Origin of the sequence: Streptomyces sp. WAC04114, from assembly GCF_019733245.1 — a bacterium.
GTDB classification, from domain to species: Bacteria; Actinomycetota; Actinomycetes; order Streptomycetales; family Streptomycetaceae; genus Streptomyces; species Streptomyces massasporeus_A.
Genome location: NZ_JAIGQA010000055.1, coordinates 1 through 40,890, shown reverse-complemented (window position 1 = coordinate 40,890; position 40,890 = coordinate 1). Strand labels below are relative to the sequence as shown.

37 protein-coding genes, 2 tRNA genes and 4 pseudogenes are annotated in these 40,890 nt (G+C 70.8%); 19 read left to right on the top strand and 24 right to left on the bottom strand.

The genetic code is table 11. The features are described 5' to 3' along the window. The 5 genes and pseudogenes from K4G64_RS17120 to K4G64_RS17100 form a co-directional block, all read right to left on the bottom strand. Positions 1–978 (bottom strand): annotated as a pseudogene (locus K4G64_RS17120) (hypothetical protein); the annotation flags it as partial. Further along, positions 975–2,918, bottom strand: coding sequence for a TOMM precursor leader peptide-binding protein (locus K4G64_RS17115; protein WP_221756899.1), 1,944 nt, complete (start codon positions 2,916–2,918; stop codon positions 975–977). The gene K4G64_RS17115 and the pseudogene K4G64_RS17120, both read right to left, overlap by 4 nt. Then, entirely contained in the window at positions 2,905–5,049 is a 2,145-nt protein-coding gene (locus tag K4G64_RS17110; RefSeq protein ID WP_221756898.1) for a hypothetical protein, read from the bottom strand. The genes K4G64_RS17115 and K4G64_RS17110 overlap by 14 nt, the downstream gene beginning before the upstream one ends. Next, positions 5,046–7,658, bottom strand: a complete 2,613-nt coding sequence (locus K4G64_RS17105) for a lantibiotic dehydratase (protein WP_221756897.1) — start codon at positions 7,656–7,658, stop codon at positions 5,046–5,048. Before K4G64_RS17105 ends, K4G64_RS17110 begins: the two co-directional genes overlap by 4 nt. Continuing rightward, positions 7,655–8,731: a hypothetical protein gene (locus tag K4G64_RS17100; RefSeq protein WP_221756896.1), complete on the bottom strand. Its 1,077-nt coding sequence runs from the start codon at positions 8,729–8,731 to the stop codon at positions 7,655–7,657. Before K4G64_RS17100 ends, K4G64_RS17105 begins: the two co-directional genes overlap by 4 nt. Positions 8,732–9,062: 331 nt before the next feature. On the opposite strand from K4G64_RS17100, the gene K4G64_RS17095 reads away from it, so the two are divergent. Beyond that, positions 9,063–9,659: a hypothetical protein gene (locus K4G64_RS17095; RefSeq protein ID WP_221756895.1), complete on the top strand. Its 597-nt coding sequence runs from the start codon at positions 9,063–9,065 to the stop codon at positions 9,657–9,659. A 117-nt stretch (positions 9,660–9,776) separates the two neighbouring features. Here K4G64_RS17095 and K4G64_RS17090 read toward each other — a convergent pair whose 3' ends face one another. From K4G64_RS17090 to K4G64_RS17075, 4 genes are all read right to left on the bottom strand, one after another. Next, complete coding sequence (locus K4G64_RS17090; RefSeq protein ID WP_078615318.1) at positions 9,777–9,950, bottom strand: thiazolylpeptide-type bacteriocin; 174 nt, start codon at positions 9,948–9,950, stop codon at positions 9,777–9,779. Positions 9,951–9,984: 34 nt separating this feature from the next. After that, complete coding sequence (locus K4G64_RS17085) at positions 9,985–10,158, bottom strand: thiazolylpeptide-type bacteriocin (protein ID WP_078615318.1); 174 nt, start codon at positions 10,156–10,158, stop codon at positions 9,985–9,987. Positions 10,159–10,192: 34 nt separating this feature from the next. Beyond that, on the bottom strand, positions 10,193–10,366 hold the full coding sequence (locus K4G64_RS17080; protein WP_078615318.1) for a thiazolylpeptide-type bacteriocin: 174 nt from the start codon (positions 10,364–10,366) through the stop codon (positions 10,193–10,195). Positions 10,367–10,529: 163 nt separating this feature from the next. Continuing rightward, positions 10,530–12,107 carry a SagB family peptide dehydrogenase gene (locus K4G64_RS17075; protein ID WP_221756894.1) on the bottom strand — a complete coding sequence of 526 codons (1,578 nt, stop codon included), beginning with the start codon at positions 12,105–12,107 and terminating at the stop codon, positions 10,530–10,532. A 242-nt stretch (positions 12,108–12,349) separates the two neighbouring features. Between K4G64_RS17075 and K4G64_RS17070 the strand changes: the two genes are divergently transcribed. The 4 genes from K4G64_RS17070 to K4G64_RS17055 all read left to right on the top strand — a co-directional run bounded on the left by K4G64_RS17070 (position 12,350) and on the right by K4G64_RS17055 (position 17,841). Next, on the top strand, positions 12,350–13,870 hold the full coding sequence (locus K4G64_RS17070) for a multicopper oxidase family protein (RefSeq protein ID WP_221756893.1): 1,521 nt from the start codon (positions 12,350–12,352) through the stop codon (positions 13,868–13,870). Between the two features lie 77 nt (positions 13,871–13,947). Beyond that, positions 13,948–15,777, top strand: a complete 1,830-nt coding sequence (locus tag K4G64_RS17065) for a class I adenylate-forming enzyme family protein (RefSeq protein ID WP_221756892.1) — start codon at positions 13,948–13,950, stop codon at positions 15,775–15,777. Further along, entirely contained in the window at positions 15,774–16,754 is a 981-nt protein-coding gene (locus K4G64_RS17060; RefSeq protein ID WP_221756891.1) for a 2-amino-3,7-dideoxy-D-threo-hept-6-ulosonate synthase, read from the top strand. The genes K4G64_RS17065 and K4G64_RS17060 overlap by 4 nt, the downstream gene beginning before the upstream one ends. Next, on the top strand, positions 16,726–17,841 hold the full coding sequence (locus tag K4G64_RS17055; RefSeq protein WP_221756890.1) for a 3-dehydroquinate synthase II: 1,116 nt from the start codon (positions 16,726–16,728) through the stop codon (positions 17,839–17,841). Before K4G64_RS17060 ends, K4G64_RS17055 begins: the two co-directional genes overlap by 29 nt. A gap of 539 nt (positions 17,842–18,380) precedes the next feature. Here K4G64_RS17055 and K4G64_RS17050 read toward each other — a convergent pair. Then, a complete protein-coding gene (locus K4G64_RS17050; protein ID WP_031104995.1) occupies positions 18,381–18,986 on the bottom strand; it encodes a response regulator transcription factor in 606 nt (201 codons plus the stop codon). A gap of 62 nt (positions 18,987–19,048) precedes the next feature. After that, positions 19,049–19,567, bottom strand: a complete 519-nt coding sequence (locus K4G64_RS17045) for a hypothetical protein (protein WP_308122412.1) — start codon at positions 19,565–19,567, stop codon at positions 19,049–19,051. Positions 19,568–19,728: 161 nt separating this feature from the next. Between K4G64_RS17045 and K4G64_RS17040 the strand changes: the two genes are divergently transcribed. Continuing rightward, positions 19,729–20,715: a helix-turn-helix transcriptional regulator gene (locus tag K4G64_RS17040; protein WP_221756889.1), complete on the top strand. Its 987-nt coding sequence runs from the start codon at positions 19,729–19,731 to the stop codon at positions 20,713–20,715. 106 nt (positions 20,716–20,821) lie between these two features. On the opposite strand, the gene K4G64_RS17035 is transcribed toward K4G64_RS17040, so the two are convergent. The 3 genes from K4G64_RS17035 to K4G64_RS17025 form a co-directional block, all read right to left on the bottom strand. Then, a complete protein-coding gene (locus tag K4G64_RS17035; protein ID WP_221756888.1) occupies positions 20,822–21,160 on the bottom strand; it encodes a hypothetical protein in 339 nt (112 codons plus the stop codon). 313 nt (positions 21,161–21,473) lie between these two features. Beyond that, on the bottom strand, positions 21,474–22,841 hold the full coding sequence (locus tag K4G64_RS17030) for a PQQ-binding-like beta-propeller repeat protein (RefSeq protein ID WP_221756887.1): 1,368 nt from the start codon (positions 22,839–22,841) through the stop codon (positions 21,474–21,476). Beyond that, positions 22,838–23,389 carry a SigE family RNA polymerase sigma factor gene (locus tag K4G64_RS17025; RefSeq protein ID WP_221756886.1) on the bottom strand — a complete coding sequence of 184 codons (552 nt, stop codon included), beginning with the start codon at positions 23,387–23,389 and terminating at the stop codon, positions 22,838–22,840. The genes K4G64_RS17030 and K4G64_RS17025 overlap by 4 nt, the downstream gene beginning before the upstream one ends. Positions 23,390–23,709: 320 nt before the next feature. Between K4G64_RS17025 and K4G64_RS17020 the strand changes: the two genes are divergently transcribed. Beyond that, complete coding sequence (locus K4G64_RS17020; protein ID WP_221756885.1) at positions 23,710–24,123, top strand: hypothetical protein; 414 nt, start codon at positions 23,710–23,712, stop codon at positions 24,121–24,123. A gap of 91 nt (positions 24,124–24,214) precedes the next feature. Then, positions 24,215–24,532 carry a hypothetical protein gene (locus K4G64_RS17015; protein ID WP_260460560.1) on the top strand — a complete coding sequence of 106 codons (318 nt, stop codon included), beginning with the start codon at positions 24,215–24,217 and terminating at the stop codon, positions 24,530–24,532. A gap of 209 nt (positions 24,533–24,741) precedes the next feature. On the opposite strand, the gene K4G64_RS17010 is transcribed toward K4G64_RS17015, so the two are convergent. Further along, on the bottom strand, positions 24,742–25,101 hold the full coding sequence (locus tag K4G64_RS17010) for a deoxyxylulose-5-phosphate synthase (RefSeq protein WP_221756883.1): 360 nt from the start codon (positions 25,099–25,101) through the stop codon (positions 24,742–24,744). Between the two features lie 423 nt (positions 25,102–25,524). Between K4G64_RS17010 and K4G64_RS17005 the strand changes: the two genes are divergently transcribed. The 3 genes from K4G64_RS17005 to K4G64_RS16995 all read left to right on the top strand — a co-directional run bounded on the left by K4G64_RS17005 (position 25,525) and on the right by K4G64_RS16995 (position 27,287). Next, a complete protein-coding gene (locus K4G64_RS17005; protein WP_221756882.1) occupies positions 25,525–26,235 on the top strand; it encodes a hypothetical protein in 711 nt (236 codons plus the stop codon). Between the two features lie 50 nt (positions 26,236–26,285). Continuing rightward, positions 26,286–26,915 carry a hypothetical protein gene (locus tag K4G64_RS17000; RefSeq protein ID WP_221756881.1) on the top strand — a complete coding sequence of 210 codons (630 nt, stop codon included), beginning with the start codon at positions 26,286–26,288 and terminating at the stop codon, positions 26,913–26,915. Between the two features lie 135 nt (positions 26,916–27,050). Continuing rightward, a complete protein-coding gene (locus K4G64_RS16995) occupies positions 27,051–27,287 on the top strand; it encodes a hypothetical protein (RefSeq protein WP_221756880.1) in 237 nt (78 codons plus the stop codon). Between the two features lie 115 nt (positions 27,288–27,402). Here K4G64_RS16995 and K4G64_RS16990 read toward each other — a convergent pair whose 3' ends face one another. Then, positions 27,403–27,876, bottom strand: a complete 474-nt coding sequence (locus K4G64_RS16990) for a hypothetical protein (protein ID WP_221756879.1) — start codon at positions 27,874–27,876, stop codon at positions 27,403–27,405. Positions 27,877–28,194: 318 nt separating this feature from the next. On the opposite strand from K4G64_RS16990, the gene K4G64_RS16985 reads away from it, so the two are divergent. The 7 genes and pseudogenes from K4G64_RS16985 to K4G64_RS40180 form a co-directional block, all read left to right on the top strand. Continuing rightward, positions 28,195–29,052, top strand: coding sequence for a hypothetical protein (locus K4G64_RS16985; protein WP_221756878.1), 858 nt, complete (start codon positions 28,195–28,197; stop codon positions 29,050–29,052). 242 nt (positions 29,053–29,294) lie between these two features. Then, the gene (locus K4G64_RS16980; protein ID WP_221756901.1) at positions 29,295–29,681 is read left to right on the top strand and encodes a TraR/DksA C4-type zinc finger protein; all 387 of its coding nucleotides are present in this window, start codon (positions 29,295–29,297) and stop codon (positions 29,679–29,681) included. 518 nt (positions 29,682–30,199) lie between these two features. After that, a complete protein-coding gene (locus tag K4G64_RS16975) occupies positions 30,200–31,666 on the top strand; it encodes a pre-toxin TG domain-containing protein (RefSeq protein WP_221756877.1) in 1,467 nt (488 codons plus the stop codon). 15 nt (positions 31,667–31,681) lie between these two features. After that, complete coding sequence (locus tag K4G64_RS16970; RefSeq protein WP_260460559.1) at positions 31,682–32,014, top strand: barstar family protein; 333 nt, start codon at positions 31,682–31,684, stop codon at positions 32,012–32,014. A 693-nt stretch (positions 32,015–32,707) separates the two neighbouring features. After that, on the top strand, positions 32,708–33,115 hold the full coding sequence (locus tag K4G64_RS16965) for a hypothetical protein (RefSeq protein ID WP_221756875.1): 408 nt from the start codon (positions 32,708–32,710) through the stop codon (positions 33,113–33,115). Between the two features lie 947 nt (positions 33,116–34,062). Then, positions 34,063–34,511 (top strand): annotated as a pseudogene (locus K4G64_RS16960) (IS6 family transposase); the annotation flags it as partial. Then, a pseudogene (locus tag K4G64_RS40180) lies at positions 34,466–34,564 on the top strand (integrase); the annotation flags it as partial. The pseudogenes K4G64_RS16960 and K4G64_RS40180, both read left to right, overlap by 46 nt. 404 nt (positions 34,565–34,968) lie before the next feature. On the opposite strand, the gene K4G64_RS16955 reads toward K4G64_RS40180, so the two are convergent. Together K4G64_RS16955 and K4G64_RS16950 are read right to left on the bottom strand one after the other, a co-directional pair. Next, positions 34,969–35,478, bottom strand: coding sequence for a lamin tail domain-containing protein (locus tag K4G64_RS16955; RefSeq protein WP_221756874.1), 510 nt, complete (start codon positions 35,476–35,478; stop codon positions 34,969–34,971). Positions 35,479–36,164: 686 nt separating this feature from the next. After that, a complete protein-coding gene (locus tag K4G64_RS16950; RefSeq protein ID WP_221756903.1) occupies positions 36,165–36,479 on the bottom strand; it encodes a hypothetical protein in 315 nt (104 codons plus the stop codon). A gap of 12 nt (positions 36,480–36,491) precedes the next feature. On the opposite strand from K4G64_RS16950, the pseudogene K4G64_RS16945 reads away from it, so the two are divergent. Beyond that, a pseudogene (locus tag K4G64_RS16945) lies at positions 36,492–36,647 on the top strand (site-specific integrase); the annotation flags it as partial. 67 nt (positions 36,648–36,714) lie between these two features. Here the strand turns inward: K4G64_RS16945 and K4G64_RS16940 are convergent. The 6 genes from K4G64_RS16940 to K4G64_RS16915 form a co-directional block, all read right to left on the bottom strand. Next, a tRNA-OTHER gene (locus tag K4G64_RS16940) sits at positions 36,715–36,807 on the bottom strand. Between the two features lie 168 nt (positions 36,808–36,975). Then, positions 36,976–38,136 (bottom strand): oxygenase MpaB family protein, encoded by a 1,161-nt coding sequence (locus K4G64_RS16935; RefSeq protein WP_221756900.1) that lies wholly within the window; start codon positions 38,134–38,136, stop codon positions 36,976–36,978. A gap of 32 nt (positions 38,137–38,168) precedes the next feature. Beyond that, positions 38,169–39,224, bottom strand: coding sequence for a polyprenyl synthetase family protein (locus K4G64_RS16930; RefSeq protein WP_221756873.1), 1,056 nt, complete (start codon positions 39,222–39,224; stop codon positions 38,169–38,171). Beyond that, on the bottom strand, positions 39,214–39,492 hold the full coding sequence (locus K4G64_RS16925) for a polyprenyl synthetase (protein ID WP_221756872.1): 279 nt from the start codon (positions 39,490–39,492) through the stop codon (positions 39,214–39,216). Before K4G64_RS16925 ends, K4G64_RS16930 begins: the two co-directional genes overlap by 11 nt. Before the next feature lie 414 nt (positions 39,493–39,906). Continuing rightward, a tRNA-Arg gene (locus tag K4G64_RS16920) sits at positions 39,907–39,979 on the bottom strand. A 90-nt stretch (positions 39,980–40,069) separates the two neighbouring features. Next, positions 40,070–40,890: IclR family transcriptional regulator C-terminal domain-containing protein (locus K4G64_RS16915; protein WP_221756871.1), on the bottom strand; the 821-nt coding region annotated here is incomplete at its 5' end.

The window sequence follows — 40,890 nt, the reverse complement described above, 5'->3', positions numbered from 1 at the left end:
CCAGAGGAGTTCCGACCAGGTGGGAGTGCGTTGTGAAGGGGGCGGGGTGGGGGGTACGGCGGTGGTCATGGGTGCGGGTGTGTTGTGGCTGGTCGCGCCCACGCGGCGGTAGCCGCATATCGAAGGCTGCCCCGCGCCCCTAGGTACGTACGGCTGAGCCCGGTTGACACGGACCACGTCGGTGAGGGAAGGGTCGCCTTCAGGGGCCGGAGTCTCCTTGATGCTGGTCGCCGCGTGGCCTGTGCCCTGCGGCTCATCCAGCCCGACCAGCCATGGCAACGACCACTCCCAGGTCTGCTCCACGCCCAGCTCGCGCAGCAAGCCCGGGCCGTCCGCCGTCGGCGGTGTCAGTGTCGCCGGTATTCCGAACAGCTCCAGGCCCAGGCTCAGCGCGCGCAGCACCATGCCCGTTTCGATGGCCACCAGGGAGCCCCGGAACCACTGGTACGCCAGGGGGATCGCGGTGTAGCGGCCGGTCAGGGCGATACGGGTGGGGGCGCCGGTGCCGGGGCCCGTGAGGGTGTGGCGGGCCGGTTCCAGCAGGCGCCAGTCGCGGCCGTCCCCCACGAAGGCGTGCACCGGGAACAGGCAGCGCGGTGAGGCGTAGGGGCGGTGTTCGTTGTAGGGGTTCTCCGGTTCGCGGCGCAGGGGAGCGAACGTGGTGGTCAGGGCGTGGGCCAGGGCGTCCGGTGAGGCCGGGCCGCCCGGGGCCGGGACCTGCGGGTACGGGAGAGCCGACAGACGGTCCGTCGTGCCCGGCGGCAGCAGGGTCGCCGGGCCTGCCGGGCGTGGGGGCGGGGGCGGCACATGGGAGTCGGGCGGCGGTGTGGCCGCCCAGGTCCACGGCGGTGGCTCCGGGGCGTCGTCGCCCGCGCCGTAGGCGTACCAGAGGGGCTCGCGGGCGATGCTGTTGTCGCCCTCGGGGCCCGGCAGGTCGACCGGGGCGCGCCGCGTCCACGGCTCGGCGGGGGCCGTCACGGGAACGGGTGCGGGTCGTAGGGGATCGCCCCGTGCTCCTGGCCCGTGCCGCGCAGGGCGGCGCGCAGCCGGGGCAGTCCGTCCAGGCGCTGCTGGGCGTGGCCGAAGCACATCGGCACGATGCCGGGGACGACGGCACGGGCGACCGCGATACCGGCGTCGGAGTGCTCCCGGCTGGTCTGGTCGACGATGACGATCCGGTCCAGGCCCGCGTCGGCGAAGAGCGAGGCGACGTATTGCAGGGTGCCGCGCACGTCGCCGCCGGCCGCACGCTCCAGCCGTCCCGGCCAGTCCGGGAACGCCTCCTCCAGTGTGACGGCCGGGCCCCCGAGTCCCGCCAGGGCGCGGTCGCGGGTCTCGGGGATGGAGGAGAAGCGGACGTGGTCCTCCAGCTCCTCCACCAGCCACGGGTCCTCGACCATGCGTTCCACCTGCTCGCGCGTCCAGTCGACCGGGTTGGTGACGAGCTGGGCGACCTCGCGCAGCGCCCCGCGGATCGCGGACTCGGGCTCGGCGCCCGACCCCGCGGAGGAGAAGGTCGCCGGGAAGGGGTTCTTCTCGTTCACGGCGATCACCCACACCACCGGCAGTCCGATGTCCCGGGTGGCGACCAGGAGATGGACGTCGTAACCACGGGCCCGGATCAGCTCGACCATGGCCCGGCTGGTGGGGTCGGTGAGCGTGCCGACCGGGATGTGGGGGAGCGGTTCGGCCCGGTACCAGGACGTCAGGAAGGCGTCCCGCTCCGCCAGTTCGAACAGGGAGTGCAGGGCGGCCTCTTCGTGGTTGGCGCCGACCGCGCAGCCGCTGGAGCAGTCGAAGAAGTAGTGCCGGCGGTTCGCGGCCCCGGCCACGCGCGCCGCGCGCCGGTCCCGGCGGAAGGCGTACTCGTACTGGTAGAAGGCGTGGTCGGCCGGGACCAGCAGGGGAGTGCCGTCGGCCAGATCGTGGCCCCAGGCCCAGTCCATGGCCGTGTCGGCGGTGAACGGCGTGGCCCTGCTCGTCGGGTGGGCGAGCTGCTCGGCGGTGTAGCGGCCGAGGCTGCCCGGGTCGACGGCCCGTTCGGCGACCTCGCGGTACGAGCGGCCGGTCAGCAGGGGGATGTCGTAGGGGTAGCCGCCGAGCCGCTCGTACGCCTCCAGGACGGCGACCGGTTCGGTCTCCGTGAACGTACGGGCCCTGCCGTGGCCCATCGCCGGGGCGTCGGCGACGACGGCCATGCTCATCGCGAACGGGGCGTGCGACTCGCGCAGGATCGCGCGGACCGGCCCGAAACGGTCGTCGACGAGCCGGTCCCGCAGGAAGCCGGGCTCGACGAGCCGGCTCGCCGCGGTGCGGGTGGCGTCCCCGGGCACGGCGGGCCGGGAGCGCAGGGTGCGGGGTGCCGGGGGCTCGGCCGCCACCAGGTCCTCGGGAGAGAGGCCGCAGGCCGGGCAGTGGAAGCTGCGGGCGATGCGGTGCCGACGGGTGCCGCGGACCGTCACCGAGTAGGCCTCGCCCGGCGCGAGGGGGTGGGTGGCCAGATGGTGGAGGCCGCTGCGCAGGAGTTCGGGCAGGAGGGGCGCGGGCGCTGCCGGGACGCGGGTGGCCTGGGTGAGGTCGCCCACGAGCGGGTGGTCGAGGACGGTGCGTTCGCGCACCTCGGCGCAGGCGGCGCAGCCGGAGGTGGTGCCGGGCACCCACAGGGGGCCCACCATGACCTCGTCGTCGTGGACCCGCACGGACAGGTGCGGGCCCGTAGCCCCGGTGACGCGGTCGCGTTCCCAGTGCAGGTCCCAGCCGAGGTTGACGGAGACGGTGGCCCCGGTGGCGCGGGCCAGGGGCGCGAGGGCGGGCAGCCAGTCGTCGTACGCCCCCACCGGCAGGGCGGGACCGGCCAGCACAGCGATCGACGGCTCAGTGGTCGACGGCTCGGCGGCCAACGGTTCAGTGGTCGGCATCGGTGGCCTCCTCGGCGGTCGTGGGGATGGCGGCGTCGGCGGTCACCGGGCCGTGCCAGAAGGGGAGTTCGCCGAGCACCGGGTCGGTGCGGAGGGCGTGCCCCTCGTGGACGGCGCGGGCCGTGAACTGCGCGCGCAGCGCCGCCCGGGCCGTGTCGTCCACGGTCAGCAGGGCGTCCGTGGAGAGCCGGCCGGCCGTGCCGCCGCTCTGCGCGACGGCCAGTGCCGTGCACAGCGCGGCGTACGTCGCCTCCACGGCGGTCGGGCCCCAGCCGGCGCCGAGCGGACGACCGCCGACGGTGACCTCGGCCAGCGGCCAGCCGATCCCGGCGTACCGGGAGACGGCGAGGGCCGGTTCGGTGCCGCCGAGCAGCGCCCGCAACTCGTCGGCGATGCGGTGGCCTTCGGCGTGCAGCGGGGCGTCGGTTTCGAGGACGTCCCTTTCCAGCCGGGCGAGTTGGCGCAGGGCGCCGTCCAGCAGCCAGTGTTCGCGGGTGAGGCCCGCCGCCGGGGTGCCGGACGTGTCGGTGACGCGGTCGCGCAGGGCGGCCAGTGCGGCGGCGATGGTCGCCGTCTCCTGGTGGGCGGCCCACGCGGTGACCGTGCCCGTGCGATCCGCCCGGTGCTCCGCGGCGCGCAGGGCGAGGGGCATCTGCGGCAGGTCCTCGCCCTGCGCGGAGGCGAAGAGGCCGGTCCAGCGGGCGGTGAGCACACCGGCGGCGTCCAGCGCGTCCTCGGGGGCGGGGAGGGGGTCGGCGGGGGCGCCGGCGAGACGGACGGCGACCGCTTCGCTCACGGGGGCGCCCGTGACGGTGACGCGGTCGGCCGTCAGATCGGGGCCGTGCACGACGTGTGCCTCCCCGGGCTCCGCGACACCCGTGAGGGTGTCGGTCAGGAGCTGTGCGGCGAGGGCTCCCGCGAGGGAGTGGGCGATCGGTCCGGCCGCCGGTTCGACGCCCTCGGCGTCCGCCCAGGCCCTGGCCCGGTCCCGGAAGACCTCCCAGGCGCCGGGTGCGACTCCCACGGGCCCGACCAGCACCGGCCCGGGCCCGAGCAGCACGGGCACGTGCAGCGTGCCGTCCTCCTCGGTCCACGTCCGGTCACCGTCGAGGAACTCGACGACGACCCTGGGCACGCCCTCGGTCGTCACAGGCGCCGTCACCGCCGGGACGCCGACGGGAGTTGTGGCACCGTGTCCGTTCACCGTCGGGGCGCCGACGGGGGTTCGTGTACCGGTCCGGTCCACCGCCGGGTCGCCGACGGGAGCTCTTCTACCGGTTCCATCCACCGCCGGGGCGCCGACGGGGGTTCGCGTACCGGTTCCGTTCACCGCCGGGTCGCCGACGGGAGTTGTGGCACCGTGTCCGTCCACCGCCGGGGCGCCGACGGGAGTTCGCGTACCGGTTCCGTTCACCGCCGGGTCGCCGACGGGAGTCACAGGGTGGTGCACCGCCGGGTCGCCGGCGGGAGTCAGGGAATGGCGCACCGCCGGGCCGCCGGCGGGGAACAACGCCCTGGAGCCGCCTGCCGATCCGCTCCTGCCGGACAGCAGGGCGGGGTCCGCGTACATCGCGGGGTCGCAGACCGGGACCAGGGGTGTCGGCGGTGTCTCCAAGACGGCCGTCGCCGTCACGTCGGCCACGCCCGCCCGGCGCAGGCCGCGCAGAGCCGGAGCCGTCGCCGTCGCCGGGCCGTGCAGCCGCACCCGGGCCCGGCGCAGACGGGCGAACGCGGCGTACGGGTCGTCGAGGCGGGCGGTGAGGCGGGCCAGCGTCTCGGCGTGCCGGGTGGCCAGCTCGGCCGGCGGCTCCGGCTCGGTGAGCGCGGCATGGTCGAGCAGCAGGCCGTTCTCCCGGAGCTTGCCGAGCAGATGCCGTACGGCGGGCCGGGCCCGCTCGGTGCCGAACTCGGCGACCAGCGCGTCCTCCGTCGTCCCCGCCCGCAGCAGCGGCACGCAGCCGTCCGCCACCGCGTACAGCAGTTCCGAGCCGCGCAGCACGAACTGCCCGCGCGTCCCGCTGAAGTAGACGCCCCCGGGCACGGGCGCGTAGTGCAGCCCGGGCCGGGCCACGAGGGGCTCGGCACCCGGGGCCGTCCGCGCCGGGGGCCTCTCGGCATCGGTCACGGTCATGACCGGACTCCTTCCGCTGCCCCGCCGTCGGCCGGGTGATACTCGAAACGGCCTCCGGCCTCACGCGCCACCTCGAGCACCCACTCCGTGGCGTGTGTGCCGTCGGTGACGCCGGGCAGGGCCTCTTCCAGATAGCTCGTGCCGGCGCCGCGGCGCTCCAGCATCCGCGGCAGGACCCGCACCGCCAGCGCGCTGGACAGGTCGACGTACTGCGGCTTCTGCGCCAGGCGCTTGGACTGGATGTCGGGGGCGCCGACCGAGAGCGGGCCCTCGTCCTCCGGCGCCGACTTGATGACGACCTCCTCGGGCACGCCGTGGCGGGAGCGCCAGGCGGTCAGTCCGAGGAGCCGCTCGTGCTCGTCGGGCCCGGCGGCGACGGCCGTGTCCAGTTCGGCACCGCCGTACCAGCGGCGGCGCCCGATGAGGACGTCGCCGACGGCCATGCGCGGAGCGACGCGGGTGTGCCTGCCGTCCCACGGGGTCGACGCGTGCCAGGAGTTGGGCAGACTGTTGAAGAGCCGGCCGCTGATGACCAGGCCGGAGGCGACCGACAGCGGCGGGGGGAACAGGCCCGGGTGGCCGGTGCCCAGCGGCAGCACCCGCAGCGGGGCGCCGTCGGAGTCCTCGACGCGCAGCGTGTCGGTCTCCGGGTCGTGCGCCAGGCGCAGCGTGAACCAGTCCTCGGCCGTGAGGCCGCCCGGCAGCACCGGCGTGTGCGCGTTGACGTTGAGGCGGTGCAGGCCCAGGTCCTCGGTGATGCGGATGCCGTCATGGCCGTAGAAGCGGTTCAGACGGTCGGCCAGGCGGGGCAGGGCGCGGCCGCCCTGGCGGCGGTCGGCCTCCAGGAAGCGCGCGTACAGCATGCCGTGGCCCGGCAGTCCGTCGTTGAGGACGAGCCGGTCGCCGGCCTGCTGGAGCAGTACGCCGTAGATCAGCGGGTCGCTGCGGAAGCGGTCGGGCAGTGCCCGGGTCAGCTCGGCGACGTCCGCCGCGGTGAGCCGCAGGGTGTCCTCACCGGCCTGGGCCGTCTTGGTGAGGAGGGCGTGCACCTCCTCGGACAGCTCGCGGCGCAGCAGGTACATGCGCTCCAGGCAGCCGTCCGCCGGCCCGATGCCGGACAGCGCGGCGGCCTGGCCGGTGCCCTCGGGCCCGTACACGGCGGCCATCGCGGCGGCCCGCCGGGAGACTTCCCCGACGATGAACGCCGCGTGCTCGGCCAGCGGCACGTTCGCCCCGGCCCCGAACCGCTCCACGAACGCGGCGGTCATCAGGACCCGTACGTCGTGCAGCCAGTCGAAGACGGTCAGGAGCTCCACCGCGGGGCCGAGGTCGGCCAGCGGGGCGTGCCAGTCGGAGGCCGCCACCTTGAGCGGCGGCATGACGTAGTCCTCCTCGACCGTGATGTGCGCCGGGCGGCCCGCCGCCTGGCTGAACCGGCCGAGGTCGCCGCGCAGTCCGGCCAGCAGCGCGCCCCGCTCGGCGGCCGGGGCCTCGGTCACCCGAGGTAGCCCGGCGCGCACCCGCGTCGCCAACTCCCGTACCTCGGGCGGCTGCTCGGCGTCGGGCAGAGTCAGCAGGTCGTCGTAGTCGCCCGCGGCGGACTCCTCCTCGGGCCTGCCGAACGTGCACAGCACGCCCTGGTGCAGGGCCTGCCGTACGCGTCGCTCGGCCTCATCCGCGGGGCAGCCGGCCCGGGCGGCGACATGCGCGACGACCGCCGGGAACCTGCGCGGTCCCATCGACAGCGCGTCGAGCAGATCGCCCACGGGCCCGTCGAGCGGGACGGCGAGCCGGTGCATGCCCTGCTCGGAGAACTTCAGGAAGAACAGTTTGCCCGTCTCCGGGTCGGGGGCCGAGGTTGGCGGCATCCCCACCCAGAGCGCGCTCAGGTCGGTGTCGTCGGTGGGCAGGCCGCCGAGGACGTAGTGGAGCATGACCCGGTCCAGGCCGGGCACGGCCCGCGCGCCGGTGAAGGGCACGTCGCCGGGGCGGACGGCCTCCGGGTCGCCGGCTGGGGCCGGTTCGGCGATGCCCACCGCGGTGAACCGGGAGAGCGGGCTGGTGCGCACCATCGCCCGGGTCACGTACTGGATCAGGCCGCGCTCCGACTTGCGGGTGCGGGCCGACACCTTGCCCGGGCCCTCCACCGCGGCCCGGTAGCGCTCGGCCTCCTGGTGCACCTCGGGGGCGATCAGCGCGAGGGAGCGCAGCAGGTCGCCGTCGCCCAGCAGTCCGGCCAGCACGGCGCGTTCGCGGTCGGCCGCGGCCGGATAGCCCTCGGCGATCGTGGCGCGCAGCCGCTCCCGCCCGTTCCAGGCGGCCAGCCAGCGGGCCACCGACGGGGTCGCTTCGAGGCTCTCCGGCGTCTTCTTGGGGGCGCGGCCGTTGTGGATGGCGCGGCGCAGGGCGATGAGCTCGCGCCGCTCGGCGTCCGAGTCGGCGGCGCCGATCCGCTCGTACAGCTCCTGCGAGCAGACCTCGGCGGCCTCCGCCAACTCCTCCTCGGCCGCTGCGAGTTCCCCGAGCAGGCGGCGCTGCTCCGGGTCGGCGAGGCGGGCCCTGCGCAGCGGGTTGACGCGCAGGAACCACTGGGGTTCGGGGCTGGTCATCGCGGGGCTCCCGTCGGTTCCGTGGCGGTGAGGCGCTCCCGCCAGCTGCTGCCGAGCACCTCGTCGACGGTCTCGGCGAGTGCGAAGCACATGTAGTAGCGCTGCATCGGCGAGACCGTGAGCAGGGGCAGCTGCTGGTAGAAGAGGTTCGTCAGCAGGCGGTAAGCGGCGAAGAACGGGGACGGGGTGCTGATCGCCCCCGAGCCGTGCACGGTCCGGTGGAAGTCGGTGTCGGGCTGCTCGCCGCGCGGCACCACCGTCTCCGCTCCGGGCGGGCCCATCCGGCTGCGGTCGACGCCGTCGGTGACGGAGTCGAGCAGGTCGGGGGTGAGCGCGCCGGTGGCGACCGCGTGGTCCAGGACCCCGGCGCCGTAGGCGAACGCCGTGCGCCACTGGGCCGCCGCCGGCGACACCGCGCCGTTCAGGCGCTGTTCGACGACCTCCCGGATGCGGGCGCCCTCCTTGGCGAGACGCTCCCGGAAGACCGGACGCATGTCCTTGCGCGGAGCCGCCCAGGCGAGGAAGGCCTCCACGTGCGAGCGGGGCGAGAACACCCCGTAGGCCGGGCCCAGGGCATGGGTGTCGACGAGGGCGGCGAACGCCTCCGCGAGGCGGACCGTGCCGCTGCCCGGCTCCTCGGCCATCCCCTCGATCATCGTCAGCACCGGCGTCGCGAGGGCGCCGTACACGACCGTGCGCAGGGCGTCGAGGCGCGGCTCCCGGGAGCGCAGCGCGGGATCGCCGGGCGTGACGCGCAGTACGGTGCCGTGCTCACGCAGCGGCAGGTACGGCGGCTCCACCGCTTCGAGGCGGCCGAACTCGCGGGCCTGGCCCAGGTACACCTCCTCGGTCAGCGCCCGGGCCGGGTCGAGGGGGCCGGCGTCCAGCGCGGCCTCGACCGCCGCCCAGTCGACGGCGCCGCCCGGCGGCAGCGCGGCGGCCGGGGCGAGCACGTCGACGTGCGGTCCGTGCAGCCAGCCGCGCCGCACCTGCACGCCGGGCACGCCCCGCTCGCCCAGTTCGCGGGCGACCGGGACGACGTGCCGGGCCAGCCAGGCCGGTGTCACCGGCATCCGGGTATGGAGTCGCACCCCCGTCAGGCCGGCGGAATCCGGCCTCACGGCAATGCGCTCCGGAGCGTGAACCCCCATGTCCTTTCACCTTCCGAGAAGAGCCGCAATGAATTCGTGAACCTGAATCCCATGATTGGCGCCGGGAATTCGAGCCGGAAGGGAAAAAGGTCCGACGCTTACATACGTCATCGTTTCCGTGACGTCCGACTACGGGCCAGGATGACGGAATCTTGCCTTCCGCTTCGAGGGTGCCCGTGGGCTGGTCCGAGGGTTCCCGTGAACTGGCCAAAAACCGCCAAGAAGGCAGGGTGGGCAGGTGTATTCTCCGCGAGTGACATCTACGTCCCCCACAACGCCCCCCACCCCGTCCGCCACGGACGCCGAGTGCCTCGCCCTCACCCGCAACCTGCGCCGCCGAGGCGTGGCCGTGCTCTCCGTGTTCGGCCTCATGTGGGCCGTGGCGGCGGCCTCCGGGACCGGCTCGGCGACGGATGTCGCGCCGCTCACCATCGAGGTGGCGGCGCTGCTGATCACCGCGGCGGCGATCTACCTGGGGTACCGCAAGGGCGCCGCGCCCTCGCCCCGGATGGTGGACCTTCCGGCCAACTGGGCGCGCGGCGTGGGCATCGTCAACACCGTCGAGCTGGCGGCCATCTTCGCCGTCATCGCCGCCTCCAACGCCGCGGGCCGGCCCGAGGCCATCCCCGCGGGCATCGCCCTCGTCGTGGGCCTGCACTTCTTCCCGCTCGCCCGGCTGTACGACCAGTGGCAGTACCGGTGGACGGCGTCGCTGCTGTCCGTGGTCGCGGTCGCCGGGTTCGTGCTCGTCGCGGCCGGCGTCGCGAGCGAGACCGTGCGGATCGTGGTGGGCCTGGGCAGCGCGGTGGTGCTGTGGGCCTCGTCGTACCACCTGGCCCTGCGCGGCTGACCTCCCCTCGAACGCCGAACGCCGAACGCCGAACGCAAGGATGTGCCCGACCGGCCGAGGCCGGGCAGGCGCATCCTTGATGCGTTCAGGCCGTGGTGCTCAGGCCGTGACGCCGGTTCAGCAGGCCGAGCAGGTGCTGGACGAGGAGGACGAGGTGCCGATCGAGCCGCTGGAGGCGCCCATCTCCGGCAGGGCGACGCCGTCGGTGACCTCGAGGGTCTCCAGCTCGTCCGCGTCGAAGCCCTCGAACGCCTTGTCCGCGTCCTGGTTCTTGATGTCCTTGGCGGTCATGTCGAAATCCTTCCGAAGATCCGGGGTGAGTGGTTCAGCAGGCCGAGCAGGTGCTGGACGAGGAGGACGAGGTGCCGATCGAGCCGCTGGAGGCGCCCATCTCCGGCAGGGCGACGCCGTCGGTGACCTCGAGGGTCTCCAGCTCGTCCGCGTCGAAGCCCTCGAACGCCTTGTCCGCGTCCTGGTTCTTGATGTCCTTGGCGGTCATGTCGAAATCCTTCCGAAGATCCGGGGTGAGTGGTTCAGCAGGCCGAGCAGGTGCTGGACGAGGAGGACGAGGTGCCGATCGAGCCGCTGGAGGCGCCCATCTCCGGCAGGGCGACGCCGTCGGTGACCTCGAGGGTCTCCAGCTCGTCCGCGTCGAAGCCCTCGAACGCCTTGTCCGCGTCCTGGTTCTTGATGTCCTTGGCGGTCATGTCGCATTCCTTTCGTCGAGGCCGTCGATTCCGTCACCGGAAATGCCGGCCGTGAATTCCTGGTCGCCTTCCGGGATTTGTTCCTTTCCCGTCCGGCTCTGACATCCATATTGCTCGGGCACTCACCCCGACGCCAGGGTTCGCGACCGCCGGCTGACATTTATCACGGGGCGGATGACTTTTCGCCGACGCCCTGCTTTCCGGGGCCGTCGAGCGGAATTGCCCAGTCAGGGCTGTTCACCATGTGCCATTCCTCGCCCGGGTCCGCGGGCAGCTCGGTGCCGCCGGCCGGCGTACCCAGCAGGAAGTCACCCACCGAGGACTCCCGGAGGTAGTCCAGGCCCAGCACGCGGGCCGAGAGGTCGGCGTCGCCGTTGCCCAGGCCGCAGGGCGCCAGGCCCATCGCCGTGGCCACCAGGTACATGGTCTGGTAGAGCACCCCGGTGTGCCGCAGCGTCGTCGCGTAGGCCATCGCCCGGTACTTCCACGCCATCCGCTGGAACCGCGAGGTCACCGTGAAGAGCACGTCAGGATGGACGTCGAAGCCCACCGAGCGGGACGCCACCCCCAGCAGTGCCCGCCGGTCCGCCTCCTCCGCGCTGACCAGGACCAGGCGGTGCGCGTAGGAGTCGTAGTGGTAGACGCCCGGCTCCAGTCCGTCGCAGCGCAACACCGTGACGTACAGCTCCAGTTCGTACAGGGAGCCGCCGCTCGGGTACGGCCGTGAGACGACCTCGTCCTCACCGGGGGAGTCCGCGCCCGGGGTGCGGTGGACGCGCACGCGCTGCACCCGGTACAGGAACTCGCCCAGCTCGCGCGCCGTCAACGCCCGCTCCCCGAAGGCGCGGTGGGAGCGACGAGACTCGATGGCGGCGGTCAGCGACGGGTCGGCGGCGTCGAGGTCGGCGCGGCGCGGGCGGTACAGCTCGGTCGCCGGGCCGGGCGGCGCGGGCTTCACGGCGGGCAGCGGGTCGATCTCGCCCCGGTAGGGGTAGACGGCTCCGAAGACACCGTCGTGGCGCCCGGAGCGGATCCGCGAGTGGAACAGCAGATCGTGGAAGTCCCACTGCCGCAGCACCGGTTCGCAGTCGGAGGCGAACGTGCCGTCCGGGCCGGCGACCTCGGCGAAGCCCAGACCGACCAGGTGGGCCAGGACGTCCAGGGTCTCCGCCTCGCTCAGCCCCGTGACCTCCCCGGCGCTCCCCGCCCGGCCCGGCTGCCCCAGGGCGGCGGCGAGCTCTCGCGCCGCCCGGTCGACCAGCACCGCGCGGAACTTCACCAGCGGTGACTCCAGCACGAGCACACCCTCGCGCGAACGGCAGAACGCGAACCGGGAGAGGCGCACGCGGTCGACCGCGGCCACCTCCGCGAGCCGGTGCCCGGCATCCCGCGCGGTCGGCTCCAGCCGCAGCAACTCCCGGCGCAGCGGCGGCTCGTCACGCGTCAGCACGCTGTACGCCAGCAGTTGCCCGGCCCGCTCCAGCAGGGCGTCGGCCCGCTCCCGGCCGGCCGAGTCGAGACCCTCGTACAACTCCTCCCGCGGCAGCGGTCCCTCGGCCAGCCGGAGCAGGACCGTACGCAACGGGCCGCGCACCGGGCGCAGGACGAGGGAGGTGACGGGGCCCCGCAACAGCGCGGTGTGCGTGCCGTCGTCGAACGTCACCCGCACATCGGTGCGCAGCGCCCGGGCGGCGGACCCGGGGGGCTTCTCGGTGATCGCTTTCGTGCCTGCGGGATTCATCGGGCCTCCGGTGCTCGACTCGCGTGGGCGGACCTGTCGAAATCCACTCTGCGGCCCGCTACACCGGCTCCCCCCGCACCGGCCGCACCGAATGACAGTCGCCATTCCCGCTCGTGACCGGGGTCATGGAATGCATGACAGATGACAGGGGCGGACTTCAATCGCTCGGACATTCGGCACTCGACGCGCATGCTCGGAACACGAATTCTCCCCGCACCTCACCGACAGAGAAGGAAAACTTCGTGTTCAGTCGTCGACATGCGATACGTCTCGGCCTCACCACCGGCGCCGTCGGCGCGGTCGGCGCGGCGGGCGGGGTCTTCCGGACGCTCACCGCCGGACAACCGGCCGCGGCCGCCGGACAGTCCGCCGCGGCCGCCGGAGCGGCGGCCGGGAAGGCCGCACCGGCCGGCGCGGCAGCCGCCCCGGTCGAACCCTTCTCGCTGCCCCTGACGACCCCGCCGGTCCTGGCCCCCTACCGCCGCACCAAGACCGCCGACTTCTACCGGGTCACCATGCGCCGCGCCGGCGTGGAGATCCTGCCGGGCACCCGCACCGACGCGCTGACCTACAACGGCTCGTTCACGGGCCCCACCATCCGCGCCCGCACCGGCCGCACCACCGTCGTCCAGCAGGTCAACGCGCTGGACATGCCGACCTCGGTGCACCTGCACGGCGGCAACAACCCGGTGGCCCACGACGGCGGAATGATGGACACCATCGCCCCCGGCCGCAAGCGCACCTACGTCTACGAGAACAAGCAGCCCGGCGCCACCCTGTGGACGCACGACCACGCCCACCACATGGAGTCCGAGCACGTCTACCGGGGCCTGTCGGGCCTGTACCTGCTGCGCGACCCCGCCGAGGACCGCCTCGGCCTGCCGTCCGGGAAGTACGACATCCCGCTGGTACTGCGCGACGCGCACTTCGACGCGGGCGCGCAGATGGTCTACACGATGGACGACGCGGAGAACCGCACGACCATCCTGGTCAACGGCCGCCCCTGGCCGTACCTGAAGGTCGAGGCCCGCAAGTACCGCTTCCGGCTGGTCAACTCCTGCAACCTGCGCATCTTCATCCTCGCGCTGTCCGACGGCTCGGCCACCCAGCACCCCGTACAGCAGATCGGCACCGACGGCGGCCTGCTCGCCGCGCCCGCCGAGACGCCCGTACTGGTGCTGTCGCCGGGGGAGCGCATCGACTTCGTCGTCGACTTCTCGAAGTACGCCCCCGGCACCAAGCTCACCCTCGCCAACATGCTGGGCCCCGGCCCGACCGAACTCGTCGGCCAGGTCATGCGGTTCGACATCGGCGAGCGCACCGCCGACACCAGCAGAGTGCCGGACACCCTCGCCACGCTGCCGGCACTGCCCAAGCCGACCGTGGAGCGCGGCTTCGAGCTCTCCATGGACGAGCCCGGCTCCGGCGGCCACCAGGCCTACATCAACGGCAAGACCTTCGACCCCGACCGCATCGACACCAACATCCAGTGGGGCAGCACCGAGGTGTGGACGGTCACCAACAAGAGCGCCACCGTCCCGCACAACTTCCATACGCACCTGGTGCAGTTCCGCATTCTCGAACGGGACGGTCAGCCGCCCTATCCGGCGGAGACCGGCTGGAAGGACACCGTGCTGCTCTTCCCCGGCCAGACGGCGAAACTCCAGCTCACCTTCGATTCACATCGCGGTGTCTATCCGTACCACTGCCACATGATCGACCACAGCGCCATGGGAATGATGGCGCAGATGAAGATCGCCTGATTCCCGGAAACGTTCCCCATAAGAGGCGTCTGGCGGTTTCCGGAAACGCTCCTGATCAATTGATTGAGAGGAGGACCATGACCACCGAAGCCACTCCCCGCCCCTATGCGCGCCGCGTCCTCGCGGCCCTGGGCAGGGACCCGACCCGCATCGTCCTGCACCGGCCGGAACGGGCGGTGACAGCAGGCGAGTTGCGCGCGTCCGTCCTGGGCAGCGCGGCGCTCCTGCACTCCCACGGCGTCCGACCCGGCACCACCGTCGCCGTCCTGACCGGCCCCAACCACCCGCTGATGCTCAGCGCCCGCTACGCCGTCCATCTGCTCGGCGCCACCTCCGTCTACGTCCGCTCGATGAACCCGCGCACGGACACCGAGACCTTCTCGGTCGCCACCCAGACCGGGCTCCTGCGTGACCTCGGGGTGTCGCTGCTGCTCGTGGACGACACGGACGAGGAGAGCACGGCCCGCGGCCGATGGCTGGCGCGGCGCAGGCCCGGCCTGACCGTGCGGGCGATCCCGCGCACGGCGGACGGGCACGACAGCGTGCCACCGGTCCCGCCGCCGCGCCCCGACGACCTGGCCGTCGTCGACTTCACCAGCGGCAGCACCGGCCGGCCCAAGATGGTCGCCCAGCGCTACGGCACCCGCGAACACCTCGTCCACCGGCTGGCCTCCGGCCTCGACCCCCGCGGCCCGGCAACCCTGCTGTCGGTCACACCGGTCAGCCACACGACGGCACCCATGGCCGACGCCGTGCTGTGCTCAGGCGGCACGATCGTCCTGCACGACGAGTTCGACGCCGACGCGACCCTGACGGCCATCGCCGAACTGGGCGTGACGGACGTCTACTTGGCGGTGCCCCACCTGTACCGCCTGCTCGACCACCCGCTGGTAGCGTCGTTCGACCTGTCCTCGCTGCGCCGCATCACCTACAGCGGCACTCCGGCCGCCCCCGAGCGGGTCCGGCAGGCCGTCCGGGTCTTCGGCGACGTCCTCATCCAGGTGTACGGCACCACGGAGGCGGGCGGCATCAGCAGTCTCACCCCGCTCGACCACCGTGAGCCCGAACTGCTGGGCTCGGCCGGCCGGCCCTTCCCCTGGGTGCGGGTGGAGATCCGGGCAGCGGATTCCGGCGCCCCGCTGGGCCGCGGCCGGACCGGCGAGATCTGGGTCAACTCGCCCACCGTGTCCGCCGGTTACCTCGACGACCCGGAGCTGACCCGGGCGACCTACCGGGACGGCTGGCTGCGCACCGGCGACCTGGGCCACTGGGACCGCTACGGCTACCTCCGGCTCGACGGCCGGGTCGGCGACGTCATCAAGCACGGCGGCCTCAAGCTCGACCCGGCCGCCATCGAGGCGGCACTGCTCCAGCATCCGCAGGTGCGGCAGGCGGCGGTGTTCGGCGTACGCGACGAGGACCTGGTCGAGCAGGTCCACGCCGCCGTCGAACTCCACTCCGGCGCCGGCCACACCTCCTGCGACCTGCGCGGCTACGTCGCCGCGACGCTCACCCCGGAACACGCCCCGGTCGGCGTCTCGGTCTGGCCCGAGCTCCCGCTGACGCCGTCCGGCAAACCGGACCGGGCCAGATTGCGAGAGGTCACCGCACCGGTGCGGACCCGGCCCGGTGGGTCGGTGCCGCCGCCGGTACGGACTCGGCCCGGTGGGTCGGTGCCGTCCGCCGAGCCGCGCGGCAGCGGTCCGTCCGCCGAGCCGCGCGGCAGCGGTCCGTCCGCCGAGCCGCGCGGCAGCGGTCCGTCGGCCGAGCAGCGCGGCACCGGTCCGTCCGCCGAGCCGCGCGGCACCGGTCCGCCCGACCCCGGCGGCTCCGCCGGACCAGACGCCCGCCGGGCCACCGATCGGCGTACGCGTACCGATCCGCGCAACAGAAAGGGCACCCCATGACCGCATTCGGCCACTTCGCCAGGTCACTGAGGCTGCGGCGGCTCTACCGCCACAGCACGGCAGGCCTGATGATCACCCCTCTCGACCACTCGATCAGCGACGGGCCCGTCGCCCCCAAGGGCACCAGCCTCGACCACCTCGCCGGGCAGCTCGCCGCCGGCGGCGCGGACGCGGTCGTCGTGCACAAGGGCAGCGTCCGGCACATCAGCCCGGAGCGGTTCGCCGCGATGTCGCTGATCATCCATCTCAACGCGTCCACCAGCCAGGCGCTCGACCCCGACGCCAAGTACGTGGTGACGCAGGTCGAGGAGGCCCTCCGGCTCGGCGCGGACGCGGTGAGCGTCCACGTCAACGTCGGCTCGGACGACGAGCGGCAGCAGATCGGCGACCTCGGACGGATCGCCGACGCCTGCGACCGGTGGAACCTGCCGCTGCTCGCCATGGTGTACCCGCGCGGACCCCGGGTCACCGACCCGCGCGACCCGGACCTGGTGGCGCACGCCGTCACCGTCGCCTCCGACCTGGGCGCGGACCTGGTCAAGACCGTCTTCCTCGGCTCGACCGCGGAGATGCTCGACCTGACCGCGGCCTGCCCGGTGCCCGTCCTCGTCGCGGGCGGTCCCGCGATGCCCACCGAGGAGGACGTGCTGGCCTACGTCCGGGCGGCCCTGGCCGGCGGCGCGGGCGGGGTGGCGATGGGCCGCAACATCTTCCAGGCCTCCGACCCCCGTCAGCTCGCCGCCAAGGTCGCCCGGCTGATCCACCACTTCCCGGAGCAGCACTTCGCCCCGCTGGCCTTCCCGGCCGACGCACACCGGGCCGAGCGGCTGACCCCCGATCACCTGGACGCCCCGGCCCACCTCGGCGCGCCCGGCTCCACGCTCGACGACACCACGCACCACCTCTCCGACCCTTCGCACTCCTCACACCCGACAGGAGGTCCGCATCATGACGGACGCAAAACTGTGCTGGCTTGACATCCGCGGAGCCGGCACCGCCACCCAGGCCGTCCTCGAAGAGGCCCTGCACCAGCGCATCGACGGCATCGTCGCCGCCGACCCGGCCGCCTTCGCAGGTCTGCCGCCCACCGTCCGCAAGGTCCTGCTCTTCGAGGACGGGCTCGACGGCGTCCCCGCCGACCTCGGCACCGCCGACCTGGTCGTCGTCCCGGGCCCCCGCGAGGAGCGGGCCGCGCTCCAGGAGGCGCACCCGGACGTCGAGTTCGGCCGCTACGTGGAGATCGTCGACGCCGACACCCTGGAGGACGCCTGCCTCGCGGCCCGCCTGGAGCCGTGGAGCGTGCTCGACTTCCGCGACCCCACCAAGATCCCGCTGGAGATCGTGATCGCCGCCGCCACCGGCGCCCCCGGCTCCATCATCACCACCGCGTCCAACACCGAGGAGGCCGAGATCGTCTACGGCGTCCTGGAACTGGGCTCGGACGGCGTCCTGATGCGGGCCAACACCGTCGGCGACGCCACCGCCCTGCGCACCGCCGCCAGCGCCCGCGGCGGCGAGATCGACCTGGTCGAACTCACCGTCACGCGCACCACGCACATCGGCATGGGGGAGCGGGCCTGCGTCGACACCACGACCCACTTCCGCAAGGACGAGGGCATCCTGGTCGGCTCGCACTCCAAGGGCATGGTGCTGTGCGTCAGCGAGACCCACCCCCTGCCGTACATGCCGACCCGCCCCTTCCGGGTCAACGCCGGCGCCCTGCACTCGTACACCGTGTCGCAGGCCGGCCGCACCCACTACCTCAGCGAACTCCACGCCGGCAGCAAGGTGCTGGCCGTCGACGTCAAGGGCCGTACCCGGCCCGTCAGCGTCGGCCGCGTCAAGATCGAGACCCGTCCGCTGATCTCCATCGACGCGGTCGCCCCGAGCGGGCAGACGGTCAACCTGATCCTCCAGGACGACTGGCACGTCCGCGTCCTCGGCCCGAACGCCGCCGTCCTCAACTCCACGGAGCTGAAGCCCGGCGACACGATCCTCGGGCACCTGCCCACGGCCGACCGCCACGTCGGCTACCCCATCGACGAGTTCTGCCTGGAGAAGTGACCCCGGCACCTCACCGCACACCCACCGCCGCAGCGACCGCACCAGCCCGCCCGGCGCTCGCACGACACCAACGCCCCGCCCCGGCACCCCTCGTGCCGGGGCCGGCGCGCGCTCGCCCACAACCTGCGCCACCCACACGGCCCGTGCCGCCCACACGGCCCGTGCCGCCCACACGGCCCGTGCCGCCCACACGGCCCGTGCCGCCCACACGGCGGGCGCCGCCCACACGGCGGGCGCCGCCCACACGGTCGGCGTCGCCCATACGGCCCGCGCCGCTGGCACCACCCGCACCACCCGCGGCGCCCACGGGGCTCGCACCGGCGCCGCCGCCCGCAGCGCCCGCACAGGGCGCGCCGCCCGTACAGGGCGCGCCCCCCGCACCGACCGCGCGGCCCGCACCGACCGCGCGGCCCGCACCGACCGCGCGGCCCGCACCGCCACCGTCCGCACCGCTGTCGCCGCCCCCACCACCGTCCGCACCGCTGCCGCCGCCCGCACCACTGTCTCCTCCGGCACTGCTGTCGCCGCCCACGCCGACCTCACAGCAGCCCGTGTTCCCCGGCGATCCGCGCCGCGTCGAAGCGGTTGCGACCGCCGAGCTTCTTGATCGCGGCGGACGTCAGGTTCCGCACCGTGCCCGCCGCCAGATACAGCTCGCCCGCGATCTCCTTCACCGTCGCCCCGCCGGCCGTCAGTCGCAGCACGTCCATCTCCCGGGTGCTCAAAGACAGTTCACCGACCGAGACGGGCCGCAGCAGCGACGGGTCGACGGTCAGGCAGCCGCCCGCGACACCCATCAGCGTCGTGACGAGCTGAGGCAGCCGGGCGTTCTTCGGCACGACACCCAGCGCGCCGGCCGCCACGGCCCGGTCCACCACCGACGACGTCGCCGCCCCGACCATCAGCGCCACCCCGCACCGGGGATGCCGGCTGCGCACGTCGGTGGCGACACGCAGCGCCTTCCCGCCCATCGTGGACTCGCCGAGCAGCAGCACCGTGGGCCGGTGCCGCTCCACGGCCGGCTGCACGGAGTCGTACGACGTGGCCAGGCCGACGACCTCCAGCCCGTCGACGCCGTTGAGCGTCTCGGCGAAGGCCTCCAGCACGAGTTGGTGATCACCAGCGAGGACTATGCGAATCGACATGCTCGACCCCCGTACGGCAGGACTAAGGCAAAGACTCTGAAAAACATGACAAGTGGTGTCCGTCAGCTGGAGGGGGTGCGCCACCGCTCGTGCAGTCGCACCAGCCGCTCCACCACCGCCTGGGCCGCCTCCTCCAGGCCGATGCCCTCGTGGCCCACGTCGACCTCGATGTGCTCGGCGCCGGCCGGCAGGGAAGCCGCGACGACACCCGACAGCACGCGGAACGCCGGGGCCAGTTCTACGCCTCCGCTTGCGGACGGCACGACCACGACACTGGCGGTGACCGGGCCGAGGTCGGCGGCGATCTGGCCGGTCAGCGCGCCGAAGCTCTCCGGCCGTTCCACATCGGCCTGATACGGCAGTGCGACCAGCCCGATTCCGGCCAGTTCCTTGCACAGGAACGCCGCGTTCGTGGCGGCGTCGTCGTCGCGCCCCGGGTGCCCGGCGCCGACCACGGCGACAGCGGCGCCCAGCGCGCACAGCTGACTGGTGACCCGCCGACCGACGCCGGTGGTGGCGTCTACGACGAGGACGACACAGCCCTGCAACGGCGGTGGTACATGTGCGACTGTGTGCGACACCGGAACTCCTGAGCGGGTAACGTGGCCAATATGTGAACGATCTACGGGGGATCTTCGCCCGACCTGCGAAGGCTCCCCCGAGTCGCGCCTCCGCTCTCGAGCCGGCGCGGCGGTCCGGTCCAGACATGCGGTTCACATGTGGTTCAAGGGGGAGACGCCACGTGGACGACGTATCGCCGCTCGATCAGCAAACCCTCGCGGTGTACCGCGCGATCCTGTTCCACAAGCAGCATGATCCGGACAAGCTCGCCGAGCTCCTCGACATCGGTCCAGACGATGTGCACGCGGCGCTCACGCGACTGTCGGACCTGTCCCTGCTCGCTCCGTCGGGCGACTCACCCGGCTCACTGCGCGCGGTGAACCCCTCGCTCGGCCTGAAGGTGCTGCTCCAGCGGGAACAGGACGAACTGGTCTGGCGGCAGCAGCGCATCGAGCAGAACCGGGCGGCACTCGCCGCGCTCGCCGCCGAGTACACGGCGTCGGGCGGATCCGGCTCGGACGGCACCGAGCAGCTCGACAACGTCGACGAGATCCGCATCCGGCTGGAGGCCCTCGCCGAGTCGTGCCAGCAGGAGTCCCTCGTCTTCCACCCCGTCGGCGGGCTGACCAAGGAGGCCATCGAGGCGTCCCGGCCGCTGAACGAGCGGGCGCTCGCCCGGGGCGTACGGTTCCGCTCGATCTACCTCGACAGCGCCGTCAACGACCGGGTGACGAGGTCCCACGCGCAGTGGATGGCGGAACACAACAGCGAGATCCGCACGTCGCCGACCCTGCCGATGCGACTGCTGATCATCGACACGACCGCGGCCATCGTGGCCAACCTGCCCGGCCAGACGGGCCCCGCGGCGCTGATGTTCCACAGCCGGCCGGTGGTGCTCGCCATGCGGGCCCTGTTCGAGGCCTACTGGGAACACGCGACGCCGTTCCATCAGCACCCCTCACCCGACGACGACCCGCAGGGCCTCACCCCGCAGGAGCGCAAGCTCCTCCAACTCCTCGCCACCGGCCTCACCGACGAGGCGGTGGCCCGGGCCCTCGGCATCGGCGTCCGAACCGAACGCCGCATCATGGCCGAGCTGATGGAGCGCCTGGGTGCCTCCAGCCGCTTCGAGGCGGGGGTCCAGGCGGCCCGCCGCCAGTGGATCTGACGGCGGCTCATGTCCTGGGTGGTGGGCAGAGGGGCCGGGTGCGGCAGTGTCGTTGATGCACCGGCACCCGGCGTCCTGGTCGCCGAAACCGTCGTGGTCGCGGAGATCACCGCTCGCCCACCGGACCGGGCTGCCAGGTGAAGTCGTCGGGGCCCTCGGCGGGCGACTGGTGCCAGGTGAAGTCGTCGCGGTTGTGGAGCGGGTTCGGCGTCCAGGTGAAGTCGTCGCCGCCCAGGGGCAGCGGCGTCCAGGTGAAGTCGTCGGGCGTGCCCGGCAGGTGCGGCAGCACGATGTCGCCCGGGATCCCGGCCCGCGCGGTGACGGCCGAGCCGGACCCCTGCTGGTCGGCGGCCTGAGCCGGCGCGGCCCAGGCGAGCGTGGCGAGCACGGCCGATCCGACGGCGACGGCGGCGGCGGCGGAACAACGCTTGGTGATGCGGATCATTTCTGGTCTCCGTTCCCTGCGTGAGTCAGGACTTTTGCGACGATGCGCATGGAGCCAGTGGTGCTTCAGCTCCCCCGGACCGTTCCGCGTTCCCCGCGCTTCCCGGCCGCTGAGAAGAGAGAACCATCCCGCCGACCCCGCTGTCCGCGTCCGGCCACGCCAGGAAGCTGCCTGGCAGGGAGTTGCACTCCGGGGCCCCGACACGGGCTTGTCCTGTTCGCAGGTCGTCGACGGAAATCCCGGGCCGGGAAGGAAGCGTCAACTCTCCCTCCCCGAACCGGGATTCCTGGGCCGACTACGTGGGTCGCCCGGGTCAGTCACCGACCCGAGGCAGCAGCGAGACGACCGTGCTGCCGTTGCGGGCGACGAGCGCATCCCCGTAGAGCAGGAGTTGGGGCGAGCCCCCGAACGCGGGCCGCGCCTTGCCCAGGTCGACGTGATCGCGCCAGACCTGCTTGCCCGTGCGCAGATCGAGGCCGGAGAGGTCCCCGGTCGGGCTGAAGAAGTACACGACCCCCTGCCCCGCCGACACCACGGGCGACGGAAGGCTCTGCATCGTGTCCTGGCCGGGCAACGTGACGCCCACCGGGCGGGTCCACAGGGTCTGGCCCGTGGTCAGCGAGTAGGCGGAGGCCTTGCCCTGCCAGGACACGGAGATCAGACGATCACCGACGACACTGGAGGTGGCCGGCGTCCCCACGGTCCGATAGGGACGCGAGACCCGCTCCCCCGAGCCGCTGACGGTGGTCAGCCGCAGATCCTTGCCACCCGCGCCACCCGCACCCTGCGCTGCGATCAGCACCATCCGGTCCCCGGTGGTCCCCATGAGCTGCTGCCCGCCGGGGAGGGTCGCGATCTTCGTGGCGCTCCCGTCGGCGGGATCGAGCCGGAGCACCTCGGTGGCGTCCGGCTTCTCGACGTCCGGCAGGCATGCGAGGTACGGCACTCCGCTCAGCACGGCCCGCTGACACACGGTGCCCTTCTCCCAGGTGTGGCGCCACTTCTCCTTGCCGGTCAGCGGATCGAGCGCCGACGCCGTGCGCACCGACGGGGTGTTTGCCAGTACCGCGCCGTCGATGAGCATGGCGGCCTGGGCCGTGCGGTCGTCCTGCGGCATCTCGACCTTCCACAGCACGTCGCCGGTGTCGGCGTCCATCGCCATCAGATCGGTGCCCCCGGCGTAGTCACCGTCCGGCCCATTCGCGGCGGTGTGATTGCGGTAGGCGTACACCACCCCGTCACGCACCGCGAACGGGTGGTCGATGCCGTCGCCCTCACGGTTGACCTCGACGGTCCACAGCCGCTTGCCGGTGTTGGCGTCGATCTTCACGGCGTCGTACGCGGACCCGCTGCAGTACAGCGCGGAACCGTCCACCAGACACCCCCGCTCGCTGGCGCCCGGGCCGCTGCTCCGCCACGGCTCCCAGCCCTCCGGCGGAGTCGCGGGCGAGGCCGCCGGCCGCACGGGCCGATCGTGCCCGGTGCCGCCCCCGCCAAAGCCGAACACCGCCCCCACGCTGATCGCGGCAACGGCGACCGCCGCCCCCGCGGCCTGCGAGAAACGCCGCCGGCTGCGCCGCCGCACCACCTGCTCCACCAGGTTCCCGGGCGCCCGCACCCGGTCCAGGGCGACCGTGTTCAGCGTCTGGCGGACCTTCTCCTCCACGCGCTCCGTCGTCATCGCTGGACCTCCTTCGGCGTGTAGTTGAGCGGCTGGACCCGTTCCGGGGGCCCTTCGGGGCCGAGCTCCGGCACGAGCGCCCGGAGCTTGGCGAGCGACCGGTGCGCCGTACTGCGGACCGTGCCGATCGGGCATCCCAGCAGCGCCGCGACCTCGGCCTCCGGCAGGTCCTCGAAGTAGCGCAGCACCACCACGGCCCGCTGCCGCTTCGACAGCCGGCCGAGCGCCGCCCACAGCGCGACCCGCAACTCCGATTCCGACCCGGCATCAGCGCCGGTCTCCGACTCGGGCAGCACGGGCACGGTCGTCTCCGCACGATGCCTGCGCAGCCGCCAGCGGTTGACCTGCTGGCGATACATCACCTGCCGCACGTAGGCCTCGTGCTGCTCGATGCGCGCCCACCGCCCGTAGGCCTTCATCAGCGCAATCTGCAGCAGATCCTCCGCGGCGTGCCGGTCCCCGCCGGTGAGCAGCACCGCGAGCCGCAGCAACGCGGTGGACCGCATCGCCACGAACTCCCGGAACTCGTCATGACTCGAGGCCTCCATCGACCCTCCCCTTCTCGAACCATCACGACGTGATGAGAGGCCCGCGGCTATCCCTCACCGGACGAGATTGTTCGGCCGCACCCACGAAACGACCTTGGCACCGGCCGGTTCACCCGTCGCCGGATGTGCCGGGACGTGGATCGGCGGCCCGGATACGGTCGTTCAGCCCGGCGAAGGACACGGGTGGACCGCCCGCCGCGCGAACCGTGCCCAGACCGCCGCTGCCCGAGCCCAGGGCGGCGACCATCGGGCGAAGGGGGGACGGGCATGCTGCTCCATGGGGCGCAGTCCGCCGGCGGGCGAGTGACAAACTGTTGCCGATGAGCGACTACTGCCTGTGGCTCGCCGCGATACCGCGGCCCCTCTCCGAGGCCGACGCGCGGGTCTACTGGAACCTCAAGGAACCGACCCCAGGCCTCACCGAAGCGCTGGCCGATGCGGCGTACTTCTACGTCGGCTCCTGGCAGGAGAAGCACCTGTCCGAGCGCCCTCAGTCGGGGCGCAGCCCGGCGGTGCGCCTGTTCGACTGGCTGTTCCTGCGAGGCACCATCGACGACTACCGGGCTCCTGCGCTCAACCCCCGACTCCGCGACGAACTGACCGCCCTCTACCGGCCCCGCCCCGACGACCTGCCGTCCGAGTCCGTGGCAGCCCATGAACTGGAGCGCTTTCTGGCCGGGCACATGTCCTGGCACCTGCTCCCGGAGGAGACGCCGCGAGAACGGCACAACTGAGTACCTGTACCGATGCGCGGAACCGGCCGCCACACCACGCTGACCGCATGCACTTGGTGGAGCGTCACCCGCGGACGGGACGGCAGTGGGCATGAGCCGGACGAACAGGCCTTCAACCGGCCGCCAGATCGGCGTCAGCCTGGCGCTGCTCGTCATCGACTTCATGCTCATCGCCTGGTCGGTGTACGCCGTCGGGATCGCGGGTTGGGCCGACAGCTACGAAAGCGACGGCGTCGTCCCGACGAGCGCGTCGCGAGCGGCGTCACAGGCACTGTGGCTTCTGTGCGGCGGCGCGCTACTGACGGGCGGCGGCCTCCTGGCCCTGGGGTGGCGCATCCCCGGCACCGTGCAACTGCTGGTCCTCGGCGGCGGGGCGGTACTGGTCTCTTCACTGGCTGCCGGTGGATAGCGCTCGGCTGCTACCGCCGGGACAGGACGCGCAGTCGGGACCTCCAACTCGGCAGCCAATGCATGACGACCACCGTCGCAACGAAGCTGCCGAGCGTCACGAGGAAGGCCCCCGGATAGAGATGGTTCACCCAACAGGGCTGCCGCTCACTGCGGCACGGGCCCGAGGCTCCCGACTCTTCCAACTGCTGCTGGGCGCCGAACGCCTCATCACCGATGATCCTCTCGACGCCGCCAGGGCAGCTCTCGGCGGACCAACGCCTGAGCGAACGGCTCCCCGGTGGCCCGGGCATAGGCCATCCGCTCGCGCACTTCGCTGAGGCTGCGCGGACGGTAACCGGGCCCGCCGCAGCAGCTCTTGTGGAAGCGCACACCGGCGTGCAGCAGCACGGAGAGGGTGCGCCAGGCGGCGGTGTCCCGCCTCTTGGGCGCCGCGAAGGCGGAGCCGACGTGGATCAGAGGTTCGGCGCAGCGCGGACAGACCCGCTCGTGGTCGTGATGGCCGGGGTAGGGCTGCTTGTACGAGGCCCGGCAAGGCAGGCATACGTACGAGGTCTTCGCGTGGGCCATGTGGCCAGGTTAGAGCCATCACAGGACCGGGCTCGAAGGAATTTCGGCGAGGTCATTTCGGCAAGGTCAGGGAAGCCGACCGTCCTCGGTTCGGTGAGCGGTTGTCGTACCTGTAGGTACGCCCCTCGGGGGATCAGCTGCGGCGCATTGTGGCTCATGTCGCCTGAACGTGGCTCAGTCCTACAATCATGGCGGAAATTGGGGCGCTTCAGGATCAGCCGTCGGCAACTCCGGGCAGCGAGTTGCCTCCCGCTGGGCTCCGGACATCCGGATGAGAACGAGGGGGATGGCCATATGGCCCATTACCGAAGGTGGCTGATCGCAAGCGTAAGCGCGGTCCTCCTGGCGACAGGCTGCACTGATTCCGGGCGGGATACGGACTCGCAGACGTACGGCTCAGCGGCTGGTACCACCGGTGGAGACGTGCCGCTGGACGACAACGACGAAAGCGGTGGCAAAACCGACGAAGGCATCCAGCCGGAGCAGTCGGCCATTACCGGCGGGCAAACCGACGGGCAAACCGGCGGGGAAACCGGCGGGCAAACCGGCGGGGAAACCGGCGGGGAAACGGACGGACTGAATCCGGACGAGGCCTGGATGGCGGAGACCGAGGACGCCGTGGCCGTGGTGGACCGCTTCTGGAGGTCGCACTGGAACGACCACTTCACCGGGGCGTACCAGTCGCCGTCGGTCTTCGGAGCGTACGTGGCCGGCACCCCTGAAGCTCCCAGTTGCGGAGGCGAGCCGGCCGCCCCACAGAACGCCTTCTACTGCACTCAGGGAGACTTCATCGCCTGGGATGCCGCGCTGATGCGGGACGGCTATGCCCAGGGCGACTCGTGGGTCTACCTGGTGGTTGCCCATGAATGGGCCCATGCCGTACAACGCCGTGTTCTCGGACTGAAAGCGGTGGCCGCCGAGTTGCAGGCGGACTGTCTGGCGGGAGCAACCCTCTTCGGCTCCGAAGACCTCGTTTTCGAGCAAGGGGACGGGGACGAACTGGCGCAGGCCCTCGCCGCCCTCGCCGACGAGACGCCCTGGACCAGCTCCGAGGACCACGGTGACGCCGAGCAACGCACCTCGGCGTTCAGCACCGGAGGCAGCGACGGCATCGGCGCATGCCTGCCCGACTGACAGGAACCGTGGGGGAGTTCCCTGCACCAACGGGACGATCCGAGGAGATCATGGCCAACACTCCCGATGGAGAACCTGACGGACAGCCGGGTGCGTTGAGGCGGGCGTGGAGAGACCACCCGGCGACCATCATCGCTGCACTCATCACCCTGGCCGGTGCCCTCATGGCTGCGGTTGTCCAAAGTGTGAACGCGGACAACTCGCAGGAAAAGCAGACTGACGATTCCGTCCATTCAGAAACACCGGTCGACCGCTCGTCCCTTCCCGCGCCCGCGCCGGATCAACGGGATTCGGCGACACGATGGAGAGGGCCCGTCACCCTCCCACTGAGCCTCAATGTCACCTCGGACGTCGGCGCCGAACTGGACGGAAAGAGCCCGGGAAAGCTGGTAGGAGTAGACGACGACCTGCGGGGGGACTACAGCACGACCCCGGCCGTCATCGTGATGAGCGGTCGTGCCGCGGAAACGGGCAAGGACCTGGACGACCTCGATCCGGCGACCTGCGAGGACAAGCTGCCCGCTCTGCCGGGTGACCCGCCCACCATCAGCGCCTACCGAGAAGGAACCTACTGCTTCGCCACATCTTCCGGCGAAATCGGGGCCTTCAGGGTCACGTCGCACCTAGCCATCTCTGACATTCCCAGCTCACTCGCCGTGCAGGTGGTCCTGTGGGAATGAGACAGGAACCGAGCAGGACAGAGGCAAGTGCCCCGACCGGGTGACGTTCAGCTGGTTCGACATCGGTGACCAGCAGGGCACCCCTATGGTGCGTCTCGCTCTTGCACACTCAGCTCACCGAGGAGTCGACGCAGCATGGCGACACCGCAGGATCAGCAGCCGGCCCAGGCGTACGGACAGCCGCCGGTGATCATCATCAACAACAACAGCTCCGCGGCGGCGTCCGCCGCAGCGGTAATCGGCGGGGCGGGCCCGAGGCGGCGGCGTCAGTCGCTGTGGGCCCACTTCTGGCTCTTCATGTTCACCGCGGGCATCGGCAACGTCTTCTACGCGATGCACGTGAGCCGCTGGAACCGGGACCGAGGTCTCTGATACCCCGACCGATGCGCCCTGCCCGCCCGGGAGCTGCCGGGCCCCATGCGCTTCATCAGCTCCCTAGCGCTGGTGTCGCGCCCGGCCCGGGCCCGTCCGCTGCCCGCGGCCCCTCCTACTCCAGGTGGTCGCGCACGACGTCGAGGAACGCCCTCCGGCTCGGACGTATGTATGCCCAGACCTTCTCGTCCTGCGGTTCTCCCGGGTCGCCGGGGCCCTTTCTGATCACGTCCTGGACGTCATACGCCAGACGACGCGCCGCCTCGTTCACCTCGGTCGCGCACAGCATGTGAATCGTCTTCTGCGCCACCCACATTCTGTCGATGGACTGTTTTGCCCGTGCCTGCCACTGCTCGTCAGCCAGCCTGTGGTGATGGCGGTCCACAGCAACCCGTTCGGCTTCTTGCACTGCGGACAGGAAGTCGACGAGGTGGGTGACGCGTTCGTTGCGACGCGCCTCGGCGCGCTCACGAGCGCTCCGCCGCACTTCGGCCCGCTCCGCCGCGCGTCCCAACGAGTACTGAGTCAATGTGGACACGAGGCCGCCGAGCACAACGCCGAGGAACGGCAAAAGGGTTGTCGATGTCACAACTCACTGTGGCACTCACGCGTCCGGTTTCGTGCTTCTTCTGGATATGTCGTGCACTGCCCTCCTGCGGTGGTGTATTCAAGTTCTCGGTCGGCGCTTCGACATGACCGGGTCCCCTTCCCGCTGCTCCTGCTCGGCGCGCTGGTCGCCGGCCCGGCACTTCCCCGACCCGTTCCTGTGTCGCCTACGGCTTCGGATGCGAACCTCCCTTAGGCTCACTTCGCCACATATGACCCCTGATCAGCGAAGGACAGGACAGCGGGAATCAACCGTGAGCGGCTCAACAGAACGCTGACGTTCTGGCTGCGTCCTGCGTTCGTGCTGCGCGTCATCAACCGGTTCCAGAAGATCGCGGGCTTCGACCGCTCGATGGCTCTGGCCTCCGGTGCGTTGACCGCACTCATCCCGCTTGTAGTGCTGAGCGGTGCCATCTTCGGCACAGAGGCCGCAGACCGGATCATCAACCGCTACGGGCTCGCCGGTGAAGGTGCTGAGGCCGTCCGGGCGGTGTTCTCAGAAGAGGCCACGAATGCCGGCGTCGGCGTCTTCGGGACGGTGTTCCTGGCGATCTCGGTGCTGAGCTTCTCCCGGACCATGCAGCGGCTCTTCGAGCAGACCTGGGAACTGAGGCCGCTCGGTGTACGCAACACGCGCAACGGCCTGTGGTGGATCTGCGCGCTCAGTTTCTACACCGCGCTGATCGGGTGGCTCTACGTGACACTGAGCGGCGGACGCTTGGGGCTGGCGGCTGCGGTGTGCGAGATTCCGGTGACCGTGGTCTTCCTCACCTGGAGCGGCTGGATCCTGTCCGCGAAGCGGCTCGCCGGGGCGGTCCTGCTCCCGTTCGCGGTCTGCGCGGCCGTCCTGGCCGCGGCCTATTCGGCAGTCGCGACCGTCTACCTGCCGCGTCTGTTCAATTCCTACGCCTCGCGCTACGGCGCGGCCGGCGCGGTCTTCGGGATGGCCTCGCTCCTCTTCGGCGCCATGCTCGTCCTCGTGGTGTCCGCGGCCCTGGGACGGGAGGTGCGGGACGAACTCGTCCGGATCCGTCAAGGTCGGCGCCCGTCCCAGGACGAGGTCCGCCGCCAGTGGGGCAACATCGTCGAGCAGACCCGGTCACGCTGGCGCGCGGTACGCAAACGGCCCCCTCACCATCAGCCCGAGATTTCCCACTGAGCCCCCGAAGAGCCAGACCTGCCGCGCCAGACCGAACGGCCAGCCTCGTCCAACCGGCCGACGCGATCTGCTCGCGCGCGAACTGTTGCGCAACCCGACCTGGCCGCTCCACGCGGCCCGCGTGCTCGGTGACGACGTCCCGTGGCCGAAGCAGTACCAGCGTGGCCGCCCACCTCATCGCTGAAGCCGTCGTCGCCCGAGCACCCGGGAATACGGCGCAAGGCAATGAGGTTTCCTCCGGTATGGGCGACCAATCCACCAATGCCGCTTTCGCCGCACCCCAGGGTGAGTCGATGCGGGCACTGCTCGCGGCCGACCGTGTCGGCACGCTGCAGCAGATATCCGCTCTGAGCCGTGAATACGAGGGGATCGTCGAGGCGAACGCACTGGTGGCCATTGACGACGAGCACGACCCGGAGGGCGCGAGCACGGCCTTCGAGCGGGCGCACGTCGCCGCCCTGCTGTCCCAGGCGCGCGAGCATCTGAACGAGCTCGATCGCGCCCTGGAACGGCTGGAGAGAGGCGACTACGGGCGCTGCGAGCAATGCGGTGAGCCGATCCCGACGGAGCGCCTAGAGGTTCGCCCGGCGGCGAAAACCTGCGTGCGCTGCGCGTCCGGAGCTCGTTGAAGGGTGCGCAGCCGAGGACGCGACACATCGCCCTGCCCCAACTCGGCGTGCGGGTAGATGCCGAGTTCCTCCGTCGGCGGCCGTCTGCCATCTGACCTTCACCCGGCCTGATCAGGAGAAGAGACGACCCGGCTCATCGGATACCGCCGACCGCACCGTCGCGGCAGGCGATCTGCTGCGCGTCGTCCGTCCGGACATAGACGCTCTCTGTCCCCCCGGCAGGATTCGAACTTGCGACACCCGCTTCAGGAATGGCATCGAATCCCTGCCGGGTGGTGCCAGACGCTGCCGAGTGGCGCTATTTCACCTGGTCAACCCCGCGCGGCTTCGTACTCCGTCCGGCTCATGATGCCTCGTACCGGACAGTCCGCTCACACATCGCGCAGCCTTCCTACTGTCCAGTAATGTGAGTGCGCACACTTTTGCCAAAACGGCGTCTCCGGCCTGCCTCCCACTCCCTGACCAGGGGTGACCTCCTCGCGGGGGTGCGGCGCATTCCGGATGACGCGGGGGAACAATTGAGACAGAACAAGCCGGTATCCCGGATCGTCACTGCCGTCCTGGCACTGGTCCTGGTCTTGACCGGAACCGTCGCCGCTGCGCCCGCACAGTCGGCCGCCGCCGCATCCAGCCCGCTCGCCTCCTGCAAGAACCTGACCCCTCTGAAGAAGATCGGCTGTGTCAGGGACGCCCTGGAGAAGAGCGCCGACGCGTCGGTGCGGGAGTGCCTGAACAAGCCACTGACCGAGCGCCCTGCCTGCCTTCAGAATCTGGTCCATCAGATAGCCGAGCGCGGTGTCACCTGGTTCCTCGTGCTGCACCTCATCCATGAGGCCCGCGACGGACAGCTCGATGCCCAGTACGCCTACGACGCCACCGTCAAGGCATACGCGGCACTGGACGACCCGTCACTGCTGCTGACGGACGAGGCGCTGCGCACGAAGTTCCTCCAGTCCGCCGCCAAGGCGGAGAAGAAGGGCAGGGCCGCCGCCGAATTCGGCCGCGAGGCGGTGAAGGTCGCCAAGTCGACCGCCAAGCTGCTCAGGGACACGATGTACCTGATCAAGGAGTTGGAGGTCGGCAAGACCTACAAGGACATCATGGGTGCCCTGGACACCATGAACGCCGGAATGGCGCAGATGAACTCCGGGCTCGACCAGATGAACGAGGGCGTGGCGGAGGTCAACGCCGGACTCAAGCAGGCGAACGCCGGCATCGCCCGCGCCAACAGCGGCATGGCCCAGATGAACAAGGGGATCAGCGAGGCGAACAAGGCCCTTGCCGAGACCAACAAGGCCGTCAAGAACATGGCCAAGGGCTTCGAGCAGCTGAACCACATCACCCCCGGCCGGATCGACTTCGACTTCTCCAACCTGGAGACCCTCTTCGGCAGCGAGAAGTCCTTCGCACAGGACGCGGCACAGCAGCGCAAGCTGTCCCTGCTGCTCGACCTCACCCCGGGGATCGGAGACGTCAAGGGAATCTGGCAGGCCATCACCGGTACGGACTCCGCCACCGGTGAGCCCCTGTCCGGCCTGGACCGCGCTGTGGGAGCGGTCGTCATTCTGCGCACGATGAAGGCCGGGTACAAAGGCGCCGACAGCCTGTACAACGCCTCCCGGCTCACCGCCGTACTGCGCACCACGGAGCAGGCCAACCCGCTCATCGACAGCCTGCGCAAGACCGGCAAGCTCCCTTCGAACTACGTGACGAAGAGCCAGGCCGCCCAGAAAGGCTGGGAACCGGGCAAGGCTCTCGGCAACCACGTGCCGGGAGGACAGATCGGCGGAGACATCTTCCGCGACCCCGCCTCCATCGGCCTGCCCACCAAGTCGGGACGTGTGTGGTACGAGGCCGATGTCGGCCTGACCAATACCATGAAGCGGTCCAAGCAGCCGGGCACGCGACTGCTCTACTCCGACGACGGCCTGCTGTACGTGACCACCGACCATTACAAGACCGTCGATTTCGTCGGCACCTACTGAAAGACCCTGGCCGTGATGACGGACGAGACAGACGGAACAAACGAAGCGCAGCCCACGGTCCCCGACGCCCTCGTCATCGATCTGACCGAGGTACGGAACGCCGAGGAACTCCAGCGGCTCCTTCAGCGGGAACTGATGTTCCCCGACTTCTACGGCCGGAACTGGAACGCCTTCTGGGACGCGATCACCGGCCTCGTCGACCTGCCGCACGAACTGACCTTCACCGGATGGGCCGCCTTCTCGGCGGTGCTCCCGGCGGAGGCCGGCAAACTGCGCGAACTCCTCGAGGACTACCTCAGCGAATACGGCCAGTACTTCGCGACCCCCCGCCGCATCCACTACCAGTAGGACCGAACCGCCCGGCGCCGATACGCCGAGGAACAGGTCGGCGACTGCCCGGACACAGGAATCGAGCACGTCCGGCGAAGCCTCCTGAGCCTCCTGAGGCGCCGGCGTACGTCGGCACTGCTCCTCCAGCACCGCGAAGGCTCAAGGCGGCCAGGTGCGACTCATACGCGACTGCTCACACAGCATCGCCACCTGGCCGCCCGTGCCTGCTTGTCGCGAGTGGCCTGGCTGACACAGCACGGGCCCCTCGCGTCGGCCTCGGCGAGAAGGGCGGGGAGGTGGTCGCCGCCGCGGCACAAGCGCTCACGCAAACGGCCCCGGACGAGGAGCCCGAGGCCGAGTAGGAGCCCTCCCCGGGGAAGAAGCCCAAGGTCAGAGCGATAACGCGTTGTGCCCCCGGCAGGATTCGAACCTGCGACATCCGCTTCAGGAGAGAGGCCGGGGCATCGGGTCGGTGACCTGCCGCTTCGCGGACCGAGCTGGTGGGCACGAACGTGATCTACGGGCGGTTGCTCGGCTGACCTGCACGGGAGCGCTGCTGGCGTCCGACCGCTCGCCGAGCCTGTCCCCGGTGTTCCCCGTGGTTCCCCGCACGATCTGGCACCCGTCTGGAACGGGCGGCCGGTGACCGACATCCACTGTTAGCCTCATACGGCTCTGACCACTACTCACCATCAAGCTACGGGGATTGAATTGAGCATCAAGCGAATCGTTCAGGGCGGAATATCCGCACTGGCCATGGGTGCTGTCGCGGTGGCCATGGTGCCGGGCTCGGCGCAGGCGGTGGACTGGGACCACGGACCGCTGTACGACAGGGGCAAGCACGCGGCGGCCTACATCGAGGAGCGCGGCGACTACCTCAGGGTCTGTGACATCAAGAGCGACGGCAAGAAGGCGTGGGTGAACGTCTTCGACTACTACAGCGGCGACCTCGTGTACAGCCTCACCGACACGAAGAACGACGGTAAGTGCAGCTACCGGGACGCCTCGGACGGCGGCAAGTACAACCTCGCGGAGAACCAGAAATTCGACGTCATAGTCTCGCATGAGCCCTCGGACAATTCGGGCTCCTACCACTTCCAGTTCCTCAACGATCACTGAGAACGCCAGTGGTGACGGGTCATCAGCGAGGCTGATGGCCCGTCGGTGCGCTCTCCGCCTCGTCCAAGAGACTCATCCTCGATGGCGTACCGGACTTCCACGCCGAAGCGCGAGCCGTCGCCCGCATGCTCCGTGATCATCTCGTGCCTGCACAGGCATGTGGGGACTGGTCGGGTAGTCCTGCCGTGCTGGAGTGTTCCTCGTGAGCGACCGCCAGCCCTACCAGGGCGCCTACGAGATGCGGGAGATCGTCAGCGCCCTGCGCCACCAGTCCCGTCGGGCATGGCGCGTAAGGCCGTCCTGCCCCCTCACGTCTTTGAGCCGACCGCCCCAGCCACAGAGGGTGTCTCCCCGCTTCATGCCCGAAGCCGCCGAGCGCGCCGCCGGACGCGGCCAGCCGGGGCGAAGCCCGGGAGGAACCCCAGTCAGTGCTGTCCGGGCCCAGTCTGTGGAGGCACTTGGGAAGGCCACGGGTTGGGTGAAGCAGCGGGGGCAGGGGGTGTTTGCCCTGACCCGAAGGGCGCTGAGCCGAAGGGCGCCGCACCAGGGGGCGTTGGTGCGAACGAGGCCGGGACGGCTGACGGCGAAGCCTCGACCGAGCGTCCCTTGCGGGCCCCCACCACGACGGAAACGCCCGCGATCTCTAGAGCGATCCCGGCCATACCGAGGAGGATCGGAGTGTGCATGCCGTCCTCGGTGCCGCAGATCTGCACCGGTTCCTGTCCTATTTTCGTGGCCCGGCACTGCCACCCTGTGGCGTCGTCCATGTCCCATAGGGCGGCATAGGCGAGTACGGCAAAGCCGGAGAGCATCAGGGCGATCTGCAAGGTGCGGGCTATCGGTGACATGGTCAGTCACCATAGCGGTCAGGGTGCGCTCTTCGGGCACTGTCACGTTGGCTGGCCGGGTGGGATGATCTTCGGGTTGATCATGGTGTGGTGGGGTCCGTGGGCGGTACGCCGCCGTCGTACAAGGGGCACCGGTACCGGTACCCGGTCGAGATCATCGCGCACTGCGTGTGGCTGTACTTCCGCTTCCCGCTGTCGCTCCGCGAGGTCGAGGAGCTGATGCTCGAGCGCGGCGTGATCGTCTCCCACGAGACCGTCCGCCGCTGGTGCGCCAAGTTCGGGCAGTCCTCGCCAACGGCCTGCGCCGCCGACAGCCCCGGCCCGGGGACAAGTGGCACTTGGACGAGGTCTTCCTCAAGAGCAACGGAGAGCAGAAGTACCTCTGGCGGGCCGCCGACGCCGACGGCAACGTGCTCGACATCCTCGTACAGAACCGGCGGGACACCGCTGCGGCCAGGCGCTTCTTCCGCACGCTGCTGACGAAGACGGGGGCAGGCCTTGCATCACCACGGACGTCTACACCCACGTCGTCCAGGACACCCGGCGCGAGGCCATGAGCCACATGGACCGGCTGCTCAGGAGGCGCCGCATCCGCGAGTGACCGCCCGCGTTGATGTCAGAAGTAGATGTCAAAGGCCCCGGACCATGATCGGTACGACTCGTTGGGCGTCTTCATGCTGTAGTGCTTCGAGGAGGGCTTGCCGAACCGGTCGTGTATGGCTGTCCGGCGTGAGAGTAACGGGTCCGGCTGAAGGCCCGCTCGACCTTCGCCAGATGGGTCGCCACTGTCGGCATCGCCTTGCCGTACTCGATCGGGTCGGTGGCCGTGGGGGGCCAGCCGACCAGGGCCTGCCTACAAGGTCAAGGCGGGTGGCAGACCATCAGCTTCGCCTTCTGGCGACCATGGCGACGCCCCCGGCCATGGAAGTCGCCTTGGAGCCGGGGGCGTCGGTGTCGATATCGGGGCGGCGATGGCGCTCTCAGTTCATCGCCGCCGGTGAGGGGTCAGCGGTGGCCGTGCCCGTGCCCGTGTCCGTGGCCGCCGCCGTGGCGGTGGTGGCCCCAGGACTCGTTGTCGATGAAGCGTCCGCGGTCGTTGCGGAGGGTGGCGGTGTCGGAGCGGTTGTCCCACACGTAGTCGCGGCGGTCCTGGTACAGGTCACTGTCGGTGTCGCGGCCGATGCCGGTGTGGATGCGCACGGTGGCGCGGCCTTCGAGGCGGTAGTGGTTGAAGGTGTAGGTCTGGCCGTCGTCGTTCCGGAGGGTCCAGCCGTCGAGGTTCACCGCGCGGCGGGCGGTGTTGGTGATCTCCACCCACTCACGGTTCAGGGAGCGGTTGGAGTGGTCGTCGCGGCCGGGGGAGTTGTACTGGACGTCCGAGATCTTCACCTTCGGCCGCTCGGGGCGGGCGTGGTCGGCGGCGGATGCCGGGAGGGTCACCACCGAGACGAGGGCGCCGGCGGTGAGTGTGGCAGCGGCGATACGGCGAGCGGTGACGGATGCGAAAGCGGACATGAGGTCCCCTTACGGTGCGGACACCCTCCCCGGCGCGGCCACCGTGGCCTTCCGGGGATGTTGGTGCGTGTGCGGTCGCGGCCGGTTGGCCGCACACACACTCTGTCCATCCAGTGAAGAAGTCGTGGGGGAAACATGGCTCCTGTTACCTGTTGTCCAACTTTCTATGACTCTCGGATGTAACGTCCACCTATCCACCTCGGGCGCGAAGTTGACGCCTTCGCAGACCCACACCCCTTGTGGGCATTGCGGTGCGAGGTCTCTTCGCCAGGTTCCACCACCCCCCAAACGGCAGGTCGTGTCACCCGAAAGTGAGTAACAGCGCAGCTCCAAGTCACCATCGCCAGCGACCCCCGACACGCAGAGGGCCAGTCCGCCGATCCAGCTCCTCCGTTCAACGAGCAGCGGCCTCACCGGTGCCGTCGGCGTCGTAGAGCGGACCAGCCCGGACGCTGCCGAAGAGGCGGGGACAGCGCCGCGCGCCCTCGTAGACCGCGAGGCGCGTGCCGGATTGTTGGGTGCGCGAGCACACGTCGACGTCATCAGCTTGGGAAGCTTGGGTCCTCCACGCTCGACAGGCGCGCTGACCTGCTGCACACCGGTGTCACGACATGTGGACGTGCTCGGTGAGTGACCGCTGTTCCCCGTGGCTCCCCGCGCTGTCTGGCACGGGTCTGGCACGGTGCTTACCGCGGCCCTGGCGGCTTGGGGACACCCTTGTCCATCAGCGCGTTGGTGAACTCGACCGCGAACCGGTGGGTTTCGGGTGACACGTCGGTGGGCTCGCCGGCGTACCAGCGGAAGGTGTCCGGGTTTCGCTCAGCCTCGTCCAACCAGTGGGCCAGGCGGTGAAGCTCCCCTTCGCTGAGCCTGGTGGCGGCCTGATGAACCCATGTCTCATCTGGACCGGTGTACGTCCCCAACGCCATAACGGCCAGCTCCACCACGTCCGGCACGAAGACGGACCGGCAAAGATCACGGGTATCAGGAGAGACCGGCATACGCCAAGGATGGCAGCCGGAGTCGCTCCCCGAGTCGTGCTGGAGATCCTCGGTCACTCCCAGATCAGCATCACGATGGACGTCTGCACCCATGTCGTCCAGGACACGCAGCGCGAGGCCACGAGTCACATGGACCGGCTGCTCAGGAGACGCCGCATCCGCGAGTGACCGCCCTCGTTGATGTCAGAAGTGGATGTCAAAGGCCCCGGACCAAGATCGGTCCGGGGCCTTTGGCTGGTGCCCCCGGCAGGATTCGAACCTGCGACACCCGCTTTAGGAGTTTTTCCTTGAGCGGAGCTGTGACCTGTGGAAACGGCGACGGTGGGGCGCCTGGCCTGGGAAACATCCCTCCGTAGTTCTCACGGGTTCGCGGGGTTTCCCGGCCTCATGTGTGCTGAATCCGTGCGCATCGTCCCCTTGCGCTGGGATCAGTCCGGGCAACCAACTGATGATTTCAATGGAGCGCGCAATATCCGGAGCTTGAGCATGCGTGTGGTCAACAGACCGCACCCGCCGGTGGCTCCCACCGGCGGGTGCGGGGCACCGCATGGGGGATGCCGTAGTCCTTCTTGAGTTGTTCGGGGATGGCGTAGTGCATGACGCGTCCGCGGGTGAGGGAGGACAGTTCGAAGACGGTGGTGAGGTGGCCGAGGCGGTCCAGGGCCCAAGCGCCGAGAGGGGAGCGGTCCTCGATGGTCTCCAGGACGCCGAGGAGGTGGGGCACGGCTTTGACGACGGTGTCCCACGGGGTGTGCGGTACGCCGAGCCAGCCGGCGCAGGTGGGGCCGATGAGGTGGCGGATCAGCGCGGAGACGATCGGGTCGAAGAAGGTGCCGGGCACGATCTCCTCGTAGAGGTCGATGAGCTGCCGGGTCAGCTGCGCGCCCTCCTCGGAAGGCCCCATGTGCCGGATCATGTACCGGTCGAGGAACTGGCGGGCCTCGTCGAGGGACTTGGGGACCGCGTCCTGGTCGACGCCGAGCAAGGCTCCGACCACCCGCCACGCGTAGTAGTAGGCTTCCGCGCCTTCCTGAGACATGTGGATGCCGAGGCGGTGCAGGCTGTCCAGCACGAGCAGGGAGAAGAACATCTGGCCGCCGATCATGTCCTCCTGGCAGATCGGCACTCCCAGCGCGTCGCCGTCCCATCGGTTCTCCCGCCGCAGGTGGTGGCGGATGGAGGCGTGCAGGAGGCGGACCTTCTGGGCGGCAGGGATGAAGCGGCCGCCTGCTTCGAAGGCGTTGGGCTGCATCAGGTAGACGGTGAACTGGCCTGTCTCCGCCATCCGTTTGGAGGGGTACTTCAGTCCGTGGGTGGCCGACAACAGCTTCGCCACGTGCGGTACGACGTAGCAGGCGGGCATGGAGGCGAAGGACAGCGCCGTGGAGATGTGCACGTTGTTGTCGATGAAGAACAGCCGGGCCTTCTCCATCTCCGACCAGTCCACCCAGGCCGGCGGGACACGGGTGGCCTCGAGGTACTCCCGCGCGACGTCGGGCAGACCGTCCGGCAGGGGAGCGCCGGTGGTGGAGACGTAGCGCATCAGGGTGTTGAACGTGCCCACCTGGCCGCGTTCGAAGAGCGTGGCGACGGTGGCGTCGGCGAGTTCGTCACCGGCCTGCCTCAGGGCGTCCATCGACGCGTCGGTGTACGTCATCGTCATGGCAGGGCTCCGTGGTGGCTGAGTTCTCAGAACTGGCGGTCCGCCGCGGAGCGGGCCATTGCGGTCAGGGCGGTGTGGGCGGAGGCCGGTACGTCCAGCTCGTCGAGAGCACCGAGCGCCTCCTCTACCCGTACGCCGATCATGTCCTCGATGCGGTCTGGTGCCCTCAGCACGCGCATCACCTCGCGGACCGTGTCCAGGGCATCCGAGTCCAGGCGGCGTCGGCCCAGCAGGGCGCGCAACCGTGCGCGGTCGTCCTTCCCGGCCAGGCGGAAGGTCTCTGCCAGCAGGGCCGTAGGCCGGTGGCCTTCCACATCGTCGGCGTTGGCCTTGCCGGTGCGCCCCGGGTCTCCGAACAGACCGAGCAGGTCGTCCCGCAGCTGGAACGCCTCGCCCAGCGGCAGTCCGTACGCGGAGTAGCCCTCGCGCAGTCGTGTGCCGGCCCCGGCCAGGGCGCCGCCGATCAGCAGAGGCTGCTCGACGGTGTACTTGGCGGTCTTGTAGCGGATCACCTTCAATGACGCATCGGTGTCCGGTCCGGCTCCGGTACGCAGGATCTCCAGGCACTCGCCCGCGATCAGCTCCCGGGCCATCACCGACCACAGGGGGCGGGCACGGGCGAGGTACGCGGCGGGCAGGCCGCTGGTGGCGAACAACTGCCCGGCCAGCGCCATCAGCAGGTCGCCCACCAGCATCGCCAGCGACCTCGCCGCCGCCGCGCCGCGCGGACGACGCCGAACGGCATCGCGCAGGGCGACGTGGGCCGTGGGGCGCCCGCGACGCAGCGGACTGTCGTCGATGAGGTCGTCGTGAACGACCGCTGCGGCGTGCACCAGCTCCATGGAGGCCGCCGCCCGCACCAGTGCGGCGCTGTCCGGCTGGCCCACCGCGCGCCAGCCCCAGTAGCAGAACGCCGCGCGCAGCCGTTTGCCATCCGCGACCGCGTTCCCCAACTGCTCGGCCACCGGGCCCAGGAGCGGATCGATCGCGGTGAACTGATCAGCTTCCTGAGCGACGAACCGGCGCAGCACCTCGTCGATGCGGCGCCTGAACGCGACCGGTTCCCACCGGTCAGTCATCATCCACGCTCTTCCGAGCCGACACGTGTCGGGCGAGGATCTCCAGGTGGGCCGGGGGCACGGCCGCGTACTGGTCCAGCACCAGGCGCCCACGCGCCGCGAGGTCGTGCTCGGCCTGCGTGGCGAGCTCCGCGGCATCCGAGCGGCGCAACAGCCTCCGAACCCCGCCGACGGCCGAACCCAGCGTGCTCACGGCCAGATCGGCCAGCCCGGCCACCAGCAGGAACGCCTGCCCGTCCAGGCTTTCGCGCGGTCCTGCTTCTCGCGTCATGCTCTTCCCCACCCCTAGCCCATCCGGGCAGCGCCGGTCACGCGCCGTCTCTTTGAGCATCGCGTCACATCGGGAGGGAGTCCGGAAGAACTCACGATCGAGTGATCACATCGATCGATCGTACGGATCGCCACTGCGGCGGCCCGCACTCGGCAGTCTGGCGCCGGGCTGGTCACTGTGGCGGTTCCGCCGCCCACGCCTGCACGGTCGCTTCGCCGTCCTCACTGCGGCAGACACCCAGCTGGCCTCCCACCCGGGCCAGGCGCTCGGACACGGCCGACACGCCCTGGTGCGTGCCCCTCCCATGAAAGATCATTTGGGCATGTGGCATCCATGTGGCAGTGGGTCATGAAAGCGGCCCCCCGTTCGAAAGGAACGGGAGGCCGTCAATCCTCCGACCTGCCACGCAGGCTGTGCCCCCGGCAGGATTCGAACCTGCGACACCCGCTTTAGGAGAGCGGTGCTCTATCCCCTGAGCTACGAAGGCAGTGGCAGTGGACGCAAGCAGCGTCGTGCCTGTGGTCTGGGAGGACCACAGGCGTCAGCGTACCGGATGTGGGTCGGGCGGGTGTGGGGGTCAGGTCAGGGGGACGTGGGTGAAGTGGGCCGCTGTGTGGAGGTCCGTCTGGATGCGGGCCGCCGTGGCCGTCAGTTCCGGGACCAGGTCCGTCACGCACTCGCTCGGGGTGCGGCGGCTCGCGTGCATCGCCGTGTTCAGGGCCGCCACCACCCGGCCCGAGCTGTCGCGGATCGGGACCGCGATCGAGCGGAGGCCCTCTTCCAGTTCCTCGTCCACCAGGGCGTAGCCCTGCGTGCGGACCGAGGTCAGGGCCTGCGCCAGCGTCTGCTTGTCCGTGATCGTGTGGGCGGTGAGCGCCGGGAGGTCCTCGGCACCCCGGACTCCCTCGGGCGCGTCCGCCAGCAGCACCCTGCCCAGTGCCGTCGCGTACGCCGGCAGTCGCGTGCCGACCGTGATGTTCACGCTCATCACCCGGGCCGTCGCCGCCCGGGCCGTGTACTGGATCTCCTCGCCGGAGTCCGACAGCACCGCCAGTGACGTCGACTCGTGGATGCGGGACGTCAGGTCGGCCAGGTGGGGCTGGGCGATCTCGGGGAGGGACGTGCGGGACAGGGGAGGGAAGCCGAGGGAGAGGACCCGGGGGGTGAGCGAGAAAGTGCGGCCCGCCGCGGCCACCAGGCCCAGGTGCTCATAGGTGATCAGGGCCCGGCGAGCCGTCGCCCGGGCCAGGCCCGTCGCCCGGGACACCTCCGTGAGGGTCAGCTCCGGCCTGCCCTCGCCGAAGGCCGTGAGGACCGTCAGGCCGCGGGCCAGGGACTCGATGAACTCGCGACCCAGCTGCTGCTTGGACGCCCCGGTCCACAGGGCCAGGTCCGACG

Coding starts and splice junctions, on each gene's coding strand:
- K4G64_RS17080 (WP_078615318.1), bottom strand. CDS start 10,366: ATGACCGCCAAGGACATCAAGAACCAGGACGCGGACAAGGCGTTCGAG.
- K4G64_RS17020 (WP_221756885.1), top strand. CDS start 23,710: ATGAGCGACTACTGCCTGTGGCTCGCCGCGATACCGCGGCCCCTCTCC.
- K4G64_RS16970 (WP_260460559.1), top strand. CDS start 31,682: ATGACGGACGAGACAGACGGAACAAACGAAGCGCAGCCCACGGTCCCC.
- K4G64_RS17025 (WP_221756886.1), bottom strand. CDS start 23,389: ATGGAGGCCTCGAGTCATGACGAGTTCCGGGAGTTCGTGGCGATGCGG.
- K4G64_RS17055 (WP_221756890.1), top strand. CDS start 16,726: ATGACGGACGCAAAACTGTGCTGGCTTGACATCCGCGGAGCCGGCACC.
- K4G64_RS17110 (WP_221756898.1), bottom strand. CDS start 5,049: ATGACCGTGACCGATGCCGAGAGGCCCCCGGCGCGGACGGCCCCGGGT.
- K4G64_RS17100 (WP_221756896.1), bottom strand. CDS start 8,731: ATGCCGGTGACACCGGCCTGGCTGGCCCGGCACGTCGTCCCGGTCGCC.
- K4G64_RS16935 (WP_221756900.1), bottom strand. CDS start 38,136: ATGACGTACACCGACGCGTCGATGGACGCCCTGAGGCAGGCCGGTGAC.
- K4G64_RS17075 (WP_221756894.1), bottom strand. CDS start 12,107: ATGAATCCCGCAGGCACGAAAGCGATCACCGAGAAGCCCCCCGGGTCC.
- K4G64_RS16925 (WP_221756872.1), bottom strand. CDS start 39,492: ATGACGCGAGAAGCAGGACCGCGCGAAAGCCTGGACGGGCAGGCGTTC.
- K4G64_RS16980 (WP_221756901.1), top strand. CDS start 29,295: ATGGGCGACCAATCCACCAATGCCGCTTTCGCCGCACCCCAGGGTGAG.
- K4G64_RS17085 (WP_078615318.1), bottom strand. CDS start 10,158: ATGACCGCCAAGGACATCAAGAACCAGGACGCGGACAAGGCGTTCGAG.
- K4G64_RS17010 (WP_221756883.1), bottom strand. CDS start 25,101: ATGGCCCACGCGAAGACCTCGTACGTATGCCTGCCTTGCCGGGCCTCG.
- K4G64_RS17115 (WP_221756899.1), bottom strand. CDS start 2,918: ATGCCGACCACTGAACCGTTGGCCGCCGAGCCGTCGACCACTGAGCCG.
- K4G64_RS17050 (WP_031104995.1), bottom strand. CDS start 18,986: ATGTCGATTCGCATAGTCCTCGCTGGTGATCACCAACTCGTGCTGGAG.
- K4G64_RS17090 (WP_078615318.1), bottom strand. CDS start 9,950: ATGACCGCCAAGGACATCAAGAACCAGGACGCGGACAAGGCGTTCGAG.
- K4G64_RS17015 (WP_260460560.1), top strand. CDS start 24,215: ATGAGCCGGACGAACAGGCCTTCAACCGGCCGCCAGATCGGCGTCAGC.
- K4G64_RS16950 (WP_221756903.1), bottom strand. CDS start 36,479: ATGCCGGTCTCTCCTGATACCCGTGATCTTTGCCGGTCCGTCTTCGTG.
- K4G64_RS17030 (WP_221756887.1), bottom strand. CDS start 22,841: ATGACGACGGAGCGCGTGGAGGAGAAGGTCCGCCAGACGCTGAACACG.
- K4G64_RS17060 (WP_221756891.1), top strand. CDS start 15,774: ATGACCGCATTCGGCCACTTCGCCAGGTCACTGAGGCTGCGGCGGCTC.
- K4G64_RS16955 (WP_221756874.1), bottom strand. CDS start 35,478: ATGTCCGCTTTCGCATCCGTCACCGCTCGCCGTATCGCCGCTGCCACA.
- K4G64_RS17000 (WP_221756881.1), top strand. CDS start 26,286: ATGGCCAACACTCCCGATGGAGAACCTGACGGACAGCCGGGTGCGTTG.
- K4G64_RS17035 (WP_221756888.1), bottom strand. CDS start 21,160: ATGATCCGCATCACCAAGCGTTGTTCCGCCGCCGCCGCCGTCGCCGTC.
- K4G64_RS17065 (WP_221756892.1), top strand. CDS start 13,948: ATGACCACCGAAGCCACTCCCCGCCCCTATGCGCGCCGCGTCCTCGCG.
- K4G64_RS17105 (WP_221756897.1), bottom strand. CDS start 7,658: ATGACCAGCCCCGAACCCCAGTGGTTCCTGCGCGTCAACCCGCTGCGC.
- K4G64_RS16930 (WP_221756873.1), bottom strand. CDS start 39,224: ATGATGACTGACCGGTGGGAACCGGTCGCGTTCAGGCGCCGCATCGAC.
- K4G64_RS16995 (WP_221756880.1), top strand. CDS start 27,051: ATGGCGACACCGCAGGATCAGCAGCCGGCCCAGGCGTACGGACAGCCG.